The organism is Pseudomonas sp. K8 (assembly GCF_014889455.1).
In the GTDB taxonomy this organism is placed as follows: domain Bacteria; phylum Pseudomonadota; class Gammaproteobacteria; order Pseudomonadales; family Pseudomonadaceae; genus Aquipseudomonas; species Aquipseudomonas veronii.
In genome coordinates this window covers 1-41,163 of the sequence record NZ_VJWO01000053.1, presented here as the reverse complement: position 1 = coordinate 41,163, position 41,163 = coordinate 1, and the positions used below count along the sequence as shown (strand labels likewise).

At 61.9% G+C, this 41,163-nt stretch carries 34 protein-coding genes and 2 pseudogenes; 17 read left to right on the top strand and 19 right to left on the bottom strand.

The features are described from left to right. Positions 1 to 358: 358 nt before the first annotated feature. Together INT12_RS26030 and INT12_RS26025 are read right to left on the bottom strand one after the other, a co-directional pair. A complete protein-coding gene (locus tag INT12_RS26030; protein ID WP_017849625.1) occupies positions 359 to 1,852 on the bottom strand; it encodes a CoA-acylating methylmalonate-semialdehyde dehydrogenase in 1,494 nt (497 codons plus the stop codon). 39 nt (positions 1,853 to 1,891) lie between these two features. Continuing rightward, on the bottom strand, positions 1,892 to 3,241 hold the full coding sequence (locus INT12_RS26025; protein WP_193040546.1) for an aspartate aminotransferase family protein: 1,350 nt from the start codon (positions 3,239 to 3,241) through the stop codon (positions 1,892 to 1,894). A 125-nt stretch (positions 3,242 to 3,366) separates the two neighbouring features. Here INT12_RS26025 and INT12_RS26020 point away from each other — a divergent pair, with 125 nt between their 5' ends. From INT12_RS26020 to INT12_RS25995, 6 genes are all read left to right on the top strand, one after another. Next, positions 3,367 to 4,287, top strand: coding sequence for a LysR family transcriptional regulator (locus tag INT12_RS26020; RefSeq protein ID WP_017849627.1), 921 nt, complete (start codon positions 3,367 to 3,369; stop codon positions 4,285 to 4,287). Positions 4,288 to 4,375: 88 nt separating this feature from the next. Beyond that, complete coding sequence (locus INT12_RS26015; protein ID WP_017849628.1) at positions 4,376 to 5,767, top strand: uracil-xanthine permease family protein; 1,392 nt, start codon at positions 4,376 to 4,378, stop codon at positions 5,765 to 5,767. A gap of 87 nt (positions 5,768 to 5,854) precedes the next feature. Further along, positions 5,855 to 6,514 (top strand): TetR/AcrR family transcriptional regulator, encoded by a 660-nt coding sequence (locus INT12_RS26010; protein ID WP_017849629.1) that lies wholly within the window; start codon positions 5,855 to 5,857, stop codon positions 6,512 to 6,514. A 12-nt stretch (positions 6,515 to 6,526) separates the two neighbouring features. Continuing rightward, entirely contained in the window at positions 6,527 to 7,108 is a 582-nt protein-coding gene (locus INT12_RS26005; RefSeq protein ID WP_017849630.1) for an IMPACT family protein, read from the top strand. A gap of 56 nt (positions 7,109 to 7,164) precedes the next feature. Beyond that, complete coding sequence (locus INT12_RS26000) at positions 7,165 to 7,851, top strand: SDR family oxidoreductase (protein WP_017849631.1); 687 nt, start codon at positions 7,165 to 7,167, stop codon at positions 7,849 to 7,851. 172 nt (positions 7,852 to 8,023) lie between these two features. Next, complete coding sequence (locus tag INT12_RS25995) at positions 8,024 to 9,382, top strand: 8-oxoguanine deaminase (RefSeq protein WP_017849632.1); 1,359 nt, start codon at positions 8,024 to 8,026, stop codon at positions 9,380 to 9,382. An 89-nt stretch (positions 9,383 to 9,471) separates the two neighbouring features. On the opposite strand, the pseudogene INT12_RS25990 reads toward INT12_RS25995, so the two are convergent. The 3 genes and pseudogenes from INT12_RS25990 to INT12_RS25980 all read right to left on the bottom strand — a co-directional run. Then, positions 9,472 to 9,624: pseudogene (locus tag INT12_RS25990) on the bottom strand (calcium:proton antiporter); the annotation flags it as partial. A 444-nt stretch (positions 9,625 to 10,068) separates the two neighbouring features. Continuing rightward, positions 10,069 to 10,746, bottom strand: coding sequence for an HNH endonuclease (locus INT12_RS25985; RefSeq protein WP_319017445.1), 678 nt, complete (start codon positions 10,744 to 10,746; stop codon positions 10,069 to 10,071). 26 nt (positions 10,747 to 10,772) lie between these two features. After that, positions 10,773 to 12,143 (bottom strand): AAA family ATPase, encoded by a 1,371-nt coding sequence (locus tag INT12_RS25980; protein WP_193040544.1) that lies wholly within the window; start codon positions 12,141 to 12,143, stop codon positions 10,773 to 10,775. Between the two features lie 522 nt (positions 12,144 to 12,665). Between INT12_RS25980 and INT12_RS25975 the strand changes: the two are divergent. Beyond that, positions 12,666 to 13,148 (top strand): annotated as a pseudogene (locus INT12_RS25975) (amidohydrolase family protein); the annotation flags it as partial. Between the two features lie 85 nt (positions 13,149 to 13,233). On the opposite strand, the gene INT12_RS25970 reads toward INT12_RS25975, so the two are convergent. Further along, positions 13,234 to 14,322: a calcium:proton antiporter gene (locus INT12_RS25970; protein WP_017849633.1), complete on the bottom strand. Its 1,089-nt coding sequence runs from the start codon at positions 14,320 to 14,322 to the stop codon at positions 13,234 to 13,236. Between the two features lie 192 nt (positions 14,323 to 14,514). On the opposite strand from INT12_RS25970, the gene INT12_RS25965 reads away from it, so the two are divergent. After that, a complete protein-coding gene (locus tag INT12_RS25965; RefSeq protein ID WP_017849634.1) occupies positions 14,515 to 15,468 on the top strand; it encodes an adenosine deaminase in 954 nt (317 codons plus the stop codon). 64 nt (positions 15,469 to 15,532) lie between these two features. Here the strand turns inward: INT12_RS25965 and INT12_RS25960 are convergent, their stop codons facing one another. The 3 genes from INT12_RS25960 to INT12_RS25950 all read right to left on the bottom strand — a co-directional run bounded on the left by INT12_RS25960 (position 15,533) and on the right by INT12_RS25950 (position 18,768). Next, entirely contained in the window at positions 15,533 to 16,903 is a 1,371-nt protein-coding gene (locus tag INT12_RS25960) for an MFS transporter (RefSeq protein ID WP_046485746.1), read from the bottom strand. 105 nt (positions 16,904 to 17,008) lie between these two features. Further along, on the bottom strand, positions 17,009 to 17,704 hold the full coding sequence (locus INT12_RS25955; RefSeq protein ID WP_017849636.1) for an ArsR/SmtB family transcription factor: 696 nt from the start codon (positions 17,702 to 17,704) through the stop codon (positions 17,009 to 17,011). 137 nt (positions 17,705 to 17,841) lie between these two features. Beyond that, positions 17,842 to 18,768 carry a LysR family transcriptional regulator gene (locus INT12_RS25950; protein ID WP_017849637.1) on the bottom strand — a complete coding sequence of 309 codons (927 nt, stop codon included), beginning with the start codon at positions 18,766 to 18,768 and terminating at the stop codon, positions 17,842 to 17,844. A gap of 118 nt (positions 18,769 to 18,886) precedes the next feature. On the opposite strand from INT12_RS25950, the gene INT12_RS25945 reads away from it, so the two are divergent. The 3 genes from INT12_RS25945 to INT12_RS25935 all read left to right on the top strand — a co-directional run bounded on the left by INT12_RS25945 (position 18,887) and on the right by INT12_RS25935 (position 20,665). Continuing rightward, positions 18,887 to 19,180, top strand: coding sequence for a putative quinol monooxygenase (locus tag INT12_RS25945; protein WP_017849638.1), 294 nt, complete (start codon positions 18,887 to 18,889; stop codon positions 19,178 to 19,180). A 140-nt stretch (positions 19,181 to 19,320) separates the two neighbouring features. Beyond that, complete coding sequence (locus INT12_RS25940) at positions 19,321 to 20,334, top strand: zinc-binding alcohol dehydrogenase family protein (RefSeq protein WP_193040543.1); 1,014 nt, start codon at positions 19,321 to 19,323, stop codon at positions 20,332 to 20,334. 145 nt (positions 20,335 to 20,479) lie between these two features. Then, positions 20,480 to 20,665, top strand: coding sequence for a hypothetical protein (locus tag INT12_RS25935; RefSeq protein ID WP_017849641.1), 186 nt, complete (start codon positions 20,480 to 20,482; stop codon positions 20,663 to 20,665). Between the two features lie 6 nt (positions 20,666 to 20,671). On the opposite strand, the gene INT12_RS25930 is transcribed toward INT12_RS25935, so the two are convergent. Then, on the bottom strand, positions 20,672 to 21,865 hold the full coding sequence (locus INT12_RS25930) for a multidrug effflux MFS transporter (RefSeq protein WP_046384836.1): 1,194 nt from the start codon (positions 21,863 to 21,865) through the stop codon (positions 20,672 to 20,674). Between the two features lie 83 nt (positions 21,866 to 21,948). Beyond that, entirely contained in the window at positions 21,949 to 22,140 is a 192-nt protein-coding gene (locus INT12_RS25925) for a heavy-metal-associated domain-containing protein (protein WP_017849643.1), read from the bottom strand. A gap of 147 nt (positions 22,141 to 22,287) precedes the next feature. On the opposite strand from INT12_RS25925, the gene INT12_RS25920 reads away from it, so the two are divergent. The 3 genes from INT12_RS25920 to cueR all read left to right on the top strand — a co-directional run bounded on the left by INT12_RS25920 (position 22,288) and on the right by cueR (position 25,340). After that, entirely contained in the window at positions 22,288 to 22,668 is a 381-nt protein-coding gene (locus tag INT12_RS25920) for a hypothetical protein (RefSeq protein WP_017849644.1), read from the top strand. A 66-nt stretch (positions 22,669 to 22,734) separates the two neighbouring features. After that, entirely contained in the window at positions 22,735 to 24,936 is a 2,202-nt protein-coding gene (locus INT12_RS25915) for a heavy metal translocating P-type ATPase (protein WP_046384838.1), read from the top strand. 2 nt (positions 24,937 to 24,938) lie between these two features. Then, positions 24,939 to 25,340, top strand: a complete 402-nt coding sequence (gene cueR, locus INT12_RS25910) for a Cu(I)-responsive transcriptional regulator (RefSeq protein WP_026140370.1) — start codon at positions 24,939 to 24,941, stop codon at positions 25,338 to 25,340. Between the two features lie 726 nt (positions 25,341 to 26,066). On the opposite strand, the gene INT12_RS25905 is transcribed toward cueR, so the two are convergent. Together INT12_RS25905 and INT12_RS25900 are read right to left on the bottom strand one after the other, a co-directional pair. Continuing rightward, positions 26,067 to 26,966, bottom strand: coding sequence for a PA4780 family RIO1-like protein kinase (locus tag INT12_RS25905; RefSeq protein ID WP_017849647.1), 900 nt, complete (start codon positions 26,964 to 26,966; stop codon positions 26,067 to 26,069). A gap of 135 nt (positions 26,967 to 27,101) precedes the next feature. Then, positions 27,102 to 28,379, bottom strand: a complete 1,278-nt coding sequence (locus tag INT12_RS25900) for an acetyl-CoA C-acetyltransferase (RefSeq protein WP_017849648.1) — start codon at positions 28,377 to 28,379, stop codon at positions 27,102 to 27,104. Positions 28,380 to 28,493: 114 nt separating this feature from the next. Between INT12_RS25900 and INT12_RS25895 the strand changes: the two genes are divergently transcribed. Together INT12_RS25895 and INT12_RS25890 are read left to right on the top strand one after the other, a co-directional pair. Further along, positions 28,494 to 29,846 (top strand): 3-oxoacyl-ACP reductase, encoded by a 1,353-nt coding sequence (locus INT12_RS25895; protein WP_193059075.1) that lies wholly within the window; start codon positions 28,494 to 28,496, stop codon positions 29,844 to 29,846. Between the two features lie 2 nt (positions 29,847 to 29,848). Next, on the top strand, positions 29,849 to 30,697 hold the full coding sequence (locus INT12_RS25890) for a MaoC family dehydratase (protein WP_104904020.1): 849 nt from the start codon (positions 29,849 to 29,851) through the stop codon (positions 30,695 to 30,697). A 35-nt stretch (positions 30,698 to 30,732) separates the two neighbouring features. Here INT12_RS25890 and INT12_RS25885 read toward each other — a convergent pair whose 3' ends face one another. From INT12_RS25885 to pbpC, 5 genes are all read right to left on the bottom strand, one after another. Further along, complete coding sequence (locus tag INT12_RS25885) at positions 30,733 to 31,290, bottom strand: DUF4136 domain-containing protein (protein WP_046485731.1); 558 nt, start codon at positions 31,288 to 31,290, stop codon at positions 30,733 to 30,735. A 45-nt stretch (positions 31,291 to 31,335) separates the two neighbouring features. Continuing rightward, on the bottom strand, positions 31,336 to 31,938 hold the full coding sequence (locus tag INT12_RS25880; protein WP_046384841.1) for a DUF4136 domain-containing protein: 603 nt from the start codon (positions 31,936 to 31,938) through the stop codon (positions 31,336 to 31,338). 24 nt (positions 31,939 to 31,962) lie between these two features. Further along, positions 31,963 to 32,712, bottom strand: coding sequence for a methyltransferase (locus INT12_RS25875; protein ID WP_017849653.1), 750 nt, complete (start codon positions 32,710 to 32,712; stop codon positions 31,963 to 31,965). Further along, positions 32,705 to 33,013, bottom strand: coding sequence for a MazG-like family protein (locus tag INT12_RS25870; RefSeq protein WP_017849654.1), 309 nt, complete (start codon positions 33,011 to 33,013; stop codon positions 32,705 to 32,707). The genes INT12_RS25875 and INT12_RS25870 overlap by 8 nt, the downstream gene beginning before the upstream one ends. A 158-nt stretch (positions 33,014 to 33,171) precedes the next feature. Further along, positions 33,172 to 35,502 (bottom strand): peptidoglycan glycosyltransferase PbpC, encoded by a 2,331-nt coding sequence (gene pbpC / locus INT12_RS25865; RefSeq protein ID WP_193039888.1) that lies wholly within the window; start codon positions 35,500 to 35,502, stop codon positions 33,172 to 33,174. A gap of 90 nt (positions 35,503 to 35,592) precedes the next feature. On the opposite strand from pbpC, the gene INT12_RS25860 reads away from it, so the two are divergent. Then, positions 35,593 to 35,886, top strand: a complete 294-nt coding sequence (locus INT12_RS25860; protein ID WP_017849656.1) for a hypothetical protein — start codon at positions 35,593 to 35,595, stop codon at positions 35,884 to 35,886. 194 nt (positions 35,887 to 36,080) lie between these two features. On the opposite strand, the gene INT12_RS25855 is transcribed toward INT12_RS25860, so the two are convergent. Next, positions 36,081 to 40,982 carry an alpha-2-macroglobulin family protein gene (locus INT12_RS25855; protein ID WP_193039889.1) on the bottom strand — a complete coding sequence of 1,634 codons (4,902 nt, stop codon included), beginning with the start codon at positions 40,980 to 40,982 and terminating at the stop codon, positions 36,081 to 36,083. Positions 40,983 to 41,163: the final 181 nt, after the last annotated feature.

The window sequence follows — 41,163 nt, the reverse complement described above, 5'->3', positions numbered from 1 at the left end:
TCAACCACTTGCGCTTCCGATCTCTCGTTAGCGGGAGGCGAATTCTACAGCGTTACACGCTGCTGTCAACACCTCTTTTTCTCCGCTTTCGACCGAGAAGATCGAAACGTTAATAGAGCCAAACAACACCGCCCTACCAACTCCTTCCAGGCTTCGATGAACTGAAGCAGGTCGCTGTCGAATCTTGCGTAACTCTTTGTTTACCAAGGAGTTTTCCGTTTCGACTGCGCCGGAAGTGGGGCGAATTATAGACGTCCAGGATTTGCCGTCAACACCTTTCTTCACAATTCTGTCATATCGGTCAAAAAGGCCGCAAAAACGCGAAAGCCGGCCCCAAGGGGCCGGCTTTCAACGCGTCTTACAAGCTAGGGAAGGCAAACTGTGACGCTTCATGACTGGCCCGTTGCGGCCAGCGCTGGGTAATAGCCTTGCGCCGGGTATAGAAACGCACCCCATCCGGCCCGTAAGCATGCAAGTCGCCAAACAGCGAGCGCTTCCAGCCGCCAAAGCTGTGGTAGGCCACCGGCACCGGCAGTGGAACGTTCACGCCGACCATGCCCACTTCAATCTCGTCACAGAACAGACGCGCCGCTTCACCGTCACGGGTGAAGATGCATGTGCCGTTGCCATACTCGTGATCGTTGATCAGTTGCATCGCCGCTTCCAGGCTATTGACCCGCACCACGCACAACACCGGCCCGAAGATCTCTTCTTTATAGATACGCATCTGCGGCGTCACGCGGTCAAACAAACTGCCGCCGAGGAAGAACCCCTGCTCATGCCCGGCAACGCTCAAGCCACGACCATCGACCACCAGCTCAGCGCCCGCGGCCACACCGTCTTCTATATAACCGCTGACCTTATCCCGCGCCTGGCCGGTGACCAGCGGCCCCATATCCAGGCCGCACGAGGTGCCCGCGCCAATCTTCAGCGCCTTGACCTGCGGCACCAACTTGGCGATCAATGCATCCGCCACCTGGTCACCCACACACACCGCCACCGAGATCGCCATGCAACGCTCGCCGCAGGAACCGTAGGCCGCGCCCATCAAGGCACTGACCGCATTATCCAGATCGGCATCCGGCATCAGCACCGCATGGTTCTTCGCGCCGCCCAGCGCTTGCACGCGTTTGCCGCGCTTAGTCGCTTCGGCGTAGATGTACTCGGCAATCGGCGTCGAACCCACAAAGCTCAAGGCCTTGACCTCCGGCGCTTCGATCAGCGCATCCACCGCGCCCTTGTCGCCATGCACCACGCTCAGCACGCCCTTAGGCAGGCCGGCCTCCTGCAGCAATTGCGCGATCAGCAGCGTCGAACTCGGATCACGCTCCGACGGTTTGAGGATAAAGCAGTTGCCGCAGACGATCGCCAGCGGGTACATCCACAACGGCACCATCGCCGGGAAGTTGAACGGGGTAATCCCGGCCACTACGCCCAACGGCTGGAAATCCGACCAGGCATCGATGTTCGGCCCCACATTGCGGCTGTACTCGCCCTTGAGAATTTCCGGCGCCGAGCACGCGTACTCCACGTTCTCGATGCCACGTTTCAATTCCCCCGCCGCGTCTTCCAGGGTCTTGCCGTGCTCCTCGCTGATCAACTGCGAGATGCGCGCTTCGTTCTGCTCCAGCAACTGCTTGAAACGGTACATCACCTGGGCACGCCTGGCCGCCGGCGTATTACGCCAGGCCGGGAATGCGGCCTTGGCCGAGTCGATCGCGCGCTGGATGGTTTCGCGACTGGCCAGCGGCACCTGGTGAATCACCTGGCCGGTGGACGGGTTGTACACATCGGCAGTGCGACCGGATTCGCTGACCAATTGGCCGTCGATCAAATGCTGGATAAGGCTCATGCAGGGCTCCTGAAAAGTTGTTCTATATAGAAGGAGAAATCAGTCGATCTTGTTCAGCACTTCGCCGACGGCATCGAACAGGCGATCCAGGTCCTGCGGCTTGCTGTTGAAGGTTGGCCCGAACTGCAGGGTGTCGCCGCCAAAACGCACGTAGAAACCGGCTTTCCACAAGGCCATGCCAGCCTCGAACGGACGCACGATGGCATCACCGTCACGCGGGGCAATCTGGATCGCGCCGGCCAGGCCATAGTTGCGGATGTCGATCACGTTCTTGCTGCCCTTCAAACCATGCAGCGCATTCTCAAAGTGCGGAGCGACTTCGGCGACGCTCTGCACCAGGTTTTCCTTCTGCAGCAGGTCCAATGCCGCCAGGCCAGCCGCGCAGGCTACCGGGTGTGCCGAGTAGGTGTAGCCGTGGGGGAATTCCACCGCGTATTCCGGCGTCGCCTGGTTCATGAAGGTCTGATAGATCTCGCTGCTGGCAATCACCGCGCCCATCGGGATCGCACCGTTGGTGACTTGCTTGGCGATGCACATCAGGTCCGGAGTCACGCCGAAGCTGTCGGCGCCGAACATCGAGCCGGTACGGCCGAAACCGGTGATCACTTCGTCGAACACCAACAGGATGTTGTGCTGGTCGCAGATTTCACGCAGACGCTTGAGGTAACCCTGTGGCGGCACCAGCACGCCAGCGGAGCCGGCCATCGGCTCGACAAAAACGGCAGCGATGTTCGACGCGTCGTGCAACTCGATCAACTTGAGCAGTTCATCGGCCAGGGCAATACCGCCCTGCTCCGGCATGCCGCGCGAGAACGCATTGCTCGCCAGCAAGGTGTGAGGCAGATGGTCAACGTCCATCATCGCCTGACCAAACATCTTACGGTTGCCGTTGACGCCACCCAGGCTGGTGCCGGCGATGTTCACCCCGTGATAGCCACGGGCGCGGCCGATCATCTTGGTCTTGGTGGCCTGGCCCTTTAGGCGCCAGTACGCACGCACCATCTTCACCGCCGTATCGGCGCACTCGGAACCGGAGTCGGTGAAGAACACATGGTTGAGGTTGCCCGGGGTCAGGTCGGTGATTTTTTCCGCCAGTTGAAACGACAGCGGATGACCGTATTGGAAGCCCGGCGAGTAGTCCAGCGTGCCCAGTTGCTTGGCGACCGCTTCCTGGATTTCCTTGCGGGTGTGCCCGGCGCCGCAGGTCCACAGCCCCGACAACGAATCGTAGACCTTGCGGCCCTTGTCATCGGTCAACCAGCTGCCTTCGGCGGCCACGATCAGGCGCGGGTCACGCTGGAAGTTACGGTTGGCGGTGTAAGGCATCCAGTGAGCGTCCAACTTCAGTTGGCTGGCCAGGGACGAAGGGGCGTTTTCGGACATGTTCATCAGCAAAACCTCGCAAGGCAAAAAGCAGCGCCGGGATTGAAAAGCGTTCTTGCAGCTAAATTGCCACGGGGATAAAGTCTGTGAAATCCAACTCTTCTAACCTTCAGTCAGGCCCCGACTAAACTATGAGCATCCGTCGACCCGACCCCCTGGCCCAAGTCAGCGACTTCGATATTCGCCTGTTGCGCATCTTTCGCAGTGTGGTGGAGTGTGGCGGCTTCTCGGCGGCGGAGACCGTGCTCGGCATCGGCCGCTCGGCCATCAGCCAGCAAATGAGCGATCTGGAGCAACGCCTGGGATTGCGCCTGTGCCAGCGCGGGCGTGCCGGATTCTCGCTGACCGAGGAAGGCCGCGAGGTCTATCAATCGGCACTGCAACTCTTGAGTGCCCTGGAAAGCTTTCGCACCGAGGTCAACGGCCTGCACCAGCATTTGCGCGGCGAACTGATCATCGGCCTCACCGACAACCTCGTCACCCTGCCCCACATGCGTATCACCCATGCCCTGGCGCAATTGAAGGAACGCGGCCCGGACGTGCAGATCCAGATCCGCATGATTGCCCCCAATGAAGTGGAACAAGGCGTGCTCGACGGCCGCCTGCATGTCGGCGTGGTGCCCCAGGCCAGCGCGCTGTCCGGCCTGGAATACCAGGCGCTGTACAGCGAACGCTCGCTGCTCTACTGCGCCGTCGGCCACCCGCTGTTCTATGCCGACGACAAGCAGTTGGAGGATGGACGCATCGACGACCAGGATGCGATCGCCCCCACCTTCCGCCTGCCCGCCGAGATCCAGGCCCACTACCAGGCCCTCAACTGCACCGCCAGCGCTTCGGACCGCGAAGGCATGGCGTTCCTGATCCTCACCGGCCGCTACATCGGCTACCTGCCCGATCACTACGCCAGCCTGTGGGTGCAACAAGGCCGACTACGCGCGCTGAAACCGGCTACACGTTTTTACGATTTAAGCCTGGCATCGGTCACGCGCAAGGGGCGGCGCCCTCATTTGGTGCTGGAAAGTTTCCTCGACAGCCTGGCGGCAACCCGCTAATTCGGGCCTCGCACAAAAAGCTGAGCAAGTGGACAGCTTTTTGCAAGAGCACAAGGACCTAGAACCGTCCGACTCGAGTTTGCCCGCCATGCCACCAGAAACGTCCAGCCCCAGCGACCTGATCTACGGCCTCAACGACCGCCCAAAACCCCTGCCCGCCCTACTGGCCGCCCTGCAACATGTATTGGCCGCCTTCGTCGGCATCATCACGCCGCCGCTGATCATCGGCTCGACCCTGGGCCTGGCGGCTCACCTGCCGTACCTGATCAGCATGGCGCTGATGGTGTCCGGTGTCGGCACTTTCATCCAGGCGCGTAGGCCGTTTGGCATCGGCGCCGGCATGATCTGCCTGCAGGGCACCAGCTTTGCGTTTCTCGGCGCCGTGCTGTCGGCGGGCTTCCTGGTCAAGCAACGCGGCGGCAGCCCGGAAGACATCCTGGCGATGATCTTCGGCGTGTGCTTTTTCGGCGCCGCCGTACAAATCGTGCTGAGCCGTTTTATCGGGCAACTGCGCCGGGTGATCACGCCGCTGGTCACCGGCATCGTGATTACCCTGATCGGCATCAGCCTGATCAAAGTGGGTATCACCGACCTCGGCGGCGGGTTCAATGCCGCCGATTTCGGCGCGCCCATCAACCTGGCACTGGGCCTGTTCGTGGTGTTGACGATCATCCTGCTCAACCGCTCGAACACACCCTGGGTACGCCTCTCGGCGATCATCATCGGCCTGGCCCTCGGCAGCCTCGCGGCCTGGTTCAGCGGCAAACTGGTGCCCCAGGCCCTGCCCGACCTGCCGTTGATCAGCCTGCCGATGCCGTTTCGTTATGGTTTCAACTTCGACTGGAGCGCCTTCCTACCCATCGCGCTGATTTATCTGATCAGCAGCATCGAAACCGTGGGTGACCTCACCGCCAACTGCATGATCGCCCGCCAGCCCATCAGCGGCCCGTCTTATATAAACCGGCTCAAGGGCGGCGTACTCGGCGACGGGGTGAGCTGCATGATCGCCGCCACCTTCAGCGCGTTCCCCAACACCACGTTCGCCCAGAACAATGGCGTGATCCAACTCACCGGCGTGGCCAGCCGCTATGTCGGCCTGTACATCGGCGTGGTGCTGTTTTGCCTCGGCTTGTTTCCATCGATCGGCGCGGTGCTGCAGCAAATCCCCAAACCGGTATTGGGCGGCGCGACCCTGGTGATGTTCGGCAGCGTGGCGGCGGCCGGCGTGCGTATTCTCGCCCAGGCGCCGCTGGACCGACGCAGCATGCTGATCATCGCCACCTCGTTCGGCGTCGGCCTGGGCATTGCCGCCCAACCGAACCTGCTGCACTTGATGCCGACGCTGGTGCAAAACCTGTTCGACTCGGCCATCACCAGCGGCGGGCTGACCGCCATCGCATTGTGCCTATTACTGCCGGAAGCCAAAGCGAGCCCCGCAGCAAACAGCGCGCCACATGGCGATACGCTGGAACCGCTTTGAGGGTTTTATTGCATCAGGACTTGTCTGAGGCTTGAGGGTGGGTTATCTGTGCATACATCGTCTCTATCGATCAGCACGGAAACCTCCATGAGCCTCGAAGTTCCTGCCCACAGCACCCACGCCGGGAAGCCCGCCAGCCGCATTCGGCAAAAGAACGAGCAAGCGATTCTTCAAGCGGCCGAAGACGAGTTCGCGCGTCACGGCTACAAGGGCACCAGCATGAACACCATCGCTGCCAGCGCCGGGTTGCCGAAGGCCAACTTGCACTACTACTTCACCAACAAGATGGGCCTGTACGTCGCGGTGCTCAGCAATATCCTCGAACTGTGGGACAGCACCTTCAACGCGCTGACCGCCGAGGACGACCCGGCCGTGGCCCTCACCCGCTACATCCGCACCAAGATGGAGTTTTCCCGACGACAGCCCCAGGCCTCGCGGATCTTCGCCATGGAGATCATCAGCGGCGGCGAATGCCTTACCGAATACTTCGGCCAGGACTACCGCGCCTGGTTCAGTGGCCGGGCGGCCGTGTTCCAGGCCTGGATCGATGCTGGCAAGATGGACCCCATCGACCCCGTCCACCTGATCTTCCTGCTGTGGGGCAGCACCCAGCACTATGCCGACTTCGCCAGCCAGATCTGCCGCGTCACCGGGCGCACCAAGTTGACCAAACAAGATATGGAAGACGCCGGCACCAACCTGATCCACATCATTCTCAAAGGCTGTGGCATCAAGCCCGCCCTCTAGACGACACCGCCTATGCCTTTCACCCTCACCGGCCTTTGCGAATTCCGCGAAGAAATTCGCAAAAGCCGCTTCATCACCCTGGCCGCACCGATCACCAGCGCGCAAGAAGCCCAAGCGTTCATCGAGCAGCACAGCGACCTGAACGCCACGCACAATTGCTGGGCCTGGAAACTCGCCGACCAGTACCGCAGCAACGACGACGGCGAACCTGGCGGCACCGCCGGGCGACCGATCCTCGCCGCCATCGAGGCCCAGGGCTTCGATCAGGTGGTGGTGCTGGTGATTCGCTGGTACGGCGGCATCCAACTGGGCACCGGCGGGCTGGCGCGGGCGTATGGCGGCGGCGCGAACAAATGCCTGCAAACCGCCGAGCGCATCGAGCTGATCAGCCGCGTGCCGTTGAGCTGCGACTGCGGGTTTTCCGAACTGAACCTGGTCAAGTTGCGGGTCGCCGAACTCGGCGGGCTGGTGCTGGAGGAACACTTCACCGCCAATGGCGTGGAGCTGCAACTGGCCCTGGGCGAAGCACACATCGACACCCTGCAAAACCAGCTTGCCGACCTGAGCCGGGGGCGTATCCTGCTGCAACGTTGAAACTGCTAATGTTGTTCGCTGAACGCTCTGAACCGCGACGTCAAAGGAAGCTCTGCATGTCTACGCCAAAAACCGCACTGATCATCGGCGCCTCACGCGGGCTGGGCCTTGGCCTGGTCAAGCAATTGCTCAAGGATGGCTGGGACGTGACCGCCACCGTGCGTGACCCGAACAAGGCCGACGCCCTGAAAGCCGTGGGCCCGGTACAGATCGAGAAACTCGACATGGACGATCAGCAAGCCGTGATCGCCCTGAGCCAGCGCCTCAAGGAACGCACATTCGACCTGCTGTTCGTCAACGCCGGCGTCAAGGGCCCGGCGAACCAGGAACCTGGCCACGCCACCCTGGCGGAAGTCGGCCAGTTGTTCTTCACCAACGCCGTGGCGCCGATCAACCTGGCCCAGCGCTTTGTCGGGCAGATCCGCAAAGATTCCGGCGTGCTGGCGTTCATGAGTTCAGTCCTGGGCAGCGTGACCATCCCCGACGGTTCCGAGCTGGCGCTCTACAAGGCAAGCAAGGCCGCCCTAAACTCGATGACCAACAGCTTCATCACCCAACTCGGCGAGCAAAAAATGACCGTGCTTTCCCTGCATCCGGGTTGGGTGAAGACCGACATGGGCGGCGAAAACGCACACATCGACGTCGAGACCAGCGTGCGCGGCCTGCTCGATCAGGTGAATGCCTACACCGGCAAAGGCGGCCACCACTTCGTGGACTACCGGGGCCATACCATTCCCTGGTAAGCCGCCATCAAAGGTGGGAACACGCTTCTCGAGAGCAGCGCGTTCCTACCGGTAGACCCGATCTAGAACTACACGTAATCTAGCCTCCTCGCCTTCACCGGCGACCCTGGATCAGCAGACAGGGCAACACTGAGCTGGCAAACCTGAACCCATCATTCAGAGGAGCCGGCCCATGCCTGCGACCCGTATCTGGTTAAAAAACCCCCTCGCGATTTTCACTGCCAATGGCCTCGATGCCCGTGGCGGCCTGGTGCTGCAAGATGGTGTCATCAGCGAACTGCTGGGCATCGGGCAAGCGCCTGCACAGCCCTGTACGCAGGTGTTCGACGCCCGCGAACATGTGGTCTTGCCGGGGCTGATCAATACCCATCATCACTTCTACCAGACCCTGACTCGCGCCTGGGCGCCGGTGGTCAATCAGCCGTTGTTCCCGTGGCTGAAGACCCTGTACCCGGTGTGGGCGCGGCTGACCCCGGAAAAACTCGCCCTGGCCAGTAAAGTCGCGCTGGCGGAATTGCTGCTCTCAGGCTGCACCACGGCGGCAGACCACCACTACCTCTTCCCGGACGGCCTGGAACATGCCATCGACGTGCAAGTCGACGTGGTGCGCGAACTGGGCATGCGCGCCATGCTCACTCGCGGCTCCATGAGCCTGGGCGAAGCCGACGGTGGCTTGCCGCCGCAGCAAACCGTGCAACAGGGCGCGGTGATTCTGGACGATAGCCAGCGCCTGATCCGCCAGTACCACGAACGCGGCGACGGCGCGCAGATCCAGATCGCCCTGGCGCCCTGCTCGCCGTTTTCCGTCACCCCGCAAATCATGCAAGCCAGCGCCGAACTGGCCGCGAGCCTCGATGTGCGCCTGCACACGCACCTGGCGGAAACCCTCGACGAGGAAGATTTCTGCCTGCAACGCTTCGGCCTGCGCACCGTGGACTACCTCGACAGCGTCGGTTGGCTCGGCCCGCGCACCTGGCTGGCCCATGGCATTCACTTCAACCCGGATGAAATCGCCCGCCTGGGCGCCGCCGGCACCGGGATCTGCCATTGCCCAAGCTCAAACATGCGCCTGGCCTCCGGCATCTGCCCGACCCTGGACCTGCTCGCCGCCGGAGCCCCGATCGGCCTGGGCGTGGACGGTTCGGCCTCCAACGATGCGTCGAACATGATCCTCGAAGCCCGTCAGGCGCTGTACATCCAGCGCCTGCGTTATGGCGCGGAAAAAATCACCCCGCAAGGCGTGCTGGGCTGGGCGACCAAAGGCTCGGCGCAGTTGCTCGGTCGTTCGGATATCGGTGAGTTAGCCGTAGGAAAGCAGGCCGATCTGGCGCTGTTCAAGCTCGACGAACTGCGCTTCTCCGGCAGTCACGATCCGATTTCGGCGTTGCTGTTGTGCGGCGCCGACCGGGCCGACCGGGTGATGATCGGCGGGCAATGGCGGGTGATCGACGGCCAGGTCGAGGGCCTCGACCTCAAAGGCTTGATTGCCGATCACAGCCAGGCCGCCCGTAACCTGATCAATCCCTTGTAGGAGCGAGCTCGCTCGCGAAAAACGTCAACGCTAACGCAGGTGTTCTGATTCACACGGCGCTCTCAGATTGTTCGCGAGCAAGCTCACGCCTACACCCCTAACAGCGACAACATGATAAAGGTCGCAAACAACACAAAGTGGGTCATCCCTTCGATGGCGTTGGTTTCGCCATCGTTGAGGTTGATCGCACTGACGATCAGCGTGATCAACACCATCACGCTTTGCACCGGCGTCATCGCCAGTCTCGACCCGGTGCTGGTAGCGGTAGAACTGGTGCTTGAACCGGGAAGTCTGAGCGCCGATCACATCTTAAATGCTCCTCTGGCTCGAGTACCGCGCCAAGTAGCTATTAAAGACTTCACCGCAAATTTGACCAAATACTGTCAGTGTAGACTTGATCGAATATCATCTTCCAATTAACGAAGATCAAGGCCGATCGCCCTGCAAATTAAGGCGCTATCGCCCAAGACGATGTCCTGCCAATCGCCCCTATTTGATCGAATGTAGTCAGCCATTGCGTCAACATCCAATTGCTCCGGAAAATCCGTTATAGATACCAACTTACTGAGCGCGTGTACCGCCCCCATTTCCTCAAGGCCAGTAGCTCCAGAGGCGATGATAACTTTCGAGTGTACTTCTCAGGCGACCGCGCCAATCAGACTCCACGGATCATAAAGTAAATGATGTCAACACTGACCACCATTCCGTGCAATGGCCACGTAACCGCTTTCCACATGAAAACAATCTACTGCAGTACCAGGGAAGGCCGCTATAAGACGTTTAAGCATGTCATGGTCATCCTCGAACACAACCATCCACATGCTCCAGTAGCCTTTTGCTTGAGCAGTCTCGACAATCTGTTCACGCAATTCCACGAAGTCCACTTTCTCAAGACGCCGCCTTGCGTGGTTGGCAATATCCCAGGCTTCACGTCGATTTGACCACCTTCTATCGGAGGCAGATGATGTGTCTGGCGTTCGATCCAGACCCACCAGTTTTATGAGTTTCAACGCCTTATCAGACTGTATATTTTCCGCTGCTGACACGACCCCACCTTCGGCGTATTTGATAGCCCGAAACGTGTTGTCCCGATCCGGCCAAACATAATCGGCCAACACGATTTCATCATCACCTTTTGTAGAATTGCAGTTCGTACAGGCGAGTAAAAAGTTCTCCCAGTCCAGTTCTCGGTCAACCATTACAGCAGCAGCACCTTCTGGCTTTTTCGGGCGAACGTGTTCAATCGCCAAAGAGGCGTCAAGTTGCATCTCACAATACGAGCAATACTCTCCCAAGCGACCAATCATCTCTCGCCGAGCATTTGGATAAGCTGTGAAAATGATGTCTTTGTTTTCATCATCCACTGGCCTAGGGCCTCGTATCACGGGTCTCATTCGTCAGCCTCCGAAGAGTCTACGGGTTTGGCGGTGGATCTTTCATTGGAACTGGATCGCCCGAGACCAGCAGCGACTCGTTCCATTTCCAAAAATGCATGGTAGGCCACATTATCACTAAATGGAGCAGTTAACTCATCTAGCCTGGTCTTCAAGCCCTCTTTTTGTTGTTCATCTGCGTCGTCTGCCCCCTGCAATACATTGTAATATTCCTTCGCAGCATCAAACATTTCCTGATAACGCTCGCTGCGCTGAGGAACTGCAACGTGCATCACTCCTTCAACGATATCCTCAATTGCACGGTTACTGAATTTTTCTTCCGGTGCAGGCATAGCTACATCCAAAGGGGCCAAGAAAACAGAGTCCGCACTAACTTTCCTATCAAGGTCGATAACCTCACCAACTTGAAGGGATTGCAATATGAACGGGGAGTGACTAGTCGCAATAAATTGCATTTCTGGAAATGCTTTTTTCAGATCATCAACAAATCGGCGCTGCCATTTTGGATGCAAATGCAGGTCTAGCTCATCAATCAGAACCACACCACTAGTTTTCTTAGCTGCATCAGCTCCGTAATGTGGATTTAGTCTTGCAGCCCTGTGTGCAATATCCGCCACCATAGCAATTACATTACGATAACCATCACTAAGAAAATTGAATGGCATCAACCCTTCTTTCTCAAGCCTTATAAAAATCTCATCATACGAAATGTCGAAATAGAAGTCACACGCACCAGGAGAACAGGTCATTACTGCTTCTTTAACTGCCGTCAGACCAGGAACTTCCTTCTTCTTCTGAAGCTCAACATAGGATAGCTTCCTGAACCATTTCGAAAATGCTTTTTGATCAGACTTTGGATCAAGACAAAAGCGGTAAGCGTCTAATTGAGAATTCGGCTTTTCTGTTTCCTTATCATGATGTATTGCCCACAGGCGGCCTGCACCATAGTAAAGAAGCAACGGCAAGTCTGGACTACCACCTTCTTTAATTGCGCGCCTGTCTCTGCTGCCTATATCGACTAGCTTTTTAGCCCTCTTTCCTCTGTCACCAAGTTCCCGTACCCATTCCACAGGTTTGTCATGGACGACTGCCAGAACCTCAAGAAAAACGTCAGACTCAGGTTCGCTAAAAACTTGCTCAGCTTTTTCTTGATAAACTCGCCTAGCGTCATCTTTACTTATCGTTCCACCTGCGGACTGAAGCATTGAACCCTGAAAATATGTATTCAACATAATCGCTAAGGCGTCAAGGATCGTCGTTTTACCAGCTCCGTTATTACCGATCAGGACGGTAAACTTCTCGTGAAAATTAAATCTAGCCGATTCATATTTTCTAAAATTATTAAGCAGTAGCGCTTGTATTCGCATCAATACTTTCCTTTGGCTTCATGCTTTGAATATATTTACATTTCATTGTACAACAATATCGTTTCCACTACCCCATCACATAGGCTGTTGATACGTGCAGTGCTTAGCGCCAGATCTTGTCCCAACGAGAGCAGAAACGAAAGGACTTGAGACACTCCGGAATGGGTTTACACCTGAAGGCTTCACCCTTGGGACGAAATACGGCGGAGGCAACATCAGGTAGGTGAACGATAAATGACGCCCATTTGACAGGCACGTGCTCCGGCGGCAGGGCATAAATTTCTGGCGTAGGAGAAAGGACAAAACAAGAACACTTCCTATCATAAGCTACCTTTAGAAGTTTCTTGAAGAATGAGCATGAGCATGAGCATGAGCATGAGCATGAGCATGAGCATGAGCATGAGCATGAGCATGAGCATGAGCATGAGCATGAGCATGTCAAAGTCTAAGGGCTTTGACACCAAGATGGTGTTTGTCTAGAAAATCACCGCCGAGTAGATGGTGTCGCGCACCAGCGTCGATTGCCCAAGCTCGAACATGCGCCTGGCCTCCGGCATCTGCCCGACCCTGGACCTGCTCGCCGCCGGCGCCCCGATCGGCCTGGGCGTGGACGGTTCGGCCTCCAACGATGCGTCGAACATGATCCTCGAAGCCCGTCAGGCGCTGTACATCCAGCGCCTGCGTTATGGCGCGGAAAAAATCACCCCGCAAGGCGTGCTGGGCTGGGCGACCAAAGGCTCGGCGCAGTTGCTCGGTCGTTCGGATATCGGTGAGTTAGCCGTAGGAAAGCAGGCCGATCTGGCGCTGTTCAAGCTCGACGAACTGCGCTTCTCCGGCAGTCACGATCCGATTTCGGCGTTGCTGTTGTGCGGCGCCGACCGGGCCGACCGGGTGATGATCGGCGGGCAATGGCGGGTGATCGACGGCCAGGTCGAGGGCCTCGACCTCAAAGGCTTGATTGCCGATCACAGCCAGGCCGCCCGTAACCTGATCAACCCTTTGTAGGAGCGAGCTCGCGAAAAACGTCAACGCTAACGCAGGTGTTCTGATTCACACGGCGCTCTCAGATTGTTCGCGAGCAAGCTCACGCCTACACCCCTAACAGCGACAACATGATAAAGGTCGCAAACAACACAAAGTGGGTCATCCCTTCGATGGCGTTGGTTTCGCCATCGTTGAGGTTGATCGCACTGACGATCAGCGTGATCAACACCATCACGCTTTGCACCGGCGTCATCGCCATCTGGAACGGCTGGCCGGAGTAGAGCGCCATCGCTTCCATCACCGGCACCGTCAGGATCACCGTCGACAACGATGCGCCCAGTGCAATGTTCACCACCGACTGCATGCGGTTGGCCAGGGCGGCGCGCAAGGCGGTCAGAATCTCCGGTGCCGCCGAGATGGCCGCGACCACAATCGCCGTCATCACCGGCGGAGCGCCCGTGCCTTCCAGGCCCAGGTCGAGGGTCTTGGACATCACCTCGGCCAGCGCGCCAATCACAACCACCCCGAACACCAGCGTACCGATGGCATATGCCAGGTTCACCGGCGGCGCCTGTTCTTCCGGCAACGTCTTGCGGCGTTTTTCCGGGTAGCTGTAGCTGAAAAAATAACTGTGCGGGCCCACCTGCATGCGCAGGAACAGGGTGTAGAGCACCACCATCGCGCCGATGGTGAAGGCCGAGTAAATTTTCCAGTCCGCTTCGGGGATGAATTCCGGCACCACCATCGACACGCCCATGGCGGTGAGGATCATCACGCTGTAGGTGCGCGCCGAATCGTCATTGTAGGACTGTTCGCCGTGCTTGATGCCCCCCATCAGCGCGGCCAGGCCGAGGATGCCGTTGATATCGAGCATCACCGCCGAGTAGATGGTGTCGCGCACCAGGGTCGGCGACGGTTCGTTGCTCATCATGATCGCCAGGATCACCACTTCCACCAGCACGGCGGCCAGGGTCAGGATCATGGTGCCGTAGGGGTCGCCGACCTTTTCCGCCAACTGCTCGGCATGGTGAGCGACGCGCATCGACGCCACCACGATAAAGCCGATCAGCGCCAGGCCGGCCAGCAGCGCGACCATTTGCCCGTTATGGAGCATCCAGTGCTCCAGCGGGTACGCGGCGACGGCGGCGATCAGCGCCAGCAGCATGAATTTTTCTTGCTTGAGAGAGGTGAGCATTGCGGGCCTTTTGTGCGGCAAATCAGTCATTGACGGGGTACAGACTGCAGTACATCGCTAACGTTTCGTTACATCTTAGTTCGCAGCGCCCCTGCGCGAATAGATCCAATACTCTCCTCTTGGTCAGGTTTTGCCGATTATTTCAGTCATGGCCTGTAGAATGCCGCCATTGCACCCGATGAGATTTTAGACATGTACGATTGGCTCAACGCCCTGCCCAAGGCTGAACTGCACCTGCACCTGGAAGGCTCACTGGAGCCTGAGCTGCTGTTCGCCCTGGCCGAGCGCAACAAGATTGCGCTGCCATGGAACGACGTCGACACCCTGCGCAAGGCCTACGCCTTCAACAACCTGCAAGAGTTTCTCGACCTGTATTACCAGGGCGCCGATGTATTGCGCACCTCCCAGGATTTCTACGACCTGACCTGGGCCTACCTGCTGCGCTGCAAAGCGCAGAACGTGATCCACACCGAACCCTTCTTCGACCCGCAAACCCACACCGACCGTGGCGTGCCGTTCGAAGTGGTGCTCAACGGCATCGCCGCCGCGCTCAAAGATGGCGAGCAGCAACTGGGCATCACCAGCGGCTTGATCCTCAGCTTCCTGCGCCACTTGAGCGAAGCCGAAGCCGAGAAAACCCTCGACCAGGCGCTGCCGTTTCGCGATGCGTTCGTGGCCGTGGGCCTGGACAGTTCGGAAATGGGCCACCCGCCGAGCAAGTTCCAGCGCGTGTTCGACCGTGCCCGCAATGAAGGCTTCTTCACCGTGGCCCACGCCGGCGAAGAAGGCCCGCCCGAGTACATCTGGGAAGCCCTCGACCTGCTGAAAGTCCAGCGTATCGACCATGGCGTGCGCGCCATCGAAGACGAGCGCCTGATGCAACGGATCATCGACGAACAGATCCCGCTGACCGTGTGCCCGCTGTCCAACACCAAGCTGCGCGTGTTCGACGACATGGCCCAGCACAACATCCTCGACATGCTCGAGCGTGGGGTGAAGGTGACGGTGAACTCGGACGACCCGGCGTACTTCGGCGGCTACGTCACCGAGAACTTCCATGCGCTGTACACCGCCCTGGGCATGACCCAGGACCAGGCCAAACGCCTGGCGCAAAACAGCCTGGATGCGCGGCTGGTGAAGCCCTGACGGCGTAAACCGCGACTGACAATGTGGGCGCCAGCGCGCTCCCACATTCGTTGTGGATTGCCGGTTAGATCTCGCTCAACTCTTCCAGGGTCTTGCCCTTCGTCTCCATCCCAAACACCCACACCACCAGCGCCGCCACCGCAAAGCACAATGCGCCCAGGGCAAACACCCCGCCCTGCCCGGTAATCGGGAACACCAGCCCGGTCACCAACGGCCCGAGCAACGACCCGACCCGCCCGATCGCCGAAGCGAACCCGGCCCCCGTCGCCCGCGCCGAGGTGGGGTACAACTCCGGCGTGTAGGTGTACAGCACCGCCCACATGCCAAACAGAAAGAACTGCATCAACAACCCCGAGGCGATCAGCAGGCCGACATTGCCGCCGAACACCGCGCTTTGCCCATACAGAAACGCCATCACCCCGCCGCCGAGCAAGGTCACCACGCACACCGGCTTGCGCCCCCAACGCTCCACCAGCCAGGCCGCCATCAGGAAGCCGGGAATCCCGCCCAGGGAAATGATCACCGTGTAATACACCGACTGGGTCACCGCAAACCCCGACTGCTGCAGCAAGGCACTCAACCAGGAGGTGAGCCCATAAAAGCCGAGCAAGGCGAAGAACCACACACTCCAGATCATCATCGTGCGCTGGCGATACTGCGCCGACCATAATTGCTGGAACGCCGAGAAGAAGTTGCCCGGCACACTCTCCACCCGCGGCAGGCGAATCGGCTGCGGCAACTCGGCGCGGCCCAGGGAGTCGCGCACTTTCGCCTCGATCCCCAGCAACACCTTATCCGCCGCCGCATGCCGCCCGGCCTGCTCCAGCCAACGCGGCGACTCCGGGATAAAAAAACGGATCGCCAACACAAACACCGCCGGCACCGCCAGCACCAGGAAGATGTCGCGCCAGCCGATCAGCGGCAGCAAAAAGTACGACAGCACCCCCGCAGCCACAAAACCCAACGGCCAGAAGCCATCCATCAACGCGATATAGCGCCCGCGCCCCTTGGCCGGAATCAGCTCCGAGAGCATCGACTGCGCGATCGGAAACTCCATGCCCATGCCAATGCCGAGCAGGATGCGAAACAGCGTCAGCGTCTCCACCGTCTGCGCCGTGGAACATAAGTAGCTGGCGATCCCCCACAACACGATGCTCCACTGGAACACCGGCTTGCGCCCGAAGCGATCGGCGAGCATCCCGGACAACGACGCGCCCACCACCATGCCGAAAAAACTCGAACTGGCCAGCAAGCCAGCCTGGGCCGTGCTCAGGCCGAACTCGGCTTTGATCGAGCCGAGCAGGAAAGTCATCATCGCCAGATCCATGGAGTCGAAGAAAAACGCCAGGGCGATGATGATAAAAATGACTCGGTGGTAACCGCTGATGGGCAACCGTTCCAGCCGTTCTGCCGCGCTATAGCCGTGCGTACCCATGCCCCATCCCCTGTGTGAATAATCCCCTCTGGGAGTGTGGGCCATGGTTTTTCCGGGTTATTGCTGGGTGCGACCTGATCGCAACTCTGAACGACGTCATCCGGGTCAGAGCGCGTCGGGCACGGCCAACCGGGTGATTTCCGCCAACCCGGTGTCGCTGACGAGCAAGGCGCGGGACTCGTTGACCGCACGGATCCAGTTCGACTGCAAAAACAGTTGCAATAGCCCGGCTCCCAGCGCGCCGCCCAGGTGCGGTTGCTGCTGGCTCCAATCGAAACAGTCGCACACCAGCGGCAAGGCCAGCGCCTGGGTGAAAATGCCCAGGCCGGCCAGGTGCTGCGCGCCTTTGACCGTGACTTGGGTGCGGAGCTCGTGGCGCTCGATCCAGCCGGCCGCGATCATCCGCTGATACAGTTGCGCCGCCAGTTCGCCGCCGAGGTGCCCATGGCATAACCGCGCATGGCGCAGCGGGGCCGGCGCCGCCAGGGTCAGCGGTGAAGCCTGCGGTGAGCTGCGCGCCGCACTGGCCATGGTGGTGCTGGCCAAGGCATCGATGGCGGTGCTGACATCCGCCGCCGCCACACGAAACAACCGCTTGCCGCGACGCGCTTCGACACGCAGCAAACCGCCGCCGGTAAGCCGCGCCAGATGGGCATTCGCCGAGGCCGGCGACAACCCCGTGAGCGTCGCCAGTTCCTGGGAAGACTTGGCCGAGCCGTCCATCAAGGCCCAGAGCATGGCGGTGCGTTTTGGCTCGGCGAGCAAGCTGGCAATCTGACTGATGCAAGGTGCCTGTTCCATGTGTTCACTCCTTGTTAAATCATTTCTCTGCTGTGGTTGGCGCCAAAGTATAGGTGCGCAAGCAGCCAGTTCCCCGGCGTCTGACAGCGCGGATAGGGACGGGATCTGAGTGAAATTTCCGGCTTTAGTGGAGGCTATTACGCACTGGTGAATTGTTCCGACCACTGCGCGGTCAATGTCGCACAACGGGACACGAGCATTTCCCGCAGCAGGTTGATGGGCTTACTCAACTGCGCGCGATGCGCGCATAACAGGTTGAGCGGCGTCCGCTCGCCGCGCAGCTCAGGCAGAATCACGCGCAAGCGTCCGGCGCGGACGTCGCTGCTCACATCCAACCAGGACTTGTAGGCGATGCCCACCCCGGCGACAGCCCATCGCCGTACCACGTCAGCATCGTCACTGAAGCGGTCGCCGCCGACAGTCAGGCTGACTTCGCGTTTGCCGTCATGAAACGTCCAGTGGTCATGCACGCGAGTGCCGAGCATATACAGCAGGCAATTGTGCTGGGCCAGTTGCTCCAGATGCCGCGGTTCGCCGTGGCGCTCGAGATAACTGGGCGCCGCGCACAGCACGCGCACGTTATCCGGCGCGACGGGCAGCGCGACCAGGCTGGAATCCTCCGGTTCGCCATAGCGCAGGGCGATATCCACCGGCTGGCGGAACAGGTCGGCAATGCGGTCGCCCAGCAACAGGCGCACCGTCAGTTGCGGATAGTCACGCTGGAACTCGTCGAGCCAGGGCAACAGCTGGTTGCGACCAAAATCCGAGGGTGCCGACAGTTGCAGCACACCGCTGACATGGTCCTGGCCACTGGCCAATAACCGCCGCCCTTCGTCCAGCGAGCTCAGTGCGGCACGCGCATATCCGAGAAAGCCGTCCCCTTCAGCGGTGAGGCGCAGGCTGCGAGTGGAGCGCGCCAGCAAGCGCGTGCCCAGTTGCTGTTCGATACGCTTCAACGCCGCGCTGGCCACCGCCGGCGACAGGTCCATGACCCGCGCCGCGGCCGACAGACTGCCCAGGTCCGCTGCGCGCACGAACAACTGCAAATCATCAAAGCGCAGCATCCAATTCCACCCATTATCAAAATATTGTTGAAACAGACTGCTGTTTTAGCCGCTTTTATCTGCATCGGAAATAGCCAATCATCTGCCCATCCCGTACAGCCCGTGTCAGGAGTCGAATATGTCCGCTGCCTTTAACGTCATCGCCACGCTGATCGCCAAACCTGGCCAACAACACACCCTCGAGTCGCTGCTGCGCGGCCTGCTGGAACCGACCCGCCAGGAAGCCGGTTGCGAACAGTACGACCTGCACCAGGACCTGCAACATCCCGAGACGTTCTACATGCTCGAACGCTGGCGCGACGACGCGGCCCTGGCCGACCACGACCAGAGCGCACACATCCAGAGTTTCCGCGCCAAGGCCGCCGACGTACTCGCGCACTTCGAACTCAAGCGCCTGAAATTTCTTGCCTGATCACCGCCCTTTTTTGTAGGAGCGAGCTTGCTCGCGAAAATCGTAAACGATGACGCCGCGCTTTTGATTCAGCGCGGCCCCTGTGAGTTTTTCGCGAGCAAGCTCGCTCCTACAGTCAACTCCCTACTTCTGGAGCCCACATGAAAGCCATTGCCTACTACGCCTCACTGCCGATCAACGATCCGAAATCCCTGCAAGACATCGAGCTGCCGGAACCGGTCGCCGGCCCGCGCGACCTGCTGGTGGAAGTCAAAGCCATCTCGGTCAACCCGGTGGACACCAAGGTCCGCCAGAACGTCGCCCCGGAAAACGGCGCCGCCAAGGTGCTCGGCTGGGACGTGGCCGGTGTGGTCAAGGCCGTCGGCAGTGAAGTGACGCTGTTCAAGGCCGGTGACAACGTGTTCTACGCCGGCTCCCTGGTACGCCCGGGCGGCAACAGCGAACTGCACACCGTAGACGAGCGCATCGTCGGCCATATGCCCAAGAGCCTGGGTTTTGCCGACGCGGCCGCCTTGCCGCTGACCGCCATCACCGCCTGGGAACTGTTGTTCGAACGCCTGCAAGTGCGCGAGGGTAAAAAGGACGAAGGCCAGAGCCTGCTGATCGTCGGCGCTGCCGGCGGCGTGGGGTCGATCCTGACCCAATTGGCCAGCCAGCTCACCGCACTGAAGGTCATCGGCACCGCGTCGCGCCCAGAAACCCAGGCCTGGGCCAAGGCCCTTGGCGCCGACCTGGTGATCGACCATAGCCAGCCGCTGAGCGACGCCCTGAAACACGCGGGTGTGGCCCACGTGACCCACGTCGCCAGCCTGACCCAGACCGACCACCATTTGGATCAACTGGTCGAAGCCTTGCAGCCCCAGGGCAAGCTGGCGCTGATCGACGATCCGAAGGCCCTTGACGTGAGCAAACTCAAGCGCAAGAGCCTGTCGCTGCATTGGGAGTTCATGTACACCCGCTCGATGTTCGAGACGCCGGACATGATCGAGCAACACAACCTGCTCAATCGCGTCGCCGAGCTGATCGATGCCGGCACCCTGAAAACTACCGTGGGCGAGCACTTCGGCGTGATCAACGCCGAGAACCTACGCCGCGCTCACGCGCTGCTCGAGAGCGGCAAGGCCAAGGGTAAGATCGTGCTGGAAGGGTTCTAAAAGAGGTCTGTCAGTGTCGTCCGTCATTCGTGTAAGTGATGGACGACACCACTAGTCAGGGAATTGACCTTTGTCATCATTGTGAACGTATTCGGGTTTATATTGGCGGCCTTTGCCACGATTCTTTTACGTGAGGAAGTCAGCAATGAAGATCCTGATAAAAGCGTTAGCAAAATCCCCGGGCAATAAATGGCAGGTCCGTCTCGACGGCGAAGCCATCACCTTCCGCAGTGAGGCCGAAGCCCGCGCCTTCGCCGAGACCCTGCAAGCGCGCATCCAGGCGCCCCACCGTTTCCCACTCGACCAGCAACGCTCCGCTGCCGCTGGCTGACGTCTTTCAGACCTGCGCCTGTAGGGCACGTGCCCGTTGCAGGCGCTGGGTCGACAGTGCAATCGTCACCGCCAAGACCCCGCACAAGCTGATGACCATCGCCATCGGCATCGCCGTGCCGTCGTGCAACACGCCCACCAACGAAGCCGCCCCCGCCGCCACGCCGAACTGAATGCAACCGAGCATTGCCGAGGCGCTACCGGCTCGCGCGCCCTGCCCGCTCATGGCGCAGGCCGAGGTGTTGGGCAAAATGCAGCCCAGGCTGGCGATGCAGATAAACAGCGGCAGCAGCAACGGCCACAACGCTTCGGTGCGCAAGGCCGCGACGCCGAGCAGCGCCAACGCCGCCAGCATGTAGAGCCACACCGTGCGCGACAGCAAGAACGCCGGCCCGCGCTTGGCGAGCAAGCGCGCATTGACTTGGGCCATCAGGATAAAGCCGGCGGCGTTGGAGCCGAATACCCAGCCGAAATGCTCGGCGGGCACGCCATAGAGTTTGATGAATACGAAGGGTGAACCGGCAATGTAGGCAAACATCCCGGCAATCGAAATGCCCCCGGTCAGGGCGTAACCGAGGTAGACCCGGTCCGACAACAGGTCGATATAGCGGCGCAGCGACCCGGACAACGGTTGCCGAGGCTGATGGGCCGGAAAGGTTTCCGGCAAACCGACTGCCACCGCAATCGCGGCCATCACGCTGAACACCGTCAGGGCCAGGAAGATCGACTGCCAGCCCCACACCCCGACCATCAGCCCGCCCGCCAATGGCGCAAGGATCGGCGCCAGGCCGGTCACCAGCATCAGTTGCGAATACACCTTGGCCGAGGTCACTACATCACACTTGTCGCTGACCACCGCGCGGGAAATCACCATGCCCGCGCAACCGCCGAGGGCCTGCACGAAGCGTGCGCCGATCAGCCATTCCAAAGACGGCGCGTAGGCGCAGGCGAAGGAGGCCAGCGTAAACAACGTGACCCCGCTGAGCAGCGGCACACGACGACCAAAGCGGTCCGCCAGCGGGCCGTAGATCAATTGGCCGATGGCCAGGCCGCCGAAATACACCGCCAAGGTCAGCTGGATATGTTTTTCATCGGTGGCGAACGCCGTCGCCATCGCCGGGAAACCCGGCAGGTAAAAGTCGATCGCCAGCGGCGCGAAGGCGCTCAAGGCGCCCAAAATCAGGAGTATGCGCAGGTTCATCAGGCACCCAAGTATGTTGGCAGCCCGACAGTCTAGCCGCGCTTGGGTGCGTTGAACATTACGATAGCTCGCTAACTATTAAATCAGGCGACGCTGTAGCCTTCTTCACGGATCAAGCCGGCGATCACGTCGCGGCTCAACTGGCTTTGCACGCTGACTTGCTTGGCCGCGAGGTCGACTTTCACTTCGGCTGCCGGGTCCTGATTCTGCACCGCCTGGGTCACTGCCCGGACGCAATGGCCGCAGGTCATTCCTTCAACGTTGAATACTTGCATGACATGACTCCTTTAATGAGGGTGGACGCAGTATCGACCTTGCCACGATGGCAAGGTCAAGCGGCAAAAATAGCCGCCGGGCTGGTATTCAGTGACGCAGTCGGCCAAGCTTCACCCATCTTTGATGTGAACCACGGAGCATTCGCCATGCGCTGGTCGTTTTTTGGCCTTGTCGGCCTGATGAGTTTGTCTGCCGCTGCGCCCATGGCCAGCGCCGCCGAAGACTATGCAGTGCTGATCATTTCCCGCGAACGCCTGGAAGTACCGACCAACTGCGAGATCGGCCTGTACATCCAGGACCAGTTGGCCGGGCGCCTGTTCCAGGAACAGTCCACCGCGTTCAACCTGCCGGCCGGCAATGTGTCGCTGCGCCTGAAGCTGCTGCCGGGCCAAGCGCCGGGTTGCCTACCGGGCCTGCTGGCGCCAGCCGCGCAGAACATCACGCTGAAGGTCGGTGACGTGCGCAAATTACGCATCGCACAAGGCCCGGAAGGCATGTACCTCAAACCTGCGACATTGGGATACTAAAGACGCTTGACCTTCCCCACAGGTCAAGGTTGATCCTAGGGGCAACTTCTTCAGGAGGACTGCCCCATGAATGGAACCACCACGTTTGACCTGCCCATCGGCGGCATGACCTGCGCCAGCTGCGCCGGGCGTGTCGAGCGCGCGCTGGGCAAGGTGCCGGGGGTGCAACGTGTCAGCGTGAACCTGGCCAACGAGCGCGCCCATATCGAGGTGCTCGGCCAGATGGACCCCGCCGTGCTGATCGCCGCCGTCGACAAGGCCGGCTACAGCGCGTCGCTGCCCCAAAGCGAAACCAAGACCGATGCCGATCAAGCCCAGCGCCTGCACCACGAGCGTTGGGCGCTGCTGCTGGCGATTGTGCTCGCGTTGCCGCTGGTGCTGCCGATGCTGGCACAGCCCTTCGGCCTGCACTGGATGCTGCCGGCCTGGGTACAGTTCGCCCTGGCCACGCCGGTGCAGTTCATCTTCGGTGCGCGCTTTTACATCGCCGCGTGGAAAGCCGTGCGCGCCGGTGCTGGCAATATGGACTTACTGGTCGCGATCGGCACCAGCGCCGGTTACGGTCTGAGCCTGTACGAATGGCTCACCGCGCCCGTCGGCAGCATGCCGCACCTGTATTTCGAAGCCTCGGCGGTGGTGATCGCCCTGGTGCTGCTCGGCAAATACCTGGAAAGCCGCGCCAAACGCCAGACCGCCAGCGCCATCCGGGCCCTGGAAGCCTTGCGCCCGGAGCGCGCGATTCGGGTGGTTGACGGCCGCGAAGAAGACGTCGCGATCAACGCGCTCAAGCTCGGCGACCACGTGCTGGTCAAACCCGGCGAGCGCTTCCCGGTGGACGGGGAAGTGGTGGACGGCCAAAGCCATGCCGACGAAGCGCTGATCAGCGGCGAAAGCCTGCCAGTGCCGAAACAACCGGGTGACAAGGTCACCGGTGGCGCGATCAACGGCGAAGGGCGCTTGCTGGTCCGCACCGTGGCCCTCGGCGCGGAAAGCGTGCTGGCGCGCATCATCCGCCTGGTGGAAGACGCCCAGGCGGCCAAGGCACCGATCCAGAAACTGGTGGATAAAGTCAGCCAGGTGTTCGTGCCGACGGTGCTGGTGCTGGCGTTGCTCACGCTGCTCGGCTGGTGGCTGTACGGCGCTTCGCTGGAGACTGCGATCATCAATGCGGTCGCCGTGCTGGTGATCGCCTGCCCGTGCGCCCTGGGCCTGGCCACACCGACCGCGATCATGGCCGGCACTGGCGTAGCGGCGCGTCACGGTATCCTGATCAAGGATGCCGAAGCGCTGGAGCGCGCCCACGCCGTCAGCGCGGTGGTATTCGACAAAACCGGCACGCTCACTTCCGGCACGCCGAAGATCGCCCACTTGGCGGCAGTCGACGGCAACGAACCGCTGCTGCTGCAACAGGCCGGCGCCTTGCAACGCGGCAGCGAACACCCGCTGGCCAAGGCGGTGCTGGATGCCTGCCGCGAACAGGGGCTGAACGTGGCCGATGTGAGCGCCAGCCAGTCCCTGACCGGGCGCGGCATTGCCGGCACCCTCGACGGTCGGCCGCTGGCCCTGGGCAACCGCCGTCTGCTGGAAGACAACGGGCTGGACGCGGGCGCACTGAACGCTTCGGCCAAGGCCTGGGAAGCCGAGGGCCGCACCTTGTCCTGGCTGATCGAGCAAGGCGCGCAACCGCGGGTACTCGGGCTGTTCGCTTTCGGCGACACTCTCAAGCCCGGCGCGCTGGAAGCCGTGGCCCAACTCAAGGCGCGGCACATCAGCAGCCATTTGCTCACCGGCGATAATCGCGGCAGTGCGCGGGTAGTCGCCCAGGCGCTGGGCATCGACGATGTCCACGCCGAAGTGCTCCCGGCCGACAAAGCCGCCACCGTCGCCGAACTGAAAAAAACCGGCGTGGTGGCGATGGTCGGCGACGGCATCAACGACGCCCCGGCCCTGGCCGCCGCCGACATCGGCATCGCCATGGGCGGCGGCACCGACGTGGCCATGCACGCTGCCGGTATCACCCTGATGCGCGGCGATCCACGCCTGGTGCCGGCCGCGCTGGAGATCAGCCGCAAGACCTACGCGAAGATCCGCCAGAACCTGTTCTGGGCCTTTGTGTATAACTTGATCGGTATTCCCCTGGCGGCATTCGGCCTGCTCAACCCGGTGTTGGCCGGCGCGGCGATGGCCTTGTCCAGCGTCAGCGTGGTGAGCAATGCGCTGTTGTTGAAAACCTGGAAACCCAAGGATCTGGAGGACCCACATCCATGAGCATGAACATCGGCCAGGCGGCGCGTTCAAGCGGTTTGAGCGCCAAGATGATTCGCTACTACGAATCCATCGGCCTGCTCAAAGCCGCCCATCGCACCGAGAGCGGCTATCGCGTGTACGGTGCCGACGATTTGCACACCCTGGCGTTCATCAAGCGCTCGCGGGACCTGGGGTTTTCATTGGAAGAAGTCGGCAAGCTGCTGACGTTGTGGCAGGACCGGCAACGGGCCAGCGCCGATGTGAAGGCCTTGGCGCGCCAGCATATCGAGGAGCTGAACCAAAAGATTCTGGAGCTGGGGCAGTTGCGCGATACGTTGCAGGACCTGGTGGAACACTGCCACGGCGATCATCGGCCGGACTGTCCGATTCTCAAGGAATTGGCGTCGGGTGGTTGCTGCGCCTGAAGGGGTAAGGGGTGTACACAAAACCAATGTGGGAGGGGGCTTGCCCCCGATAGCGGTGGACCAGTCAATATACGTATCGACTGACATGGCGCTATCGGGGGCAAGCCCCCTCCCACATTTTTAGATCTTCTATTGCCTGAAGATCATTCCAACATTTTTAGATCTTCTATTGCCTGAAGATCACTTCCACACGTCGGGAGGTTGCTGCGCCTGAAGGGGGTAAGGGGTGTACACAAAACCAATGTGGGAGGGGGCTTGCCCCCGATAGCGGTGGATCAGTCAATATACGTATCGACTGACATGGCGCTATCGGGGGCAAGCCCCCTCCCACATTTAGATCTCCAATTACCTGAAGATCATTCCCATATTTTTAGATCTTCAATTACCTGAAGATCATTCCCACATTTTTAGATCTTCTATTGCCTGAAGATCACTTCCACACGTCGGGTGGTTGTTGCGTCTGAAGGGGGAGGCGGTAAGGGGTGTACACGAAACCAATGTGGGAGGGGGCTTGCCCCCGATAGCGGTGGATCAGTCAATATACGTATCGACTGACACGGAGCTATCGGGGGCAAGCCCCCTCCCACATTTAGATCTCCAATTACCTGAAGATCACTTCCACACTTTTTAGATCTCCAATTACCTGAAGATCACTTCTACACTTTTTAGATCTCCAATTGTTTGAAGATCACTTCCACACTGTTTATATCGACAACAGCTTGGGGGTCACTGCATCCAAGGCGGTGGCGGTGGTTCGTCAGGCGTTTTGCTCGGTGGCGCATCATCCGCCGCGCGAGCCGCCTGGCGCCGCTCTTCGTCCAGTCGCGCCGCTTCGATCTCGCGGATCACGCCGCCCACGTCGGCGAGTTCTTCCGGTTCGTCGAACTCGCCGGTCAAGATGCTGGCCGGGTGCAAGGTGCCGGCTTCGTACAGCGCCCACATTTCCTTGGCGTACTTGGTCTTCTTCAGCTCCGGGGCAAAGCGCCCGAAGTAGGAAGCCATGTTGCCCACATCCCGCTCCAGCATGTTGAACGCATGGTTGTTGCCCGCCGCATCCACCGCCTGGGGCAGGTCGATGATCACCGGGCCGGTCGGCGTGAGCAGTACGTTGAACTCGGACAGGTCACCATGCACCAGGCCGGTACACAGCATCAGCACGATCTGGGAGATCAGGAACGCGTGGTACTCGCGCGCCTGGTCCGGCTCCAGCACCACGTCGTTCAGGCGCGGCGCCGCATCGCCGTACTCGTCGGCCACCAGCTCCATCAACAGCACGCCTTCAAGGAAGTCATACGGCTTGGGCACGCGAACGCCCGCGCCGGCCAGGCGGAACAACGCCGCGACTTCGGCGTTCTGCCAGGCATCTTCGGTTTCTTTCTTACCGAATTTGGAGCCCTTGGCCATGGCCCGGGCCTGCCGGCTGTTACGGACCTTTCGGCCTTCCTGGTATTCGGACGCTTGACGAAAACTTCGTTTGTTCGCCTCCTTGTAAACCTTGGCGCAACGCAATTCGTTGCCGCAGCGCACCACATAAACAGCTGCTTCTTTACCACTCATGAGTGGGCGCAGCACTTCGTCGACCAGACCGTCTTCGATCAGGGGTTCAATGCGTTTAGGAGTCTTCATCAGCTTTTATTGTGGGTCCTTTATTACCAAACACGCGTATGGCACTCGTTATACGGCAATCGGCTCGCCTCGGGGAGGGGCTACCGAGCTTTGACCACCGAAGAATGCATCCAATATGCCAGTTTTCCACGCAATTCAGCGTTCAATGATCGCTGTCACGCCCTGCCCTCCGGCGGCACAGATTGAAATCAGCCCGCGCCCCTTGCCCGCGACGTCCAACAGCTTGGCCAGGTTGGCGACGATACGCCCGCCCGTCGCAGCAAACGGATGGCCGGCGGCCAGGGAACTGCCCTTGACGTTGAGGCGGCTGCGGTCGATCGAACCCAGCGGCGCGTCCAGCCCCAGGTGCGTCTTGCAGTAGTCCGCATCTTCCCAGGCCTTGAGCGTACACAACACTTGGGCAGCGAATGCTTCGTGGATCTCGTAGTAATCGAAGTCCTGCAGTGTCAGGCCATTCCTCGCCAGCAAACGCGGCACGGCGTACACCGGCGCCATCAACAGGCCTTCGGCGCCGTTGACGAAATCCACCGCCGCCGCTTCGCCATCGCGCAGGTAAGCCAGGATCGGCAAGCCGCGCTCCCTGGCCCAGGCTTCGCTGCCGAGCAACACCAGGGAGGCGCCGTCCGTCAGCGGCGTGGAGTTGCCGGCGGTGAGCGTGCCTTTGGCGCTGCGCTCGAAGGCGGGCTTGAGGCCGGCGAGTTTTTCCAGGGTCAGGTCGGGGCGCAGGTTGTGGTCGCGGGTCAGGCCCAGAAACGGGGTGAGCAAATCGTTGTGCCAGCCTTCGGCGTAGGCCGCGGCCATTTTCTGGTGGCTCTCCAGGGCGAGCTGGTCTTGCTCGGCGCGCGGAATCTGCCAGGTCTGCGCCATCAGCTCACAGTGCTGGCCCATGGATAAACCGGTGCGGGGTTCGCCATTGCGCGGCAGCTCGGGTTTGAGGTGATGGGGACGGAGTTGTAACAAAAGTTTTAGTTTGTCCGCCAAGGATTGGCTGCGGTTGGCCTGCAGCAGAATCTTGCGCAGCCCTTCGTTCACCCCGATCGGTGCGTCGGACGTGGTGTCCACCCCACCGGCAATCCCGCACTCGATCTGGCCCAGGGCAATCTTGTTGGCCACCAGCAACGCCGCCTCCAGCCCGGTACCGCAGGCCTGCTGAATGTCATAGGCCGGGGTTTGCGGCGACAGGCGCGAACCCAGCACGCATTCGCGGGTCAGGTTGAAGTCGCGCGAGTGCTTGAGCACCGCGCCGGCGACCACCTCGCCCAGGCGCAGGCCGTGCAGGTTGTAGCGCTCGATCAGGCCTTCGAGGGTCGCCGTCAGCATCGCCTGGTTGCTCGCCGTGGCATACGGGCCATTGGAGCGGGCGAAAGGAATGCGATTACCGCCAATGATCGCTACACGGCGCAATTGAGTCATGGAAAGCTCCCTGTCGGTTGTGGGGTAAGTCGTTCAGACTAGCCTAGGCTCAATCGAACGACTGCCGCCGCGAGGTGGTCAACCCTTTGAACCCCAGCCTTTGGAGAGCGTTCCATGTCTGACCGTTATATCGACTTCGCCAACTCAAGCCTCGGCCATCGCCTGGTCGCCGCCATTGGCCGGCCGTCACCGGTACGCCTGGAGCGCTGGCAAGCCGGGCGTCTGCGCCCGGTCGACGGCGCGCTGCTGCTCGGCGGCGGGGCGCTGGCGGCCAAGGTGCTGGCGTTTGCGCACAAACTCACCGAGGCCATTTATAGCTACGGCGCCGGGCCGCTGGAAGCCCCGGCCTGGATTCCCGGGCATGGCCCCAAGCTCAAGGCGCTGGTGTTCGACGCCAGCGACTTGCAACACACCGACCAGCTCAAGCAATTGCGCGAGTTCTTTCAGCCCCTGCTGAAAAACCTCGATCACAGCGCGCATCTGGTGATCCTCGGCCGCGCGCCGGAAAGTCTCAGCGACCCGTTCGCCGCCAGCGCGCAGCGCGCCCTCGAAGGGTTCAGCCGCTCCCTGGCCAAAGAACTGCGCAACGGCGGCGTATTGCAATTGCTGTCGGTCGGCCAAGGTGCCGAGGACCAGTTGGAAGGGGCGTTGCGGTTTTTCCTGTCGCCCAAAAGTGCCTACATCTCGGGCCAGGTGATTCGCCTGGAAGCCTGCGCCACCCCCGTCGAAGACTGGACCCGCCCGATTGCCGCGCGCAAGGCGCTGGTCACCGGCGCGGCGCGCGGCATTGGCGCCGCCATCGCCGAAACCCTCGCCCGCGACGGCGCCGAGGTAATTCTGCTGGACGTGCCCCAGGCCAAGGCTGACCTCGAAGCCCTGGCGGCGCGCCTGGGAGGGCGCAGCATCGTGCTGGACATCTGTGCCGACGACGCCGCCCGCCAGTTGATCGAACAACTGCCGGACGGCCTCGACATCCTCGTCCATAACGCCGGCATCACCCGCGACAAAACCCTCGCCAACATGACCCCGGAATACTGGGACGCCGTGCTGGCGGTCAACCTCAATGCGCCGCAAGTGCTGACCAAGGCCCTGCTCGACAGCGGCACCCTGCACGACAACGCACGCGTGGTGCTGCTGGCCTCCATCAGCGGGATTGCCGGCAACCGCGGGCAAACCAACTATGCCGCGAGCAAGGCCGGGTTGATCGGTTTGGCCCAGGCCTGGGCGCCGCTGTTGAAGGCGCGGGGAATCAGCATCAACGCCGTGGCTCCCGGTTTTATCGAAACCCAGATGACCGCGCATATCCCCTTCGCCCTGCGTGAGGCCGGGCGCCGCATGAGTTCCCTGGGCCAGGGCGGCTTGCCGCAGGACGTCGCCGAAGCGGTCGCCTGGCTCGGTCAGCCGGGTTCCGGCGCGGTCAGCGGCCAGGCACTGCGGGTGTGTGGGCAAAGTGTACTGGGAGCGTAAGCATGGACTGGACCACCCTGGACCACCCGCCGCAGCTTATGCCGTTGTACTGGCGCGCGGCGCTCAAGCGCAGGATCACCGGCAGCCATTTGCCCGAGCAGGGGTTTCGCTGCCGCGTGAGCGTCAACCCCGAGCAGGTGGCGGCGTATCGGCAGGTGTGTGGCTTTGCCGACAGCCCGATGCTGCCGGCGACGTATCCGCAGGTGCTGGCGTTCGGCCTGCAGTTAAAACTGCTGACGGCGCCATCGTTTCCGTTCCCGTTGTTGGGGCTGGTCCACCTGCGCAATCGCATCCGGGTGTATCGGCCCTTGGGGGCGGTGAGTGAGCTGACCATCGCCGTCCACGCACACCATCTCAAACCCCACGCCAAGGGCGCGACGTTTGAGCTGGTGACCACCGCCGAAGATGCCCTCGGCCTGCTGTGGGAAGCGCAGAGCCGCATGCTCTGCCGTGGCGTGAAGCTCGACGGTGCAGCGGCAGACGACGCCTTGCCCACGCCCACCCAGGTCAGCGAACTGACCCGCTGGAAAGCCCCGGCCGATATCGGCCGTCGTTACGCCCGGGTGTCCGGCGACTACAACCCGATCCACTTGAGCGCCCTGACCGCCAGACTATTCGGTTTCCCCCAAGCCATCGCCCACGGCCTGTGGAACAAGGCGCGCACCCTCGCTGCCCTCGGCGAGCACCTGCCCGCGGCGAATATCGAAATAGAGGTCGAATTCAAGAAACCGGTGCGTCTGCCCAGCGAGATCATCCTGCACGCCAGCGTCGCCGGTCCCAGTGGCCAGTTGTGGTTGAAAGGCTCGGGGGAGATTGAGCACATGGTCGGCCGGTGGCAACCGATTGGCTGAAACCGGCCGCTCATCTCTCTCGGGGCAACAGCGTGTCAGCGCGGCGGGTAGCTGGAAAGGATTCGCGCGATCGTCTTGCGAATGGCGTTGCTGCGATCCTGCGGCTCGGGCGAGCTGGCCATGATCTGCTCGTCGCTGCCGCGCCAGACGAGTTTGCCGTCCTTGCCGTCGAGCAGGTCGATCTGGATGGTCGCCACCTTGTAGGTGATGTTGCGCGTTTCGTTGTACATCGGCGCGCCCCAGTAGCCATTCCACGGCCCGCCCCAGGCGCCGCCGTAGTTGGTGCTGACTTGTTGCTGGCGGTCTTCGACGATCAGGTAGGCCTGCGCATTCAGGTCCGCCCGGGTGCCCGCCGCCGCAGGGCGCAGGCCGCGTTGGTCGAGTTGTTCACCGACGGCCTGGCGGATACGTTGTTCGGTGAGGTCGCTCTTGATCCGCGGATCATCGGGACGGTATTGCAGCGCCGGGTCTTTCCAGGCCCAACTGCGGTAGGCGCCGAAGTCCCGGCTGGCATCGAAATCGTGGTTGACCTGGCTGGTCTGGCAACCGCCCAGCAGCACGACCAAAGCGAGCGTTGCGATACGTCCAAACATGATGGTTCTCCAACGAGCGACCCGGGCATTAAATGAGAATAGCTGTTAACTGGGAGGATACGCCGTCATTGCCTTTTGCACAGCCTTGCGCAACGCATCGGCTCGCTCACTGAGGCTGCCCTGACTGCCGGTTTCGGCGCTGGCGCTCCACACCGGCTGACCGCTGCGTGCATCGAACAGATTGACCCGCACCACCACGACCTGAACTTCATAGGTACGCACGATCGGCGCCGAGTTGTACATGCCGTAGCCATTGCCATAACGATTGTAGCCACCGTACCCATAGCCGTAGTCATCCTGGACCTGCTTGAGGCGCTTCTCCAGATGCACGTCGGCGCTCACCAGCAGGTCGGGCGCGCGGTTGTCGTGCAGGGGGCGCAAGCCTCGCTGGTCGAGGGCGCCGCTGACCGCTTCGGCAATCTGCGCCGAGTCCGCCCAGGCCGTGCCCGCTGGCAACTGGCCGTTGCGCCAGGCCCAGATGCGGTAGGCGCCGTAGTCACGCACCGGCGCGGGGTAGGCGCTGGCATCAAAGGTCCTGGCCGCCTGGGCCGGAGCCGGCGGCATCGGCGCCGAGGTGGCCACGTAGGGATTGGGGCTGGAGCAGGCGCCCAGCCCAAGGAACAACAGGATTAACCCGAAACGACGCATTTCGACCTCCACTGACTGGGCCGCTTAAACCGGACGGCAGATCCAGTGCAAATAACGCCCAAGTCCGGCAAAGCTTGGGTGACGACGATGGGCGAGCTCCATCTCCAGCACATCCTGCAATGCCACGCGGGCCTGGAATTCCACCGGCATATAATCGTGGAACACCCGCACGCCGCTCTGGCTTTCGACCTGCCAAAGCCCCTCGAGTTGCGCCGCCAGCTCTCGCGGGTCGAGCGGCTGCTGCGGGGTCAGGCTCTGTTTTTCGCCGGCCATGTCGTTCTTGCGCATTTTGCGGAAGTGGCCTTTGAGCAGGTTGCGGTAAATCAGCGCATCGCGATTGTAGAACGCCAGGGACAGCCAGCCGCCAGGCACCGTCAACTGGTGCAGCACGGGCAGGATCGCGTGGGGTTCGGCCAGCCATTCGAGGACGGCGTGGCACAGCACCACATCGTAGGGCTCGGTGAGTTGGCCGAGCAGGTCTTGCCAGGGCGCATGGATGAAGGTCGCGCTCTGCCCCGCCTCGGCGAAGCGTTGGCGCGCACCGCTCAGCATCGGCTCGGCGGGTTCGGCCAGGGTCACCTGATGCCCGCGCTCGGCCAGCCACAGCGACATGTGCCCCAGGCCCGCGCCGATATCCAGCACACGCAACGGCCGTTGCGGCAGGGCTTCGGTGAGGTCGGCCTGCAACACCGCCAGGCGAATCGCGCCCTTGGCGCCGCCGTAGATCTTCTCGGCAAAACGCGTGGCCAGTTGGTCGAAGTGACGATCACTCATGGATAAACCGCCGTTCGCTGTCGGCCAGCTTGGCGCGCACCACCTCGTTCATGTCCAGGCCCAACTCGCTGCACAGCAACAGCAGGTACAGCACGATATCGCCGACTTCCTGGCCGGCGTGGGCGAGTGTGTCGGCGGGCAACTGGCGCGACTGGTCTTCGGTGAGCCATTGGAAGATTTCCACCAACTCGGCCATTTCCACGCTGGCGGCCATGGCCAGGTTTTTCGGGCTGTGGAATTGTTTCCAATCGTTGGTATCGCGGATGCGATGCAGGCGTTCGGTGAGGTGTTCGAGGTTCATGAGGGGCTCCTGAAGGGGTATAGCTTCGGGGGGATCAGGGATGAAGGCAAGTGAATCCGGGGGGATGGACTTTAGGGCGCTATCGCAGGCAAGCCTGCTCCCACATTTGAATGGATTCACACATCGGAATGTGGGGGTTGGTTTGGCAGTGATGGGGTCTAGTCGACGATGCTGAATTCGATTCGGGCGGTTTGGCCGGCCTCGTCGAGAACGCTGAGCTGGTAGCGGCCCAATTGCTCGAAACTGGCGTTGATGCTGTCTTGGTTGGCGCTGTCGCCCAACGGCGCACCGTTGAGGAACCACCAGCGCCGGCCGCTGCCGCCCAGCGCCGAGATCTTCAGGCGCAGCGCCTGTTGGCTGGCAGCGGGCAGGCGCAGTTGATCGCCTTCGCGCACGCCGACAATCGACAATGGCGAGGACGCCGCCAGGGCCGGCGGCGGGCAATCGGGGTCCGCGGCCGGCAAGCGTGCGTCGCGGCGTTCGGCCCGCGGTAGCCAGGGTTCCAACGGCGCGGGCCACAGGGCAATGTTCTTCAACTGCGCGCCCGGACAATGGGCGTCCACCCTCAAACCCTTGGGGTTGACCCAGACGCTTTCCATCAAGCCCACACCCAGCGGTTGATCCAGTGCCAGCAAGGTCGGCGGTGTGGTGTTGTCCAGCGTCCAGGCGAAACGCTGGCGCCGGCAATTCGGATCGCTGCGGCTCATGGGCTGGCCCAGCGGCCAGCAGATCGCCGCCACGCCGACGTTCGCCGGCACCGGTTTGACCGGCGCGCTGATGCCACGCTGGCTGTCGCGGTTGGTCAACACATCGTGTACCTGCAACATCAAGGGCGCGGCCGAGGCCAAGCCGAACTGCCCCGGCACTGGCGTGCCGTCGGGGCGGCCGATCCACACGCCGATCAAATAGCGCGGCCCCACGCCGATCGCCCAGGCATCGCGGAACCCGTAGCTGGTGCCGGTTTTCCAGGCCAGCACCGGGCGCTGCACCAGTTCGGCGCGCGGGTCGCGGTCGGGCCGCGCCTGGCCGCTGAGGATACGCCGCACAATCCAGGCGGACCCTGGCGACAGTAAAGGCCGTTCTTTAAGCGTATCGTCCGGCTGTAATCGAATCGTGGCGCTCCTGCCGTCGCGAGCGAAAGCGCTGTAGCCGCTCACCAGATCTTCCAGGCGACTGCCCGCGCCGCCCAGGATCAGCGCCAGGTTCGGCTCGGCCAACGCCGGCAGCGCCAGCGGCACCCCGCCGATACGCATCTGCGCGGCGAAGCGCTTCGGCCCGTAGGCTTCCAGCAACTGCACCGCCGGCAGGTTGAGCGAACTGGACAACGCCGTGCTCGCCGGCACCGCGCCGGTAAAGCCCATGGAGAAGTTGCCCGGCCGGTAATCGCCATAGCGCCTGGGCACATCCTGCAACAGCGATTCGGAGTGAATCAGCCCGTCGTCCAGGGCCATGCCATACAGGAAGGGCTTGAGGGTCGAGCCCGGCGAACGCAGGGCGCTGATCATGTCCACATGGCCGAAGCGCTTGGCATCATTGATGTCCACCGAGCCGAGGTAGGCGCGCACGGCCATGCTGTCTTCCTCCACCACCAGGATCGCCGCCGAGGTGTATTCCGGCAAACGCGCGCGCCAGCCCAGCAGCAGGTCTTCGAGACGGCGTTGCAGGGTGGCGTCCAGGGTGGTGCGGATCAGCGGCGGGCTGTCGGGGCGGTTCAGGCGACGGGCGAGCAAGGGCGCCAGGCTGGGCTCCAGGCGCGGCGCGAGCAGCAACGGTTCCTCCAGGGCTTCGGCCACTGCCGATGACGGCCATACCTGGAACTCACCGAGGCGGCGCAGCACCTTGTCCCGCGCTTCCTGAGCGCGCTGGGGGTGGCGGTCGGGGCGCAGGCGGCTCGGCGCCTGGGGCAACACCGCGAGCAAGGCGGCTTCGGCGTGGGTCAGTTGCGCCGGCGACTTGCCCAGATACGCCCAACTGGCCGCCGCCACGCCTTGCAAGGTGCCGCCAAACGGCGCGCGGTTCAGGTACAGGTTGAGAATCTCGGCCTTGGACAAGTGCCATTCCAACTGCGCGGTGCGCCACAGCTGGCGCAGCTTGCCGTGGAACGTGCGCGAGTGGGGATCGAGCAAACGGGCGACCTGCATCGACAAGGTGCTACCGCCCGACACCACCCGCGCACCGGTCAGGTTCTGCCACGTCGCCCGCGCCAGCGCGAACGGGTTTACGCCGGGGTGCTGGTAGAACCAACGGTCCTCGTAGGTGAGCAACGCATCGAGGTAATACGGCGACACCTCAGCGGTTTGCACCGGGTAACGCCACACGCCATTGGCATCGGCAAACCGCCACAACGGCGTGCCATCCTCGGCCAGCACCACCCGCGCCAGGTCGTCCCTGGGCAGCGGCAGGGGCCAGATGCGGTCGGCCAACCACAGCAGGGCAATCATCAGGAGCAGGCTCGCGAGGGTCCAGCGAGCAACTAAACGCAAACTCAAACGGGCAAACCTCTATGCTTGTAGGGAACTAGCCTGTCGCAATAACAACCAAAGGCACAGACACGCCCACCTTCTCATCAGGACACACACATGCAGGTAGAAAGCTTCTTCGAATGGTTGGGCCAGGCGCTCGGTTCCGTCATCCGTTTTATCGTCGACGGCCTCAGCGGCATCTTCGGTGCCTTGACGCACGCCGGTGGCAACTTTATCGATGGCCTGTCGCGTACCTTGGGCATGGACACTTCCATCATCAGCATCATTACCCTGATCCTCGGCCTGATGCTGCTGTACTCGGCGGTACGCGCCTTCATGCGCGCATCGATCATCATGGGCATCATCTGGCTGATGCTCGGCCTGTGGCTACTCAGCTGGGTAGTCCACTAACCCCAAAAAAACCCCACCAATCCCTGTAGGAGGGGGCTTGCCCCCGATAGCTGTATTTCAGTCAATGCATCAGGTAACTGACCCACCGCCATCGGGGGCAAGCCCCCTCCCACATTTAGCCCTCATTCCACATTTAGCCCCATTCCCAGATTTAGCCTCCACTGCACATTTAGTCCCCATTCCACATCGAGCTTTCAACGCCCCTTGATCACCAGATCCACCGGTGTCTCACCCACCGCCTGCCAGTTCGGCCGATACATCGACTCCACCTGCGGCGGCGGCACCCGATACGTCCCCGGCGTCACCGCCCGCGCCAGATACAACAGGTGCGTGGTGCCATAGCCATCCAGGTTCATCGCCGCCACGTAGCGGTCATCACGAAACTCCTGATGCTTGAGCGAGGCGTTCTGCATCGACTCGCGCCATTCCTTTACCTGGCTGCTGGCGTTTTCCAGGCTTGCGGCGCTTTGCGCGAGGTTCTGGTTTTCCAGCTCCAGGCCTGCTGGCAGCAGGTCCACCACCAGGGCATCCGGTACACGCTGCTTGGCGCTGACCGCCAGATGCACCAGCACCAGGTCGCCGCTGTTGAGGCTACGCAGGTTCAGCGGCTGGCCGTTCATGCCCAGGTATTCGCGGCGGATGCTCAGGTTGTCGCCGCCAGCGGCCGGTGGCACTTGTGGATAACCCGAGATCGTCAACTGCTGGTACACCGGCGTCTCGCCCTGATTGCGCAGGCTCAAGTCGCTGGACAGCAGCGCGCCCGTCAACGCCAGTGTCGACTGTTGATTATTCAATTCGCGCACGCCGCCGCTGCCGGTGAGCGACACCTGCCAATTCGACTCGGGCTGGGCGAACCCGAGGCGCCCGGCCAGGAACAGCGAGTTGCGTTCCTGGGTCGACAGGTACGGGCTGGCCGCCAATTGATCCGACAAGGTGAACAAGCGCTCTTCACGCTTGCCCTTGGCCAGGTCGTTTTCTTCGAGCAACGCCAGGATCATCGCCTGGTCGCGCAGCGGGCTGCCGTAATCGGCCAGCCATTCCTTGGCATTGCGCTGCGCCGCCAGCCCTGCGAGCAAGGCTTGATCGGCGCGCGGCTGGTCGCCCATCTTCTGCAAGGCGATGGCCAGTTGCGCCAGTGGCAACCCGGAGCGCGCATCGCTGCGCCGCTCGAACAGACTGCGCAACGCGCCCAACGGCGCCTGCTGACTGCGCGCCAGTACCAGGCCGGCGTAGGCCTGCACAGCGAAGCGGGTGTGCTCGGCGTTGTCGCTGTAATCGACTTCGATCAGGTTGCGCTCCTGCACATAACGCAGCAGACGCTCACTGGCTTTCTTCAAGGCTTGCGGCGGCACGGCGAAGCCCTGGTCGCGGGCGCGCAGCAGGAAGTCGGTGACATAGGCGGTCAGCCAGTATTCCTCTTCGCCATCGGCGCCCCACAAGCCAAAGCTGCCGTTGTAGCGCTGCATGCCCAGCAGTCGTTCAATGCCCAGCTCGATCTTGCGTTTGCGCTCGGCGTCCGGCTCGCCCTTGATGCCCAGGCGCTTGAGCAAGGCATCGTCGGCATACAGCGACGGGTAGAGGCCGCTGGCGGTCTGCTCCAGGCAACCGTAGGGGTACGCCTTGAGCGCACTGATTTGCGCGCCGAGGTTCAACGGCGGCCGGCTCGACAGGCTCAACAACGCCTCGCGCCCCGCGCTGTCGAATTGATCGAGCGCCCCCGCCGGCAAGCTCCACGGCTGCTCCTTGAGCACCGCACGATAGTGCTTGAGCAAGGCCGGATAGGCCGGGCGCACGCCCAAGGTCCATTCGCGGCTGAACGGCGGCAGGTTTTCACCGGGCAGGTCCAGGCCATTCACCGTGACTTTGAGCTTGCCCTGCCCCAGGCCGCCCCAGGCTTTCACCGGGATGCGCAGCGTGGTGCGCTGGCCCTGTTTCAGTTCAAGCGATTGCGCGGCGCTGTCGACCAGTTCCAGTTGCCCTTCGGCGCTCAGTTGCACGTCGAGCTTTTGCGCCTTGCCCGACAGGTTGGACAGGTCCAGCGCCAAGCTGGTCTGGTCGCCGCCCGCGAGGAAGCGCGGCGCCGACAGTTCGGCAATCAGCGGTGCGGCGATCACGGTTTTGGCTTCAGCCATGCCGTAGCGGTCATCGCTCCAGGCCTGGGCCATCAGGCGCAACTCGCCGTTGAAGTCGGGGATATTGACGCTGACTTCACCCTCGCCCTGCGCGTTCAACGTCACCGGTGCGCTTTGCAGGGCGACGATGGTCACGCTGGTGTCCGGGCGTTTGCCGCCCTTGGCCAATGCGGCGTCACCGCCGAAGGCCAGGCTCGCCAGGCGGCCCTGGCCGGCTTCGATCAGTTGGCCATAGATGTCGAACTGGTCCACGCCATACGACTTGCGGCCGAACAGGCTGGAGTACGGATCGGGCGTCGGGTATTCGGTGATATTGAGGATGCCTACGTCGACTGCCGCCACCAGCACATGCACCTGCTTGGGCACGCTACCGTCGGCATTTTTCGCGGTAACTTTCACCGTCAGCGCTTGTTTGGGGCGCATTTTTTCCGGCGCGGTGAGGGTCAGCCCCAGTTTGCGCTGGGTGCGATCCAGCGGCAGGTGCAGCAGGCCCACCGCCCGTTTGGGGGTGATGTTGGCTTTGCGCTCGCCGGGGCGGATCACCAGGGCGCTGACGTAGAGGTCATGGCGCGCCCATTTCGGGTCGAGTTTCACGGCGAAGCTTTTGCCCTCGGCCGGCACGTCGATCGCCTGCCACCACAGCGGCCCCTCGGCGGACTCGACCAGCAGGTAGCCTTTACCGGCCGCCGGCGGCGTCACCGTGACATTGGCCGTATCGCCGTCGCCATAGGCGGGTTTGTCCAGCGCCAGCTTGACCTGATCGGGGCGCACGGCGCCGCCTTCGGTGTTGTCCTGGGCCTGGTAGCCGGCCCAGAAGCGCAGGCTGCTGACCAGCCCGGTCTGCGGGTCTTCGACCTCGACGCGGTACGGGCCCCACTCCACCTGGAAGCTGACTTTGGCGGTGTCGCCGGCCTTGATGTCCAGGCTCTGTTCGTCGAGGTTGAGGAATTTCTCGTTGTAGTGGTAGCTCCAGCCGTCGCTGTCCGAGTAATTCCAGTAGTAGTCACGGCGCTCGCGCACCAGGCGGACCTTGAGGTTTTTCGCGGCGAGTTTCTGCCCGTCCTGGTTGGCCAGCAGCACTTCGAATTCCGCCGGGCCGTCGCCGTTGGTTTCCTTGCCGTCAAACAGCCCGCGCAGGCCCGGCAACTGCTCGGCCGGCCAGATCGGCTGCACCAGGCGCCGGGTGATCGGCCGCCCGCCCGACTCATGCAGGCTGGCTTGCACGATCAGTTGCAGCGGCGACTTGGCGTCGGCCCATTTGCTTTCCAGGGTCAGGGCTTCCTGGCCCTTGGCGTCGAGCACGCTTTCATCCAGTTCGAAATCCTGGCTCAGCTCTTCTTCGGTGACGGAGCCGAACTGGTAACCCGGCAGCGATTTCACCGCCTCGCGCAGCGGACGCACATACACCTGCCCGCTGACCCGGTTGCCCGACGCCGGCGCGCCATACAGGTAGCGGCCATTGACCTGAATGACCGGGTTATCCTCCGGGCTCAATGCCGTGTCGCTGCCCTTGAGTTCCAGCGCCAGGCGCTCGGGCAGGAAGTCTTCGACGAGGAACTCGTACAACTGCGGCTTGCCATCGCCCAGGTCGAACACCAGCTGCCAACGCCCGGTCGGCGCTTCGCCGGCCAATTGCAATTGATATTGATAGAGGCCGGAGGCGTCGGCGTCCCAGACGAATTTGCGGCTGGCCTGCTCATCCGGGCGGCGCACTTCGACGCTCACTGGCTGCGGCTTGACCGCGTTGCCGTCCTTGTCGCGCAGCAAGGCGTTAAGCAGCACGGTTTCGCCAGGGCGATACAGATCGCGTGGGCCGAACACAAAGAACTGCAGCGGGTGCGACGGTTGGCCGCCGATATCGAACTCCGCCAGATCGAGCGCGGCGCTGTCCAGGCGCAACAGGCTGGTTTGTTCGCCCTGCTTGGCCAACAGCACCTGGGCCTTTTTCGGCAACGGCAATTCGGCGTGACCGCCCTGCTCGGTCTTGCCCTGCCCCACCACCCGGCCCTCGGCATCGAGCACTTCGAGGTCGACGCCATCCAGCGCCTTGCCACCGTCCAGCGCCTGGGTAAACACATCCAGGCGATTGGCGTAGCGGTGAACCGACAGGCCGATATCACTCAAGGTGAACAGCGTGGCCGGTTGCGAATAGTTGTAGGTGCCCGACGCCCGCATCACCGCCAGGTATACGCCCGGCTGCTGCAGTTGCTTGAGGCCGGCGATCGGCAGCAACAGGGTTTCGCGGGTATTGCGCGCCGGGTTCAGGTCGAAGCGGCCGCCGTAGACCAGATCGGCCAGCGGCAGCAGCTCGCGGGACTCATAGCTTTGCAGGCTGGTGTTGCGCCCCCACTGGGCGAGGAACGATGGCAGGGATTCGGGCTTGATCCGGAAGAATTCGACGTCGATCTTGTCGACATTCAGCGCAATCACCGGCAACCCCTCGGCCAGCCGCGTGGGCAACAGCGTGCCACGGCTGGCGAAGCCGACGGTGGCTTGCAGGTCACGGGTTTCCAGGCGGGCGACGTACTCGGCGGGCAACAGGTTGTTGTTCACCGCGCGCACGCCGGGGTCGACCGTCAGCACCAACTTGCGCTGCGGCTCCAGGTGGCGCAGGCGCAACTCCATCAGGTTATCCGACAGCTCCCAGGCGCCGTCGACCTTGCCCGACTTGCTGTCCACCAGATGCAGCTTGTCGGCGAACTTCTGCTCCGGATCCAACGGAATGGAAAAGCTCACCGACAAGGTGCTGGCGCCGTCCAACTGCACCTCGGACACGTCCACCACACTCAACTCACGCCCGGCATAGCGCTGCTTCAGCGCCGCCACATCCACCGCCGCCTTGGCCGGCTTCGGCGCCACACTGCTCGCAGCTGCCGGCGCGCTCGGCGCAGTCGGTTTATCGGAAGAATCGCAGGCGCTAAGCAGGGCCAGCGCACAAGCCAGGAACAGTCCTTTGTTAAGCATGGGGCACTCGTCGTCAGAGGGAACCGAGGGATGAACTATATATCAGCGCCGGCCAAGCCGATGTGGCGCTGGTCACATTGACCGACGGAGGGCAGTTTGGTTCTTCGCGTCACGCGATCCAAGCCAAATCCCACAAACACAAAAAATCAAAATCACTGAAGATCAAAATATGGAATGGGGG

Coding starts and splice junctions, on each gene's coding strand:
- INT12_RS25875 (WP_017849653.1), bottom strand. CDS start 32,712: ATGAGTGATCGTCACTTCGACCAACTGGCCACGCGTTTTGCCGAGAAG.
- INT12_RS25885 (WP_046485731.1), bottom strand. CDS start 31,290: ATGTTTGGACGTATCGCAACGCTCGCTTTGGTCGTGCTGCTGGGCGGT.
- INT12_RS25980 (WP_193040544.1), bottom strand. CDS start 12,143: ATGCGAATACAAGCGCTACTGCTTAATAATTTTAGAAAATATGAATCG.
- INT12_RS26015 (WP_017849628.1), top strand. CDS start 4,376: ATGCCACCAGAAACGTCCAGCCCCAGCGACCTGATCTACGGCCTCAAC.
- INT12_RS25855 (WP_193039889.1), bottom strand. CDS start 40,982: ATGCTTAACAAAGGACTGTTCCTGGCTTGTGCGCTGGCCCTGCTTAGC.
- INT12_RS26005 (WP_017849630.1), top strand. CDS start 6,527: ATGCCTTTCACCCTCACCGGCCTTTGCGAATTCCGCGAAGAAATTCGC.
- INT12_RS25970 (WP_017849633.1), bottom strand. CDS start 14,322: ATGCTCACCTCTCTCAAGCAAGAAAAATTCATGCTGCTGGCGCTGATC.
- INT12_RS25900 (WP_017849648.1), bottom strand. CDS start 28,379: ATGACTCAATTGCGCCGTGTAGCGATCATTGGCGGTAATCGCATTCCT.
- INT12_RS25995 (WP_017849632.1), top strand. CDS start 8,024: ATGCCTGCGACCCGTATCTGGTTAAAAAACCCCCTCGCGATTTTCACT.
- INT12_RS25950 (WP_017849637.1), bottom strand. CDS start 18,768: ATGCTGCGCTTTGATGATTTGCAGTTGTTCGTGCGCGCAGCGGACCTG.
- INT12_RS25965 (WP_017849634.1), top strand. CDS start 14,515: ATGTACGATTGGCTCAACGCCCTGCCCAAGGCTGAACTGCACCTGCAC.
- INT12_RS25955 (WP_017849636.1), bottom strand. CDS start 17,704: ATGGAACAGGCACCTTGCATCAGTCAGATTGCCAGCTTGCTCGCCGAG.
- INT12_RS26010 (WP_017849629.1), top strand. CDS start 5,855: ATGAGCCTCGAAGTTCCTGCCCACAGCACCCACGCCGGGAAGCCCGCC.
- INT12_RS26025 (WP_193040546.1), bottom strand. CDS start 3,241: ATGAACATGTCCGAAAACGCCCCTTCGTCCCTGGCCAGCCAACTGAAG.
- INT12_RS25945 (WP_017849638.1), top strand. CDS start 18,887: ATGTCCGCTGCCTTTAACGTCATCGCCACGCTGATCGCCAAACCTGGC.
- cueR (WP_026140370.1), top strand. CDS start 24,939: ATGAACATCGGCCAGGCGGCGCGTTCAAGCGGTTTGAGCGCCAAGATG.
- INT12_RS25860 (WP_017849656.1), top strand. CDS start 35,593: ATGCAGGTAGAAAGCTTCTTCGAATGGTTGGGCCAGGCGCTCGGTTCC.
- INT12_RS25890 (WP_104904020.1), top strand. CDS start 29,849: ATGGACTGGACCACCCTGGACCACCCGCCGCAGCTTATGCCGTTGTAC.
- INT12_RS25880 (WP_046384841.1), bottom strand. CDS start 31,938: ATGCGTCGTTTCGGGTTAATCCTGTTGTTCCTTGGGCTGGGCGCCTGC.
- INT12_RS25870 (WP_017849654.1), bottom strand. CDS start 33,013: ATGAACCTCGAACACCTCACCGAACGCCTGCATCGCATCCGCGATACC.
- INT12_RS26030 (WP_017849625.1), bottom strand. CDS start 1,852: ATGAGCCTTATCCAGCATTTGATCGACGGCCAATTGGTCAGCGAATCC.
- INT12_RS25925 (WP_017849643.1), bottom strand. CDS start 22,140: ATGCAAGTATTCAACGTTGAAGGAATGACCTGCGGCCATTGCGTCCGG.
- INT12_RS26020 (WP_017849627.1), top strand. CDS start 3,367: ATGAGCATCCGTCGACCCGACCCCCTGGCCCAAGTCAGCGACTTCGAT.
- INT12_RS25940 (WP_193040543.1), top strand. CDS start 19,321: ATGAAAGCCATTGCCTACTACGCCTCACTGCCGATCAACGATCCGAAA.
- INT12_RS25920 (WP_017849644.1), top strand. CDS start 22,288: ATGCGCTGGTCGTTTTTTGGCCTTGTCGGCCTGATGAGTTTGTCTGCC.
- INT12_RS25905 (WP_017849647.1), bottom strand. CDS start 26,966: ATGAAGACTCCTAAACGCATTGAACCCCTGATCGAAGACGGTCTGGTC.
- INT12_RS25895 (WP_193059075.1), top strand. CDS start 28,494: ATGTCTGACCGTTATATCGACTTCGCCAACTCAAGCCTCGGCCATCGC.
- INT12_RS26000 (WP_017849631.1), top strand. CDS start 7,165: ATGTCTACGCCAAAAACCGCACTGATCATCGGCGCCTCACGCGGGCTG.
- INT12_RS25935 (WP_017849641.1), top strand. CDS start 20,480: ATGAAGATCCTGATAAAAGCGTTAGCAAAATCCCCGGGCAATAAATGG.
- INT12_RS25960 (WP_046485746.1), bottom strand. CDS start 16,903: ATGGGTACGCACGGCTATAGCGCGGCAGAACGGCTGGAACGGTTGCCC.
- INT12_RS25915 (WP_046384838.1), top strand. CDS start 22,735: ATGAATGGAACCACCACGTTTGACCTGCCCATCGGCGGCATGACCTGC.
- INT12_RS25930 (WP_046384836.1), bottom strand. CDS start 21,865: ATGAACCTGCGCATACTCCTGATTTTGGGCGCCTTGAGCGCCTTCGCG.